General features: G+C 40.0%; 55 protein-coding genes (2 of these 55 cut by a window edge). 40 read left to right on the top strand and 15 right to left on the bottom strand.

Annotated elements, in window-relative coordinates:
- The 3 genes from AC59HZ_RS20840 to rlmH all read left to right on the top strand — a co-directional run.
- Nucleotides 1-235, top strand: partial view of a S1C family serine protease gene (locus tag AC59HZ_RS20840; RefSeq protein WP_496547696.1) — the end only. The gene continues 1,022 nt to the left of window position 1, outside the view; 235 of the gene's 1,257 nt are visible here — the last part of the coding sequence; its start codon lies off the left edge, out of view; the stop codon is at nt 233-235.
- 121 nt (nt 236-356) lie between these two features.
- Nucleotides 357-515 (top strand): CxxH/CxxC protein, encoded by a 159-nt coding sequence (locus AC59HZ_RS20835; RefSeq protein ID WP_430063987.1) that lies wholly within the window; start codon nt 357-359, stop codon nt 513-515.
- 101 nt (nt 516-616) lie between these two features.
- Nucleotides 617-1,096, top strand: coding sequence for a 23S rRNA (pseudouridine(1915)-N(3))-methyltransferase RlmH (gene rlmH, locus AC59HZ_RS20830; protein WP_496547695.1), 480 nt, complete (start codon nt 617-619; stop codon nt 1,094-1,096).
- A 104-nt stretch (nt 1,097-1,200) separates the two neighbouring features.
- Here the strand turns inward: rlmH and rluF are convergent, their stop codons facing one another.
- From rluF to AC59HZ_RS20815, 3 genes are all read right to left on the bottom strand, one after another.
- Nucleotides 1,201-1,917, bottom strand: a complete 717-nt coding sequence (gene rluF, locus AC59HZ_RS20825; protein WP_496547739.1) for a 23S rRNA pseudouridine(2604) synthase RluF — start codon at nt 1,915-1,917, stop codon at nt 1,201-1,203.
- Between the two features lie 100 nt (nt 1,918-2,017).
- Nucleotides 2,018-3,079, bottom strand: coding sequence for a sensor histidine kinase (locus tag AC59HZ_RS20820; RefSeq protein ID WP_496547694.1), 1,062 nt, complete (start codon nt 3,077-3,079; stop codon nt 2,018-2,020).
- Entirely contained in the window at nt 3,079-3,756 is a 678-nt protein-coding gene (locus AC59HZ_RS20815) for a response regulator transcription factor (RefSeq protein ID WP_496547693.1), read from the bottom strand. Before AC59HZ_RS20815 ends, AC59HZ_RS20820 begins: the two co-directional genes overlap by 1 nt.
- 165 nt (nt 3,757-3,921) lie before the next feature.
- On the opposite strand from AC59HZ_RS20815, the gene AC59HZ_RS20810 reads away from it, so the two are divergent.
- The 6 genes from AC59HZ_RS20810 to AC59HZ_RS20785 all read left to right on the top strand — a co-directional run bounded on the left by AC59HZ_RS20810 (nt 3,922) and on the right by AC59HZ_RS20785 (nt 9,641).
- The gene (locus AC59HZ_RS20810; protein ID WP_496547692.1) at nt 3,922-4,941 is read left to right on the top strand and encodes an ATP-binding cassette domain-containing protein; all 1,020 of its coding nucleotides are present in this window, start codon (nt 3,922-3,924) and stop codon (nt 4,939-4,941) included.
- Nucleotides 4,938-5,741 (top strand): ABC transporter permease, encoded by an 804-nt coding sequence (locus AC59HZ_RS20805; protein WP_496547691.1) that lies wholly within the window; start codon nt 4,938-4,940, stop codon nt 5,739-5,741. Before AC59HZ_RS20810 ends, AC59HZ_RS20805 begins: the two co-directional genes overlap by 4 nt.
- 352 nt (nt 5,742-6,093) lie before the next feature.
- Nucleotides 6,094-6,870 carry a glucose-1-phosphate cytidylyltransferase gene (gene rfbF, locus AC59HZ_RS20800; protein WP_496547690.1) on the top strand — a complete coding sequence of 259 codons (777 nt, stop codon included), beginning with the start codon at nt 6,094-6,096 and terminating at the stop codon, nt 6,868-6,870.
- A gap of 17 nt (nt 6,871-6,887) precedes the next feature.
- The gene (rfbG, locus tag AC59HZ_RS20795; RefSeq protein ID WP_496547689.1) at nt 6,888-7,967 is read left to right on the top strand and encodes a CDP-glucose 4,6-dehydratase; all 1,080 of its coding nucleotides are present in this window, start codon (nt 6,888-6,890) and stop codon (nt 7,965-7,967) included.
- A gap of 111 nt (nt 7,968-8,078) precedes the next feature.
- Nucleotides 8,079-8,639 carry a dTDP-4-dehydrorhamnose 3,5-epimerase gene (gene rfbC, locus AC59HZ_RS20790; protein ID WP_496547688.1) on the top strand — a complete coding sequence of 187 codons (561 nt, stop codon included), beginning with the start codon at nt 8,079-8,081 and terminating at the stop codon, nt 8,637-8,639.
- Between the two features lie 369 nt (nt 8,640-9,008).
- On the top strand, nt 9,009-9,641 hold the full coding sequence (locus AC59HZ_RS20785; RefSeq protein WP_496547687.1) for a glycosyltransferase family 32 protein: 633 nt from the start codon (nt 9,009-9,011) through the stop codon (nt 9,639-9,641).
- A gap of 195 nt (nt 9,642-9,836) precedes the next feature.
- Here AC59HZ_RS20785 and AC59HZ_RS20780 read toward each other — a convergent pair whose 3' ends face one another.
- From AC59HZ_RS20780 to AC59HZ_RS20770, 3 genes are all read right to left on the bottom strand, one after another.
- Nucleotides 9,837-10,763, bottom strand: a complete 927-nt coding sequence (locus tag AC59HZ_RS20780; RefSeq protein ID WP_496547686.1) for an NAD-dependent epimerase/dehydratase family protein — start codon at nt 10,761-10,763, stop codon at nt 9,837-9,839.
- A 148-nt stretch (nt 10,764-10,911) separates the two neighbouring features.
- Nucleotides 10,912-11,838: a glycosyltransferase gene (locus tag AC59HZ_RS20775; protein WP_496547685.1), complete on the bottom strand. Its 927-nt coding sequence runs from the start codon at nt 11,836-11,838 to the stop codon at nt 10,912-10,914.
- A gap of 176 nt (nt 11,839-12,014) precedes the next feature.
- The gene (locus tag AC59HZ_RS20770; protein WP_496547684.1) at nt 12,015-12,680 is read right to left on the bottom strand and encodes a galactosyltransferase-related protein; all 666 of its coding nucleotides are present in this window, start codon (nt 12,678-12,680) and stop codon (nt 12,015-12,017) included.
- A 259-nt stretch (nt 12,681-12,939) separates the two neighbouring features.
- Between AC59HZ_RS20770 and AC59HZ_RS20765 the strand changes: the two genes are divergently transcribed.
- Nucleotides 12,940-13,740 carry a UTP--glucose-1-phosphate uridylyltransferase gene (locus AC59HZ_RS20765; RefSeq protein WP_496547683.1) on the top strand — a complete coding sequence of 267 codons (801 nt, stop codon included), beginning with the start codon at nt 12,940-12,942 and terminating at the stop codon, nt 13,738-13,740.
- Between the two features lie 127 nt (nt 13,741-13,867).
- Here AC59HZ_RS20765 and AC59HZ_RS20760 read toward each other — a convergent pair whose 3' ends face one another.
- Both AC59HZ_RS20760 and AC59HZ_RS20755 read right to left on the bottom strand, forming a co-directional pair.
- Nucleotides 13,868-14,512, bottom strand: coding sequence for a glycosyltransferase (locus AC59HZ_RS20760; protein WP_496547682.1), 645 nt, complete (start codon nt 14,510-14,512; stop codon nt 13,868-13,870).
- 220 nt (nt 14,513-14,732) lie between these two features.
- The gene (locus AC59HZ_RS20755; protein WP_496547681.1) at nt 14,733-16,187 is read right to left on the bottom strand and encodes an aminotransferase-like domain-containing protein; all 1,455 of its coding nucleotides are present in this window, start codon (nt 16,185-16,187) and stop codon (nt 14,733-14,735) included.
- Nucleotides 16,188-16,389: 202 nt separating this feature from the next.
- Between AC59HZ_RS20755 and AC59HZ_RS20750 the strand changes: the two genes are divergently transcribed.
- Nucleotides 16,390-17,004 (top strand): LysE/ArgO family amino acid transporter, encoded by a 615-nt coding sequence (locus AC59HZ_RS20750; RefSeq protein WP_496547680.1) that lies wholly within the window; start codon nt 16,390-16,392, stop codon nt 17,002-17,004.
- Nucleotides 17,005-17,054: 50 nt separating this feature from the next.
- On the opposite strand, the gene AC59HZ_RS20745 is transcribed toward AC59HZ_RS20750, so the two are convergent.
- Entirely contained in the window at nt 17,055-17,993 is a 939-nt protein-coding gene (locus AC59HZ_RS20745) for a COX15/CtaA family protein (RefSeq protein ID WP_496547679.1), read from the bottom strand.
- A gap of 246 nt (nt 17,994-18,239) precedes the next feature.
- Between AC59HZ_RS20745 and AC59HZ_RS20740 the strand changes: the two genes are divergently transcribed.
- The 3 genes from AC59HZ_RS20740 to AC59HZ_RS20730 all read left to right on the top strand — a co-directional run bounded on the left by AC59HZ_RS20740 (nt 18,240) and on the right by AC59HZ_RS20730 (nt 22,771).
- On the top strand, nt 18,240-19,805 hold the full coding sequence (locus AC59HZ_RS20740; protein WP_496547678.1) for a flavin monoamine oxidase family protein: 1,566 nt from the start codon (nt 18,240-18,242) through the stop codon (nt 19,803-19,805).
- A gap of 129 nt (nt 19,806-19,934) precedes the next feature.
- On the top strand, nt 19,935-20,984 hold the full coding sequence (locus AC59HZ_RS20735; protein ID WP_496547677.1) for an LLM class flavin-dependent oxidoreductase: 1,050 nt from the start codon (nt 19,935-19,937) through the stop codon (nt 20,982-20,984).
- Between the two features lie 128 nt (nt 20,985-21,112).
- A complete protein-coding gene (locus AC59HZ_RS20730; protein WP_496547676.1) occupies nt 21,113-22,771 on the top strand; it encodes an ATP-binding protein in 1,659 nt (552 codons plus the stop codon).
- 43 nt (nt 22,772-22,814) lie between these two features.
- Here the strand turns inward: AC59HZ_RS20730 and AC59HZ_RS20725 are convergent, their stop codons facing one another.
- Nucleotides 22,815-24,134: a hypothetical protein gene (locus AC59HZ_RS20725; RefSeq protein ID WP_496547675.1), complete on the bottom strand. Its 1,320-nt coding sequence runs from the start codon at nt 24,132-24,134 to the stop codon at nt 22,815-22,817.
- A gap of 279 nt (nt 24,135-24,413) precedes the next feature.
- Here AC59HZ_RS20725 and AC59HZ_RS20720 point away from each other — a divergent pair, with 279 nt between their 5' ends.
- The 5 genes from AC59HZ_RS20720 (at nt 24,414) to AC59HZ_RS20700 (ending at nt 30,166) form a co-directional block, all read left to right on the top strand.
- The gene (locus tag AC59HZ_RS20720; protein WP_496547674.1) at nt 24,414-26,174 is read left to right on the top strand and encodes a L,D-transpeptidase family protein; all 1,761 of its coding nucleotides are present in this window, start codon (nt 24,414-24,416) and stop codon (nt 26,172-26,174) included.
- 598 nt (nt 26,175-26,772) lie between these two features.
- Nucleotides 26,773-26,913, top strand: a complete 141-nt coding sequence (locus AC59HZ_RS20715; RefSeq protein ID WP_496547673.1) for a hypothetical protein — start codon at nt 26,773-26,775, stop codon at nt 26,911-26,913.
- A 53-nt stretch (nt 26,914-26,966) separates the two neighbouring features.
- On the top strand, nt 26,967-27,167 hold the full coding sequence (locus AC59HZ_RS20710) for a hypothetical protein (protein ID WP_496547672.1): 201 nt from the start codon (nt 26,967-26,969) through the stop codon (nt 27,165-27,167).
- A gap of 1,183 nt (nt 27,168-28,350) precedes the next feature.
- A complete protein-coding gene (locus AC59HZ_RS20705) occupies nt 28,351-29,553 on the top strand; it encodes an Alp7A family actin-like protein (RefSeq protein WP_496547671.1) in 1,203 nt (400 codons plus the stop codon).
- Nucleotides 29,554-29,566: 13 nt separating this feature from the next.
- A complete protein-coding gene (locus tag AC59HZ_RS20700) occupies nt 29,567-30,166 on the top strand; it encodes a hypothetical protein (protein WP_496547670.1) in 600 nt (199 codons plus the stop codon).
- Between the two features lie 38 nt (nt 30,167-30,204).
- On the opposite strand, the gene AC59HZ_RS20695 is transcribed toward AC59HZ_RS20700, so the two are convergent.
- Nucleotides 30,205-30,330, bottom strand: a complete 126-nt coding sequence (locus tag AC59HZ_RS20695) for a DUF4023 domain-containing protein (RefSeq protein WP_496547669.1) — start codon at nt 30,328-30,330, stop codon at nt 30,205-30,207.
- A 143-nt stretch (nt 30,331-30,473) separates the two neighbouring features.
- Here AC59HZ_RS20695 and AC59HZ_RS20690 point away from each other — a divergent pair, with 143 nt between their 5' ends.
- Both AC59HZ_RS20690 and AC59HZ_RS20685 read left to right on the top strand, forming a co-directional pair.
- A complete protein-coding gene (locus AC59HZ_RS20690; RefSeq protein WP_496547668.1) occupies nt 30,474-32,051 on the top strand; it encodes a glutamate synthase-related protein in 1,578 nt (525 codons plus the stop codon).
- An 88-nt stretch (nt 32,052-32,139) separates the two neighbouring features.
- A complete protein-coding gene (locus tag AC59HZ_RS20685; RefSeq protein ID WP_496547667.1) occupies nt 32,140-33,093 on the top strand; it encodes a phosphotransferase in 954 nt (317 codons plus the stop codon).
- A 23-nt stretch (nt 33,094-33,116) separates the two neighbouring features.
- Here AC59HZ_RS20685 and pepT read toward each other — a convergent pair whose 3' ends face one another.
- Nucleotides 33,117-34,349 carry a peptidase T gene (gene pepT / locus AC59HZ_RS20680; RefSeq protein ID WP_496547666.1) on the bottom strand — a complete coding sequence of 411 codons (1,233 nt, stop codon included), beginning with the start codon at nt 34,347-34,349 and terminating at the stop codon, nt 33,117-33,119.
- A 381-nt stretch (nt 34,350-34,730) separates the two neighbouring features.
- Complete coding sequence (locus AC59HZ_RS20675) at nt 34,731-35,171, bottom strand: nuclease-related domain-containing protein (protein ID WP_496547665.1); 441 nt, start codon at nt 35,169-35,171, stop codon at nt 34,731-34,733.
- A gap of 267 nt (nt 35,172-35,438) precedes the next feature.
- Between AC59HZ_RS20675 and AC59HZ_RS20670 the strand changes: the two genes are divergently transcribed.
- From AC59HZ_RS20670 to AC59HZ_RS20655, 4 genes are read left to right on the top strand one after another with little or no spacing between them, the layout of a single operon-like run.
- Nucleotides 35,439-36,062: a TetR/AcrR family transcriptional regulator gene (locus tag AC59HZ_RS20670; protein ID WP_496547664.1), complete on the top strand. Its 624-nt coding sequence runs from the start codon at nt 35,439-35,441 to the stop codon at nt 36,060-36,062.
- 15 nt (nt 36,063-36,077) lie between these two features.
- Nucleotides 36,078-36,962 carry an ABC transporter ATP-binding protein gene (locus AC59HZ_RS20665; protein ID WP_496547663.1) on the top strand — a complete coding sequence of 295 codons (885 nt, stop codon included), beginning with the start codon at nt 36,078-36,080 and terminating at the stop codon, nt 36,960-36,962.
- A gap of 6 nt (nt 36,963-36,968) precedes the next feature.
- Nucleotides 36,969-37,766 carry an ABC transporter permease subunit gene (locus AC59HZ_RS20660; RefSeq protein WP_496547662.1) on the top strand — a complete coding sequence of 266 codons (798 nt, stop codon included), beginning with the start codon at nt 36,969-36,971 and terminating at the stop codon, nt 37,764-37,766.
- A gap of 19 nt (nt 37,767-37,785) precedes the next feature.
- The gene (locus AC59HZ_RS20655) at nt 37,786-38,583 is read left to right on the top strand and encodes an ABC transporter permease subunit (RefSeq protein ID WP_496547661.1); all 798 of its coding nucleotides are present in this window, start codon (nt 37,786-37,788) and stop codon (nt 38,581-38,583) included.
- A 22-nt stretch (nt 38,584-38,605) separates the two neighbouring features.
- Here the strand turns inward: AC59HZ_RS20655 and AC59HZ_RS20650 are convergent, their stop codons facing one another.
- Nucleotides 38,606-39,304, bottom strand: coding sequence for a hypothetical protein (locus tag AC59HZ_RS20650; protein ID WP_496547660.1), 699 nt, complete (start codon nt 39,302-39,304; stop codon nt 38,606-38,608).
- Between the two features lie 148 nt (nt 39,305-39,452).
- Here AC59HZ_RS20650 and AC59HZ_RS20645 point away from each other — a divergent pair, with 148 nt between their 5' ends.
- From AC59HZ_RS20645 to AC59HZ_RS20625, 5 genes are all read left to right on the top strand, one after another.
- Nucleotides 39,453-40,187, top strand: a complete 735-nt coding sequence (locus AC59HZ_RS20645; RefSeq protein WP_496547659.1) for a gluconate 2-dehydrogenase subunit 3 family protein — start codon at nt 39,453-39,455, stop codon at nt 40,185-40,187.
- 25 nt (nt 40,188-40,212) lie between these two features.
- Nucleotides 40,213-41,928, top strand: coding sequence for a GMC family oxidoreductase (locus tag AC59HZ_RS20640; protein WP_496547658.1), 1,716 nt, complete (start codon nt 40,213-40,215; stop codon nt 41,926-41,928).
- Between the two features lie 68 nt (nt 41,929-41,996).
- Entirely contained in the window at nt 41,997-42,344 is a 348-nt protein-coding gene (locus AC59HZ_RS20635; RefSeq protein WP_496547657.1) for an ASCH domain-containing protein, read from the top strand.
- 215 nt (nt 42,345-42,559) lie between these two features.
- Nucleotides 42,560-44,287, top strand: a complete 1,728-nt coding sequence (locus AC59HZ_RS20630) for an ABC transporter ATP-binding protein (protein WP_496547656.1) — start codon at nt 42,560-42,562, stop codon at nt 44,285-44,287.
- Nucleotide 44,288: 1 nt separating this feature from the next.
- Nucleotides 44,289-46,136, top strand: a complete 1,848-nt coding sequence (locus AC59HZ_RS20625; protein WP_496547655.1) for an ABC transporter ATP-binding protein — start codon at nt 44,289-44,291, stop codon at nt 46,134-46,136.
- Nucleotides 46,137-46,176: 40 nt separating this feature from the next.
- Here the strand turns inward: AC59HZ_RS20625 and AC59HZ_RS20620 are convergent, their stop codons facing one another.
- Nucleotides 46,177-47,928, bottom strand: coding sequence for a metallophosphoesterase (locus AC59HZ_RS20620; protein ID WP_496547654.1), 1,752 nt, complete (start codon nt 47,926-47,928; stop codon nt 46,177-46,179).
- 158 nt (nt 47,929-48,086) lie between these two features.
- On the opposite strand from AC59HZ_RS20620, the gene AC59HZ_RS20615 reads away from it, so the two are divergent.
- The 10 genes from AC59HZ_RS20615 to AC59HZ_RS20570 form a co-directional block, all read left to right on the top strand.
- Nucleotides 48,087-48,749, top strand: a complete 663-nt coding sequence (locus AC59HZ_RS20615; RefSeq protein ID WP_496547653.1) for a hypothetical protein — start codon at nt 48,087-48,089, stop codon at nt 48,747-48,749.
- A gap of 135 nt (nt 48,750-48,884) precedes the next feature.
- Entirely contained in the window at nt 48,885-49,985 is a 1,101-nt protein-coding gene (locus tag AC59HZ_RS20610) for an N-acetylmuramoyl-L-alanine amidase family protein (protein ID WP_496547652.1), read from the top strand.
- Between the two features lie 183 nt (nt 49,986-50,168).
- Nucleotides 50,169-51,371 (top strand): MFS transporter, encoded by a 1,203-nt coding sequence (locus AC59HZ_RS20605; RefSeq protein WP_496547651.1) that lies wholly within the window; start codon nt 50,169-50,171, stop codon nt 51,369-51,371.
- Nucleotides 51,372-51,690: 319 nt separating this feature from the next.
- Nucleotides 51,691-52,866 (top strand): ABC transporter substrate-binding protein, encoded by a 1,176-nt coding sequence (locus AC59HZ_RS20600; protein ID WP_496547650.1) that lies wholly within the window; start codon nt 51,691-51,693, stop codon nt 52,864-52,866.
- Between the two features lie 148 nt (nt 52,867-53,014).
- On the top strand, nt 53,015-53,893 hold the full coding sequence (locus AC59HZ_RS20595) for a branched-chain amino acid ABC transporter permease (protein WP_430063939.1): 879 nt from the start codon (nt 53,015-53,017) through the stop codon (nt 53,891-53,893).
- Between the two features lie 15 nt (nt 53,894-53,908).
- Nucleotides 53,909-54,883 (top strand): branched-chain amino acid ABC transporter permease, encoded by a 975-nt coding sequence (locus AC59HZ_RS20590; protein WP_496547649.1) that lies wholly within the window; start codon nt 53,909-53,911, stop codon nt 54,881-54,883.
- A complete protein-coding gene (locus tag AC59HZ_RS20585; RefSeq protein ID WP_496547648.1) occupies nt 54,858-55,637 on the top strand; it encodes an ABC transporter ATP-binding protein in 780 nt (259 codons plus the stop codon). Before AC59HZ_RS20590 ends, AC59HZ_RS20585 begins: the two co-directional genes overlap by 26 nt.
- A 1-nt stretch (nt 55,638) precedes the next feature.
- Nucleotides 55,639-56,346 carry an ABC transporter ATP-binding protein gene (locus AC59HZ_RS20580; RefSeq protein WP_496547647.1) on the top strand — a complete coding sequence of 236 codons (708 nt, stop codon included), beginning with the start codon at nt 55,639-55,641 and terminating at the stop codon, nt 56,344-56,346.
- A gap of 261 nt (nt 56,347-56,607) precedes the next feature.
- Nucleotides 56,608-57,084 carry a Cys-tRNA(Pro) deacylase gene (gene ybaK, locus AC59HZ_RS20575; protein ID WP_496547646.1) on the top strand — a complete coding sequence of 159 codons (477 nt, stop codon included), beginning with the start codon at nt 56,608-56,610 and terminating at the stop codon, nt 57,082-57,084.
- A 166-nt stretch (nt 57,085-57,250) separates the two neighbouring features.
- On the top strand, nt 57,251-57,671 hold the start of the coding sequence (locus AC59HZ_RS20570; RefSeq protein WP_496547645.1) for a PRK06851 family protein. The gene runs 683 nt beyond the window's last position; the window shows 421 of its 1,104 coding nt (coding positions 1-421); its start codon is at nt 57,251-57,253; its stop codon lies beyond the right edge, outside the window.

Here is a 57,671-nt window from a genome sequence, read left to right as displayed (position 1 = left end):
CAATTACGGTGTTGCCTTAAGACAGGTAGTCCCAAACTCCCCAGCTGCACAAGCAGGATTACAAGAACTGGATGTCATTGTTGAGATGGATAGTCAAAAAATAAATGATGTCATCGACCTGCGCAAGCACCTATATCAGAAAAAGAAAATCGGCGATAAATTGAAGATCAAATTTTACCGCGATGGCAAGCTTAAAGAAACAACACTGACACTGTCGGGAGAAAGATTACAATAAGAATGCGAAAAACAGGATAGCGGAAGCTGTCCTGTTTTTATTATGATATGATAGTTGTCGTATGAGCGGCATCTGGAACGTAAACACTAGGATTAAAAAGTGAGAAAGGTGAAGATGAACGATGATTTATTGCTGCGAAGAGCATGTGGATATTGCATTGGATACGGTTGTGGATGAAACGGAAACTTTTCCGGTTTTATCAAAAATGGATGTGGATAATTTATCAACAACCTGTGAATATTGTCAAAACACGGCTGTATATATTGTGGCGAACAAGTGATTCCATACTAAATGTGGATAAAGATGTGGACAATGTGGATAACTTCTGTGGATATCTTGTTTGTAACCTGTTTGTAATCTAAAAATAAAGGGCTGTGGATTGTGAATATCTCGATTGTGACGGTTGGTAAATTAAAAGAGAAATATTTGAAGCAAGGCATTGAGGAATATTTGAAGAGATTAACGTCCTATGCCAAGGTCGAAGTAATAGAAGTTGCCGATGAAAAGGCGCCGGAAGAACTAAGCGATACGGAAATGCAGCAGGTAAAGCAAAAAGAAGGCGAAAGAATTTTAGCAAAGATTAGCCAGGATACATATGTGATCGCCTTGGCGATTCAAGGGAAATTACAATCATCAGAGGAACTTGCGGATACATTAGATAAGCTTGCTACATATGGAAAAAGCAAAATTGCCTTTATTATTGGGGGATCCTTGGGCCTTAGCGATGAGGTTTTGAAGAGGTCGAATGAAAAGTTGTCCTTTTCAAAGATGACCTTCCCTCATCAGCTGATGAGGTTGATATTGGTCGAACAGATTTATCGGGCGTTTCGGATTAATCGAGGTGAACCGTATCATAAGTAAATGAGGTTTTTTGAAATCCGTAATTCCCGTAATACTAAAATCAAATTTTAATATAAAAAGAGTGTGGACCGAAATTGTTTTTCGATTCGGTCCACACTCTTTTTTTACCATTCTTTTGGCTCATAATGAAGTTCGTTAAATAATTGAGTGCGTTCTTTCTTTGATAAATCTCTCCATTGGCCAATAGGAAGGTTCCCTAAATGGATATTCATGATTCGTGTTCGTTGCAGTCGACAAACCTGATATCCCAAGGCAGAACACATACGGCGAATCTGTCGGTTTAAACCCTGTGTTAAAATGATTTGAAAAACATATTTAGAAAGCTGTTCTACTTTACAGGGCAGCGTTTTTGTATCTAGTATTTCTACGCCTCCTGCCATTCTTTTTAAAAACTCAGGAGTGATTGGCTTGTCTACTGTCACTATATATTCCTTTTCATGCTTATTTTCAGCCCGAAGAATTTCATTGACAATATCTCCATCATTGGTCAGAAGGATAAGACCCTCTGAATCTTTATCCAGTCTTCCTATATGAAATATTCTTAATGGATGGTTGACTAAATCAATAATATTTCCTTTAATATGTCTTTCTGTCGTACTCGTAATGCCAACCGGTTTATTTAGGGCAATATAAACGTAATTTTTAGCCACCTTGACCGGATTTCCACCAATACGAACATCATCCCCTGGTTCGACTTGGCTTCCTAATGTGGCAACTTTTCCGTTAATGGACACTTTTCCTTCACTAATCAATTTATCCGCACCGCGTCTAGATGTTTTTCCAGACTCGGAAATATATTTATTTAATCGCAGGTTAAACACATCCTTAAAAGGAGATTGTGATTTAAGAATACCCAACCAATCCTGTATTTTCAAGCATATAAAACGGTATCCTTATTAAGTGCAAACTTCCAGCCCGCTATTATTGACCAATCGGCAATAGCACTTTTATTTCCGTTCCTTCATTTGGCAAACTTTCTACCTGTATTTCTCCTTTGTGCATTTCAATGATTTTCTTTACAATGGATAGTCCTAATCCGCTCCCGCCATTTGTGCGGCTCCTCGAAGGGTCGGCTTTATAGAAACGTTCAAATATATGCATTTGAACCTCTTTCGTCATTCCAATTCCTGTATCTTTAATGATCACTTCAACCTTATCTGAGTCTTTCTTTATTAATTCAACCATTATTATTCCATTGTTCGGTGTAAATTTAATGCTGTTATGGATTAAATTGATCCAAACTTGATCCATCAGGTCTTCATCTGCATGGATAGTCATTTTATCTAAGGAAACATCCATTTCAAGGTTTTTATTTTGCCATTGTGGCTCATTCGAAAGGATTACTCTTCGCAATTGCTGGTCTAAACGATAGGTTCTCGTCTCAAATGGCGGATGGTCGGACTCTAAAGACGTCAGCTTTAACAAATTTTCGCTAAGCTTTGAAAGCCGCATGCTCTCCACTTCAATGATTTCGAGGTATTGTTTGCGCTCATCAGCAGATAATTGATAAGTTTTTAATGCATGGGCAAAACCTGAAATGGATGTAAGCGGAGACTGGATTTCATGAGAAACGTTGGAAATAAACTCTTGGCGCATTTGCTCCATTTCACCAAGCTGTGCTGCCATATGGGTAATACTTTCTGCTATTTCATTAAAAGGATGATTTCGATTCCCAAACTCATTTTTGTAGAAAGAAAGATCAATATTAAAATTCCCTTGAGCCATCTTTTCCATCGCTTCAATCATTGGTCGCAAAAAGAGACTTTGCTTTTCTTGAAAAAATCTAATTTTGGAAAGGCCGTACATGATTAGACCAAAGAGGAAAATGCCCAAAAAGGAATTGATGATCTGCCTCAAATAGAAACTTTTGATTGAAAGAACATGGAATAACCAGGGGGCGATGTAAAAAACGGCTGACCAGCATAAAAATAATAGAAGTAAAAAAGCAATAACTTCTCCGCTTTTTTTTAAAAACTTTATCATTATTTCACCTCTAACCGATAACCTAGCCCGCGAATCGTCGTAATTTTAAAAGGGCAGTTTTCATCTGAAAAGCGCTGCCGCAGGCGCTTAATGTGAACATCCACGGTGCGCTCATCCCCTTCGTAATCATAACCCCAAATATCCTCAATCAGCTGTTCTCTTGAAAATGTTTGTCCCGGATAGGCAGTGAACTTATACAAAAGCTCAAACTCTTTCAGCGGCATAGTGATTTCGTTACGACCATCAAAGACTTGGTGTGTAGTGCGATCCAGCGCCACATTTCCGATATTCACCTTATTTGAAAGATTAATTTGGTAACGTTTGAGTAATGCCTTGATTCTGGCAATCAATTCAGCGGGATGAAAGGGTTTGACCAAGTAGTCATCAGCTCCGAGTTCAAAGCCTTTTACTTTTTGAGCAGTTTCTCCCTTTGCCGTCAGCATTAAGATTGGGAGGGAATCAGAATAATATTCTCTAATGTGCCGGCAGAAATCCCAGCCATCCATATTTGGCATCATGATATCAAGAATGATGAGATCGGCCTTTTCGGAATCAAGCAAGGATAATGCTTCTTTTCCATCCAGCGCCTCTAGGGTCGTGAAGCCTTCCTCAGATAAGAGGACCCGAACCAATTTACGAATATGAGGGTCATCGTCAACCATTAAAATTTTTGCCATGACATTCAATCCTTTTTCATAAATTACATTCTTTAAAAATATTCAAGCTGTTCTTAGCATACTCCTTCTTTATGAACTTAATATGAACAAGAGAGGGAGGAGAAAGTTCATATTCAGTTCACAAACGTTTGTTACCATGTACCCAGTGATAAGGGAGGAATGAAAATGATACACCGAACGATACCAAACAATGGTGATTGGGCCGTTGAAGCCCGCGGCCTTATAAAGAATTTTGGTGAAAATCGTGCAGTTGACGGCGTAAATCTGAATGTGCGTGCTGGCACCATTTACGGCCTGCTTGGCCCGAATGGAGCAGGCAAGACCACCACTATCAGAATGCTGGCAACCTTACTCCGGCCGGATGCAGGGTCGGCACACATCTTTGGACATGATGTGATGAAGGAGTCCCAGATCGTGCGACAATTAATTGGGGTTACTGGTCAGTATGCCTCTGTCGACGAGTCGCTAAGCGCAACCGAGAATTTGATCATTTTCTCCCGGCTGCTTGGTCTTTCCCGGGCAGAGTCAAAACGTAAGGCAGCGGAGTTGCTCGAGGAATTTGGGTTAACGGAAGCCGCAAAGCGTCCGTTGAAAAATTTTTCCGGCGGCATGCGCCGCAGGCTAGATTTGGCGGCAAGTCTTATTTCGCAGCCGCCGCTCATTTTTTTAGACGAACCGACTACGGGGCTTGATCCTCGTACACGAAATCAAATGTGGGATACTATCCGCCGATTAGTGAGTACGGGGTCAACCGTACTGTTAACAACGCAGTATTTACAAGAAGCAGATGAACTGGCAGACAGGATTGCGGTAATCGATCGAGGCATAGTCGTTGCGGAGGGTACCGTGGATGAATTAAAGTCATCCGTTGGGCGATCTTCCTTGCATTTAAGAATCGAAAATTCTCTAGATATAGGGTCGGCTCGTCATACCGTTGAAAGGGTGCTAAACGTAAAGTCGAATGTATCGTCGGAAGGCGGGAAGATTACTGCACCGATGGCGGATGCCGACCGAGTAGCGGATCTGCTAATCGCCCTTCGTGAGGCGGGAATCCAACTAGCAGAACTAAGTGTGCAGAAACCGACCCTTGATGAGGTCTTCCTGACTATCACTGGTCATGGAGTGAACGCGGACGCATCTAGTGCGCCAAATGAATTGCCCGAAGCAGAGGAGGTAAGAGGATGAATAGTACTTCATTTAATCGCCACCTGAAAAACAATACGAGCTTTGGTCAGACGGTACGAAATTCATTCACAATGGCCTATCGAGGTTTACTGAAAATACGGCGTACACCCGAGCAACTTTTCGACGTCACGCTCCAGCCAATTATCTTTACCCTCATGTTCACCTATATCTTTGGCGGTGCCATTTCAGGCGATGTAAAGAGCTATTTGCCGGTCATAATTCCCGGCATCCTTGTGCAGACAGTTATTACGACTTCCATTGTCACGGGAGTTCAATTGCGTGAGGATATGGATAAGGGAGTATTCGACCGGTTTAAGTCCCTTCCGATTGCACGAATTGCTCCGTTAGCGGGAGCACTTTTAGCAGATACAATTCGATATACCATTGCGACTGTGCTCACTTTTACCATGGGTTATATTATGGGCTATCGACCTGATGGAGGCCTTGGTTACGTAGTTATTGCCGCAATTCTTGTCATCGTGTGCTCTTGGTCCATTAGTTGGATTTTTGCTTTCTTTGGCGTGATTGCACGAACTGCTTCTAGTGTACAGGGGATTTCGATGCTTGCGCTGTTCCCCTTAACGTTTCTTTCTAATGCTTTCGTGCCGGTCAACACCATGCCCGACTGGCTGCAGTGGTTTGTAAAGATAAACCCACTTTCACATCTGATTACTGCTGTCCGTAATCTTGTTAACAACAGTAACATTGGATCCGATTTTGTTATTTCCCTCATTGGAGCAGCTGTCATCGTGGCCATTTTTGCACCTATTACGGTCCGTGCCTATATGCGTCGTACGTAAAATTGAGAATTCCATTATTTTATTAATGCTCTTTGTTTTTTTCGACTGTCCTTCAAAGAAAAAAAGCAATAAAAATAAGAACTTCATTAAAGGCTGAAATATGCATATATAAAATGTATATAGTTCAGCCTTTTCTATTTTACATAGATAATTAATGAACCGAAAATGAATTTTCTTCTACTATTCAACTTCTTATTTCCCCTTTTAAAAATTAACCTCCTAAAAAATTCCAAACAATTACATTCAACCATCCCAAGCTCAGTTATTAATCATATTATATATCCTGAGTGGCAGCTTACAGGAGTTTACGGTATTTATCCTTTATTAAAGAATTAAGAAAAGAGGTTGTAGGATGAAAGTTGTTATTTTGGCAGGTGGGTACGGAACCCGAATTAGTGAAGAATCACATTTGAAACCTAAGCCTTTAATAGAGATAGGCGAATACCCCATTATATGGCATATTATGAAGATTTACTCTGCTCATGGTTTTAATGAGTTTATTATTTGCTTGGGGTACAAAGGCCATATGTTAAAAGACTATTTCTTGAACTATTTTCTATACAAATCTGATGTAACAGTTGACTTTAGCCAGGGGAATCAATATATCATCCATCAAAATTCAGCAGAACCATGGAAGATTACATTAGCAAATACTGGTATTGAAACTATGACGGGAGGGAGAGTAAAGAAGATACAAAAATATATCGGAAACGAACCTTTTATGCTTACTTATGGTGATGGTGTTGCGAATGTAGATCTGAAAAAACTAGTTGAGTTTCATAAGGAGCATGGAAAGTTTGCAACGCTGACAGCTGGACAGCCCTCTGGAAGATTTGGTGCTTTATCTTTGAACAAGGATCAATTGGTGGTGAGTTTTAAAGAAAAAATGAAAGGCGATGGCAACTGGATTAACGGCGGTTTTTTTGTCTTTCAACCAGAGGTGTTCAATTATATTAGTGATGAAAGTACTGTACTCGAAAAAGAACCACTTGAAAATTTAGCAAATGAGGGTCAGCTAATGGCATATAAACATGATGGTTTTTGGCACCCAATGGACACGTTACGAGATAAAAAATATTTGGAAGAGCTGTGGATGTCCGAAAGCCCTCCTTGGAAAGTTTGGAGGTAGAAAAAAGGGGTGGGACCATGATTGATAAAGAATTTTGGAAAGGAAAAAAAGTGTTTATTACTGGACATACGGGGTTCAAAGGGTCTTGGCTTTGTTTATGGCTGTATCATCTCGGTGCAGAAATTACGGGTTATTCCTTACAAGCGCCCACTAATCCGAGTTTGTTCGGATTGTGTGAAATAGACAAGATCACAAACACCATTAATGGTGATATTAGAGATCGGGAAAAGTTACGTTTATCCCTGCAACAATCAAATCCAGATATTGTTTTTCATATGGCTGCCCAGCCGCTTGTGAGGATGTCGTACGAAAATCCGATAGAAACCTATGAAACGAATGTAATGGGTACAGCAAATCTATTTGAAGCCATCAGGCTAGTAAACTTGCAAAACAAAAAAATAAAAGCGGTTGTAAATGTAACATCGGATAAATGTTACGAAAACAAGGAATGGCAATGGGGATACAGGGAATATGAACCCCTGGGTGGTTACGACCCTTATTCAAATAGTAAAGCCTGTTCGGAATTAATTACTGCTTGTTATCGAAACTCTTTTTTTAATCCGAAAACCTATGAAACTCATGGTGTTGCAATCGCATCTGGAAGAGCCGGAAATGTTATTGGAGGAGGCGATTGGGCAAAAGACCGTTTAATACCTGATGGAATTCAGTGCCTATTAAAAGGGGAAACAATAAAAATAAGGAATCCCAAATCTATCCGTCCGTGGCAGCATGTCTTGGAGCCAATAAGTGGATATTTATTATTGGCACAAAAATTGTATAAAGAAGGTGTTCAGTACTCAGAAGGCTGGAATTTTGGACCTGATGCTGAAAGTGAGAAAACAGTGGAATGGACCGTAAGCAGATTATGTAATAAGTGGGGTTCAGGGGCATCTTTTGAAATTGTGCCTAACAATGGGCCGCATGAAGCACATTATTTAAAATTAGATTGTTCAAAAGCAAAATCGGAATTAGGATGGAAGCCAAAATGGAATTTGGAATACGCATTGGATAAAGTTATCGAATGGTCGCTAGCCTATAAAACTGGGAAAGACGTTAGAGGTGTATGTCTAACACAAATTCATGAGTACGAGGGATAAAGAAGTCGTCGGGTATTGCTTACATTACAGGAGCTACAAGTTTTATACGGACAATAGGAGAGACTTTAAGATGAGTTAATATACCAATCATTTAATTGTGGAGGACAAAAAATGATTCAAAAGTTTTCATTTGAGAAATTAGACTTAGAGGGTTCATTTTTAATCAAGCCCTTTGTTGCATATGATGAGCGAGGCTATTTTATTAAAGATTATTCCAAAGAAGTATTTGAGGAGAATGGTATTTACCATGATTTAAAAGAGGTTTTTTATACAAACTCGCATAAAGGTGTTATTAGAGCCATTCATTTTCAAAGAATAAATGAGCAGCCTAAGCTTGTCCGTTGTATCTCTGGAAAGATTTATGATGTTATTGTTGACTTAAGAAAAGATTCCCCGACATTTGGTGAATGGAGAGGCTTTTATCTTTCTGAAGAAAATAAAAATCAACTTTATGTACCAATGCATTTTGGCCATGGATACCTAGTGTTGGAACCGTCTATTGTTTCCTATAAGTGTGCTGAAAAGTTTTATGGTGAGAATGATGACGGAATAATGTGGAATGATCCAGATATCGGAATAAATTGGCCCCTTAATTTAATAGATCAAGTTATCTTATCGGAGAAAGATAAGAATTTACAGAGCTTTGAGGAGTTTAAAAGTAAGTTAAAGTAGGTATAACCATAAGAATGATACAGATAATCCTGCCGATAGTAAAAATGTCCTTGATATGGCTATAGTTGTTGTATCTTATGAGGGATGTAGCGATTGGTGGGATGATTATTTTAATCTATTAAATATGTATTGGGCTGATAGACCGTTTTCTGTATGTCTCATCAATAATGAAAAGCAACCCAAATACACAGTAAAGCGTTAAGAAAATTCTTCACTTTTAAGAAATAGGTGCAGGAAAACATATTTAATTATGTCTTTAACCTATTCCTTGTATACTTTCCTTCCATATATTGATAGAGAGTGGTTGTAGCAATGATTACAATTGTTTTTAGTATAAATATTAATTCAAAAAGGGGGTGAAACAAGATTTTGATACCGAAAATTCTTCACTTTTGCTGGTTTGGTAGAGCTTCTTATCCAGATGAGGTTAAGAAATGTATGGAAAGTTGGGATCGTCTTTTACCAGATTATAAAAAGGTTTTATGGAATGAAGAAAATTTTGATATTAATTCAAATTTATATGTTAAACAAGCCTATGATGCAAAAAAATATGCTTTTGTAAGTGACTATGTTCGCCTTCATGCTCTTTACCATTATGGTGGGATATATTTGGATACTGATGTAGAAGTAATTAAGAATTTTGATCCCTTGCTAGAGCATGCGGCTTTTGCAGGGTTTGAGGATGAATGGGTATTAAGTTCAGGGACTATGGGGGCAATTCAACATCATCCATGGATATACGAATTGTTAGAATTCTATAAAGACAGAGTTTTTATATATGACGATGGTAGTTGGGTACCTATTCCTAATGTTGTTCCTATTACGGAAATAACAGAATGGAATTTCGGATTACAACGAGGAAATGATCGATATCAGGTTCTTAAAAATAATCTCCATATTTATCCAAGGGATTATTTCAGTCCTAAAAGTTTTCATAGTAGGAAAATAACTTTAACAGAAAATACGCATACCATTCATCATTTCCTTCATTCATGGGGATGAGAAATAATAACTAAAGGCAACAAACTTGTGTTGCCTTTTTTCGTTTAGCCAAATTAAATTAAGGAATCTTCGGTCATGCTCCTAAATGGGGAAAACACTCTGGCGGGTAACAGAGTGTATAGGTTTACTTATAATGAATTTAACCGACAATAACCCCTCCTAAATCTATTATATGAAAAGAAAATTTTTGAATCATTATATCTCTTCCACTCTTTTAATCCATTCCATTGTTCTTTTAACACCTTCAGAGAAAGATATAGTGCATTCAAATCCAGTATCTCTTTTTAAATCTGCAGTACTAAATTCTTCGAGGCCCATATTAATTCCCGTAAAATGAATGTCACCAAAGATTAACTTTCTTTCTGGAGCTAACGTTTGCTGCATCTCTATAATAAATTCTTTTAATGGTCTTGGATTTGAACTTCCTATTGTATAGTTACAAAAAGGTTTGCCCTGCAGACCAATTAGATAAAAAGCCTTTGCTGCATCTGTAATGTATATAAAGTCGTAATTTTGTATTGCAGATGTAAATTGTAAGGGATCATTCTTTATAATTTTTCTAATAGTAGTGTTTACAAAACGAGGTGATAACTCTCCGGGGCCGTACGCATTTGTAATGGTTCCCCATAAATGCTCAATACCTTTTTGTGCTGCTACAGACTTACTAACACAATGTGCTGTAAGCTTACCTGCTCCATATATATAAGCCAACCCTGGCTGATTCTCTTGAGTATATACTGCAGCCATAGTTTCTTTTTCCATAATACTACCCGCACCTACAAACCTCTTACAACCTATTTCTTTTGCGACTCTTACGCTATCTACTGTCCACAATGCATTTTGAGTTTGAAGTGTTTCATCTATTCGAGCATTCCCCGATGAGCCTGTCCATGCAAAATGATAAAATACATCAATATCTTTATCACTGATTTTTTGAGGTAAATTTGGAAGTTCATTTAATTCACAATATACAATTTTAAGTTTATCGTTTTTAGGTAAGGTGTCTATATTTGATTTCTCATTTCTTACTACAGCAATTACTTCTATGTCATGAGATAGTAACTCATTTACAAGATAACTTCCGATAAATCCATTGGCTCCAGTTACAATTGCTTTATTCATTTACTTCCCCTCATTTCATGATGAGTCATTAAAATATAGCCTCATTTAAACGATTAGAAGAACAAGAAATTCATTATCAAGCCTGGCATTATCATTGGCTCAAATTTAGATCCGATTTGATAATGCTAGACTTGATATTGGGCTAGATCTACTCTTCAAGTATTTTTATAATCATATCTTGAAGTTCCTTTGCCCGAATACTCGTAGTGTGTCTATTTTGTATTAATGTATAGCCATTTTGAGCGATTCTTTCCCTTTCTTTGCTATGATTTAAATAAAATTTCGCCTTTTCTACAAAATTTTCCTCATTGATCTCAACAAAATTTTCTTCTGAACGAAACCCTAAATCATAAAGTTCAGGTGAGTTTGATGCAAGTAACAATGTTTTGCATGCTAATACCTCCATATATTTTAGTATCGGATATTTAAAGGAGGAATCATCTGTAAAAAACATTTGGGCTCTGTTAATTTCTTTGGCATATTTTTCTTTAACGAAAACTTCTTCATTTTCATTAATATCTCTATAACCCGGGTGATGATGATACACAAAGTCACTGTTACTTGAAAAAGATTTGAGGATTTTATACCTAAGTGGGTATAGACCGTCGTGAACTGCACCCATCATCAGCATTTTAATATCTTTTTTTAATTGATAATCTCTAAAAATATTAATATTTACATGATGTGGCAGCCATTTCATTTTATCTGCCAGATTCGGATAGTAGTTATGAAAAGGATCACGATAACAAGCAAAGATATGTTTAATATTGTCTTTTTTAACACCCTCTTGAAGGTCGGTAATATTATGAAGGTCCTCGACATATATGCCATAAGGGACCTCTAATGTTTCCAGACCAGAAATAGTTGGAGAAAACGCGGCCGCTGACCCATAAAGATATATCAAGATAAAGTCCGGAACGAATGGTATATTCTTTAAAATATCGTGTATGTTACCGGGCTGATGCCAGACGTGGAGGTCCGTTATGGAGGATAATTCATTTGCTAGGTAGTAGGGTTCAGTATGGACCCATTTGCTAAAGTCTCTGGTAATTAGTAACAATTTAAGTTTACGCATTTAAGTAAATCCCCTTTATTGTTTATGGAGTATTAGAATGTAAATAAAAATAAGTTGTTTTTAATTTTGTCTATTCATATTATGGATTTATTTGCAGGAAGGGGATAAGGAATCTGTCCAAAATCTCGATAAATAGGTAAAAATCTGTCTAATTTTTATGATGTGAAATTTTTGTTTTATTTTTTTCTTTTTTCAATTTCATTCTTTACAGATTCGACTCCGTCATAATAGGGTTTCAAGTATTTTAAGTTTTCTCCGTAATGAGTATAGTCACCGGGTGGATGCCATAGATGATATCCTGTGTGGTTCATTCTATATAGCCAACCACACAAACCATTAACGCTGCAAGCAAAAGCATCATCCTCTCCTCCCCAGCCTAGAAATCTCTCATCGAAGCCTCCAACTGCTTCAAAATGTTTTCGAGGGATAACATTCAATAATCCATATCCGATTTGTCCTGGTATGTGTCCATTAACATTAATAGGAAGTGGCCAGCCTGGCTCTAATTTAAGAAGCTCTTCTGAACTTTGCTGCTCCATATTAAAACTTTTGTCGAACGGGAGTACCCATGTGTAAACATCAAGTAGTTTAATAGCTTCTATGAGAATCGCTGGATCATAAACTATGTCTGTATCAGCAATCGCGAAAATGTCTCTTGTTGCCTGTGAAGCCGCATGATTAATCGCCTGTGACCTTGAAAAAGGTTGATCCCTAGACGTCCCAATACATATTTCTATTCCAGGCATCATCTTTTCATAAAACCTTTTAGTCCAATTAAAATTTTGCTCTCTTGGACCGTTGTCGGTACCAAAAGGAAAAAGTACAGATACCTTATTTAACATAATTTCACCACCTCTTAATAATCCACTATTAGTAGATGGGGATAAGTCAAATTTGGTGCTTGTCCAAATGAACAAATGGGAATGTAGAATAATAAATTGAAGTATTAAATAGTTTTTGATTATAGAGTATGATACAAGCCCTTCCCCTTTCATATCCATTCACATAAGAATAAGACAACCCTATTTTTTTGAAGTTTTGTGCTGTTCAAAAAAACTTTTCCTTGATTAATTAAACAATAAGAAAGAAGGTGGAAAGGTATTGGTGAGAAAAGCAATTATCCCTGCTGGAGGGTATGGCACTAGAAGTCTTCCAATAACAAAGGCATTACCTAAAGAGATGTTTCCTTTAGGTTTAAAACCTGCAATTCATTATATAGTTGAGGAAGCAGCTCATTCAGGTATTGATCAATTACTAATTGTGATTTCAAATTTAAAACACTCAATTTTGGACTATTTTGATTATCCACTGGAGCTGGAGGCCTTTTTAAAAAGCAAAAATAAAGAATATTTGCTTGAACGTTTGGAACTTCCAAACATAGATATTTATTTCATGATACAACCATCTGCAAAAGGACTTGGAGATGCTATACGAATTGGAAAGGAATTTGTCGGAAATGAACCGTTTGGAGTACTGTTACCCGATGATTTTATTATTTCTAATGAGACTCCTGCTCTTAAACAATTAATTGATGAATACAAAAAAACAAATAGCAGTGTGATCGGATTAAAGCAAGTAAAACAAGAACAATTAAAAAACTATGGGGTTATCCGGGGATCTAATAAAACAAATCTCATTGAAATTGAAAATATCGTGGAAAAACCTAAATCAGCCCCTCCTTCAGATATGGCTGTTATTGGAAGATATATTTTTACTCCTGAGATTTTTCAATGTTTAGAGGATACAAGGGAAGGTGTCGGAGGGGAAATTCAGCTGACAGATGCCATTAAAAGTTTGTTGGAAAAACAACCAGTCTATGGGAAGATTATATCTGGTAACCGTTACGATATTGGAATATTAAAGGAATATATAGAACTAATGAAAATAATGAGTAATGAATAGTGAATCCATAGTTTCCATATAAAAAAGGAAAGAATTAATAAGAACAAAAAAGCATTGGGATTTAGAACCCAATGCTTAATTTTTTGCCCCTTGAATTAAAAGGGAGAACCGTACCATAGATTTTTAATTAGGGACGAAACCAATTCCCCACTGTTGCATTTTTGCCATGGATATGCCAGATGATGTTACTGGAATTATCTACATTATCGTCTTTAAATCCATTCTTGCTCCAAGCATCCCGCCACAGCAAATCATCAACTTGACCGTTATCTACAATGTTAGGTAAAACTTGAAATGCTTTATGACTAAATGCAAATGTTTGAGGCATCAAAAATGTATTATTTGGAAAATGACCGCCTAGGCTCCTAAAAGTACCTGTTGATACATAATAATTATTTAACTGATAACCAATTTCTGAACTTAAAATATCACATTTATGTGTCTCAAAATATTCCACTATTGTTTTGACATAATCCTTTTTGTGGATATCGTCATCATCAATTTTAATATAAAGATCATAAGGTTCTGGACATTGTGTTATTGCAGTCAAGGCATTTATATGATGGCTGGAATCTTGCTTGTATTTGATAATAAATCGATCATCAAGAATATCATCAAAAATGATTTCATAATTTGAGACTTCAGATTCTTCATCATACTTAATGCTTATTGAGTGGGTAAAATCTGTATAAGACTGGTTTTTGATATCGTGTATACATTGACGAAGCATGAATGGACGTTTATATGAGGGTGTAAATAACAGAACTTTCATTTTGTTGTTCCTCCTCCAATAGGAATGTGTGAATATAGGACAAGAATAATATTTCTATATAAATGTATGTGAAGAAATATTATATGTTCTAGGTGGATTCCTCCTTTTTTAACTTTCGCCGTTAAGACCGTTAAGGTGAACCGTACTTTTCATCATTAAAACTGCAACAAAAAGCCGCAAATATTCAAGTTTAGATGAATATTTTGCGGCTTTGTAAGGTTCAATTTTTTGAACGACTGTTTATAAGTTTTGCTAAAAAGATCAGCCCTTTTTCAAGTTGTTCTATTGAAGCATAAGAATAGGAAATACGAAGGTGCTGGTAATCAGTTTTTTCATATACGCTTCCTGGATTCAATAAAATCCCCTCTCGAAGGGCTAAATCAAATAGTTTTCGAGTGGAAACTCCTGACTGCAGCCTCAACCAAATATAAAATCCTCCTTTTGGAACGCTCCAGGCAGCAATTTCAGAAAAATGTTTCTTTAAAATCTGAAGTGTGAAAGCCCTTCTGAATTTTAATTCAACCCTTAGTTCCTTTAAAAAATCCTCATACAAGCCACTACAAAGCCATTTTTCTACAGCATATTGAGAAATAGAACTTGAGCCGTAATCTGTTTGCATTTTTATATCTGCCAAACGTTCAATGACAGGTTCAGGCCCCACAATCCATCCGATTCGTAAACCAGGGCTCAATGCTTTGGACATACTTCCGATATATAATACATTCCCTTGTGTATCCTGGGCTTTCAAAGGCTTTGGCGGCGGGCTTTCAAACCATAGATCACCGTAAACATCGTCCTCAATGATAGGAAGGGATTCTCTTTGGCAAACCTTTAGTAATTCACTTCTTCTTCTCTCAGACATTAAAGTGCCTGTTGGATTATGAAAATTGGGGATAGTATAAAGCAACGTTGCATTATGCTGCCGCTTTATTCGTCCAATTGAATCACATCTAATCCCTTCATCATCTAATGGAATCCCAAATAAGTTCATACCAGCTGATTGAAATACGTGTACGGAGTTCAAATAGGAAGGTGTTTCATGGAAGATAGTCGAACCTCTCTCTAATAGCCCCATTGATATCAATTGCAGTGCTTGAAGCCCTCCAGAAACAATTAAAATTGATTCAGGAGAGGCTTCAATTCCTTTTGATTGTAAATATTCACTTACTGTTTTTCGCAAAGATAGACTTCCTTTAGGCTCGATGTATCCAAGTGATAAAGAATGTCCACTATCTATTTGCAGTATTTTTGTCATTTTTTCGGTTGGTAACAAATCTGGTGAAAGTTCGCCCGTTCCAAGCCGAATAAAGGAAGGATCTGCTTCTGCCTTATTGATTTCTTGAATGATGGATATATTGGGTCTATGGATACCGGATTTTACGTAACTAACCCAATCTGGAGGAGGTGTTGACGAAAGCAGGCCCCAGGTATTATTGATCACCCTTGTACCGCTTCCAATCTTAGATTCAATGAGTCCATCAGCCGTTAGTTCTTCTAGTGCAATTACAATAGTACTGCGATTTACTTGAAATAGTTTTGCTAAATGCCTTTGTGGAGGTATTTTCGTCCCTATTGTCCACTCACCGTTCATTATTTTCATTTTCATATAGTTATAGATTTGCTGATGCAAAGGAATTGCTGAGTTTTTTTGTGGTTTCCATTCTATTTCAGACATAGACGATCTCCGTTTTTCTTTTTAGACTGTCTTAAACTTGGCCGCTGATTTGCGCTCCAATCAGCAGTGTTAAAAAATCAACAATAATCTTTAACAAAGCCTATGTTTATTATACCCAAATGGTTGGATTAATTCCCATCCAATTGGTTGGAGACATCCGGCCCATCCTCCGTTATTCTTAATAGGAATAGGAGGAGTCAGCGTGGAACCATTCTTTCATGGAATCATATTGGCATTTGGTTTAATTTTGCCTTTAGGTGTCCAAAATGTCTTTGTTTTTAATCAAGGAGCAACGCATAAAAAATTCACAAATGCTTTACCTGCCATTCTAACTGCAGGGGTTTGTGATACAATACTGATTTATTTGGCTGTAGCCGGGGTATCGATTATTGTATTTAGTTTTGAATGGTTAAAGATTTTACTATTTTTAATTGGCTTCTGTTTCCTAGCCTATATGGGATGGGTTATGTGGAAAAGTAAACCTGAAGTTAGCACTGACCAAGAGCAAAGCCGTTTTTCTGCACGCCGTCAGATCACCTTTGCTGCGTCCGTATCATTACTTAATCCTCACGCCATAATGGATACTATTGGAGTCATTGGAACTAGTTCATTGGCTTATTCAGGATATGAAAAATGGATATTTGCTTTAGCCTGTATATTGGTGTCTTGGCTTTGGTTCTTCTCCCTAGCAATCTTAGGTAGAAAGATGGGCCAAATTGATAGAAATGGGAAGCTCTTAAAACAGATGAATCAAGTTTCCGCCCTTATAATATGGGTTATGGCTATTTACTTGTTATTTCAATTGTTCTCCATATAACTCCGTTTTAAAAAGGGTGCCCTAAAAGCGTTAGGGCACCCTTGCTATTTTTACACTTCTGTTTTATTTGCTATTGGCTGATTCGTCGCCATGTTCGGCTTTGTTTTCAAGAAGGCTGCCGTGCCTAAATATACCCGTGCCTCCACTACGAGTGCGAACAGGAGGGTGCCTGCTGCAAGGTGAAGCATCGCCCACGAGATGTCAATAACCTTCATAATCGTCAGAACTCCTAATATAATTTGAATGAAAACCGTTATTGCCGAAAAAATTAGCCGATTCTGCAGTTTATCTCCCCATCCGTTTTTGAACGACAAATAGACAAGAAAGAAGATGTAAAACGCGGAAACGAAGGCTAATCCCCGATGGATGGTTTGAATCATTTCTGGAACTGTCAACGGTAAAAATGAATCTCTGCATGCAAATGCACCACATATCATTCCCAACGATTCGTGCTTCACATAGGCCCCTAATCCAAAAACCACTAGCAAAAAAAACAGGACAATATGGAAGTGTCGTTTCATTCCTTTTTGTTTTTCAGAATGACCCGCAGGCAAGTGGTGAATTTCGCCCTCTTCTTCTGTTCGCCGCCAAATCCAGATGAGACTGGCCAGAAAGAGTAAAGCAATGATTAAGTGACCTGCTATAACACTTGTCGGCAGATCTTTTAACACTACGATTGCACCCAGCAAGACTTGAATGATAAGCAAAACAAGCATCCAGTATCCAACAGATCGAACTGAAGGACTTACTTTCGTCCGTAGTATTTTGGCAAATAGAAGAAAAGAGACAATGCCAAGAATGGCGCCAATCACCCTGTGCGTGAATTCAATCAACGTGTCCCCATGTAAGGTTGGTACAACATCCCCATTACATAATGGCCATTCAGGTCCGCATCCCATCCCGGATTTTGAGGAAGCCACATAGCCTCCAAAAACAATTAATAAATATGTGAGCAAAATTGTTAACAAAGCTAATCGCTTTATTGTCACGCTCACCCCTCCTTAATCAGTAGCTTATTACGAAAACATCCCCATGCTTCGCATTAGCATTATTGCCTGAATTCCCTGATGTTAAGGAGGGTGTTTGTGAAAGTTTTGTGAACTTAAATATTAAAAATAAATGTGAAACCAACTTTCTGCCTAAAGCAAATAAAAGCCCCCGTGCATATTTTATGGATAGATATTTACTATCGTACGATAGTTTATCAATCGATTTTGAATAGGGAGGGTAGGTTTTTGGCACGGACACCATTAGCAAGTATCCTGCAGAAATCCTTTGCGATGGCTAGTGCTGAACTAGAAAAACAAGCAAGCACTGGACAGGCAATCCGCAAAGAGGGTATTACATCACAAAAGGCTGCTCCAGAAACGGAAAAGAAGCAGGCTATTAAATATAACAGCGATGGAAAAAATAATCCGAAAATCGTTATTGTGGGGGGTGGATTGGCGGGTCTCACGGCAGCCTATCGGCTAAAGCAGGAAGGGATTCAAGCAACTGTTTATGAAGCGACAGACAGGGTTGGGGGACGATGTTGGACGAGAAGGGGCTTCTTCAAGGATGGTCAAATTGTTGAACGGGGCGGAGAATTAATCGATACGGGGCATAATGAGATTCAAGAGCTGGCAAAGGAATTTGGCTTGGAATTAGATCATTTAATCAAGTCAGAATCAATGGGCACGAACCCCTTTTACTTCTTTGACCAATCCTCTTACTCTTTTCAAGAAGTAACAAATGACTTTATGAGCATCTTGCCCAAATTGCAAAGGGATCTAGATGAAGTAGGTGAAACGACTCTTTATAATCGTTTTTCGAAACGTGGATATGAACTGGACCATATGTCAATTGTCGAGTATATCAATGAAATCGTGCCCGGCGGAATGGAATCGAGATTTGGGAAATTACTAGAGGTTGCCTATACCCTTGAATTTGGAGCGGATGCTAATTCTCAGAGCGCATTAAATCTCCTTTATTTGCTAGGATTTACTCAAAAAGATCAATTTCAAATGTATGGCGACTCTGATGAATGCTTTCATATTAGGGGTGGTAATGATCAGCTCCCCGCAATGCTCGCAAAAAGTTTAGATGATGGTCAAATTCAATTCCATTCCCAGCTGGTAAAGATTGAACAATTTGCTGAAAATGAAATCAAGCTCGTTTTTCGAAATGGCGAAAGGGATTGGGAAGTTGTGGCGGATAAAGTGATTCTAGCTATTCCTTTTAAAATTTTAAAAACAATAGATTTTGAGAATACCAGTTTTCGAAAGTTAAAAAAACTTGCAATTGAAGAGCTTGGAATGGGAGTCAATACGAAACTCCATACGCAATTTGTCGAACGGTTCTGGAATGGTATCGGCAATAATGGTGAGACTTTTACGGATACTGGTTATCAGCAGACGTTTGAGTCAACCAGGGCTCAGCAAGGTATTTCCGGCATATTGGTTAATTTTACAGGCGGTGAAACAGCGGCCAAGCAGTTTGCTTTAACTGAAGCGGAATTAAATGAGACTACGAAGCAATTTTTGGACAAGTTAAACCTTGTTTTGCCGGGAAGTGTCAGCAGTTGGAATGGCTTAGCGACTGTTGATCACTGGCTTAGCAATCAATGGACCAAGGGCTCTTATTCGTATTGGAAGGTTGGCCAATATACGAAGTTTGCCGGGATTATCGGGGAACGGGAAGGCAATATATTCTTTGCGGGTGAGCACACATCCATTCATTATGCTGGTTATTTAAACGGAGCAGTCGAGTCGGGAGAAAGGGCAGCGCGAGAAGTCATTGATGATATCTTTAATGAGGAATAATGAAGAAAAAGAGCATCAATTGCCTTGATTGATGCCTTTTACATAGACGGAGAGGGAATACTTGAATTTAACAAGATAAAGTCTCAAAATGAAGATATTATTTTTTGATGGAAATAGGGGGAACAGTCAATGGAGATAGGAATCAGTACGTTTGTAGAAACAACGCCGGATGTTCAAACTGGCGAAGTGATTAGTCATACCCAGCGAATCCGGGAAGTTGTCGAGGAAATTGTCCTTGCTGATCAGGTAGGGTTGGATGTTTTTGGTGTTGGTGAACACCATCGCGAAGATTTTGCGGCTTCTTCCCCGGCTGTGGTGCTTGCAGGAGCGGCATCACAGACAAAAAGGATTAGGCTGACAAGTGCGGTAACGGTGCTATCTTCAGCAGACCCGGTCCGTGTATTCCAAGATTTTGCTACGCTGGATGCCATTTCAAATGGACGAGCAGAAATTATGGCGGGACGCGGTTCGTTTATCGAATCCTTTCCATTGTTTGGTTATGATTTACAAAATTACGATGAACTGTTTGAAGAGAAGCTGGAGTTATTGTTGAAAATACGTGAATCTGAAAAAGTAACCTGGAGAGGCGGACACCGTCCGGCGATTAACAATCTGGGTGTGTATCCAAGACCAGTGCAAAATCCCCTTCCTGTTTGGATCGGCAGCGGCGGTAATACCCAATCAGTCATCCGGGCAGGAATGCTTGGTTTGCCGCTTGTTTTAGCCATTATTGGAGGCAGTCCAATTCAATTTGCGCCCCTTGTTAAGCTTTATAAGCGAGCGGCAGCACAAGCTGGACACGATGTATCTAAGCTGCCGGTTGCGTCGCATTCACATGGTTTTATTGCTGAAGATACCGAGACGGCAGCGGACAAATTTTTCCCTCCTACCCAGCAAGTCATGAACGTACTTGGACGGGAGCGTGGCTGGGGTAATTACAGCCGTGCGAGCTTTGATGCAGCACGTAGCTTTGAAGGAGCGCTGTACGTTGGTGATTCAGAGACAGTGGCAGAGAAAATTATTCACCTTCGTAAGAATGTAGGAGTTACTCGCTTTATGCTTCATGTACCGGTTGGGTCCATGCCGCATGCAGATGTTATGAAGGCAATTGAGCTGCTGGGGACAGAGGTTGCGCCGCGGGTTCGGGAAGAAATCTCACGGTGGGAAGCGGAACAGTAAGCCCTAGTTCGGGCAGATCATAGTCTTTTATCAATGTTCCAACAAACAGGAGCTAATTTAACAAAAATTTTTCTAATGTCAATTGTTAACAAAAGGATTCTCCTTCAGGGCTGTCGAATTTTCACCTTATGAAGCTTCTGAAAGGACTACTATCTATGTGCAAAAAGCATGTGAATGACTTACCATTTTATAGAAAAATTCTATTACTTTCTTTTCTTATTACATTTGTGGTAGTTGTTTCGACAGCGGGGTTTACTTTCTGCTATGAATCGAAACAGCTAACGAATCAGTTAACAGATCGGGCAAGAGGTGTTGCCAGTCTTTCGGGTGTCACGATCCCAGCTGAGGAAGTGGAAAAAGCAATCAACTCCCATGATCCTAAAGCTCCTTCCTTACAAAGGTTGAATTATTTAGTCGGCTTAATTCAAACAAGAAACGCAAAATATCTAGAAGGATATATCATGGAAGCAAAGATAGAAAAAGGGAATGAATTGGAATTTTTAGCCGTTTCAAAAGCAGACCAAACCAGTGAGATTAACAGCTTTAGCACGTATAAAGCAGGCACAGAATTTCTTAAAGCCTTCAAACGTGCCATTTCCGAAAAAAAGGTAACAAGCAGCGGTCATTACTATGATCGTTATGGTGGATGGATTACAGCCTTCCAGCCTATTTTAGATAACGATGGGAAAGTGATTGCAGTATTAGCAGTAGATGTTGATGCTTCGACCATTGATCACTTTAAACGGAAAATTGGAGTGTATTTATTATCTTCATTGTTAATTATCACAATGTTGGTTTATTTTATATTGAGATGGGGGCTAAGTAAAGTTTTGAAGCCCGTACATGAAATCATTTCAGGAATCGATGCAGTGAGTTCAGGTAATTTTGATGTTAAGGTTGGGATATCAAACCAGTCTGACATGGGGAAATTAGGAAAGAAATTTAACCATATGACCGCACAGTTGACGGAACTGTTTGAACGGCTTTCAGATACGTATAGAGAATTTGGCTCAATACCGGAAAATATCGGCAATGTCCATCGTGTGGAAGAAGCCATTTGTGAAATGGAAAAAATTATTGCTAAAACAAAAATCCAAAAGGAATTGCAGCGAGCTGAAAAAATGAATGCGATTGGGCAGCTTGCGGCCTCGGTTGCTCATGAAATCCGTAATCCAATGACGGTTGTGAGAGGTTTTTTGCAAATTTTTTTATCGCATGAACAATTAAGTGAAGCGGAATTGTCTTATATTCAATTAATGCTTGATGAGATAAACCGGGCTGAGAAAATTATTAATGAATATTTGTCTCTTGCAAAGCCGGCTCTCGATCATATTGAGATGGTAAATATAACGGATGTGGTCATAAAAGTATCTGATTTAATGAACACCTTTGCCTTTATGTCGAAAAACATTTCTTTGAAAACCAATTTGGATGAAGCAGTTCTTGTAAGAGGTAATAAAAGTGAATTAAAACAAGTGGTCATTAATATTGTCAAGAATGGTATTGAAGCCATGCGATCAGGCGGTATCTTATCCATTAACGTTAAGAGTTTTAAAACCTATGGATTAATAGAAATTAAAGATACCGGTATTGGCATGTCGGCTGAGGAAATGGAACGACTAGGGACAGCTTTTTATTCATTAAAGGAAAAAGGAACGGGTATCGGGCTAATGGTTTGTTATCAAATCGTGGAAAGAATGAAAGGCAGAATTGAAGTGGAAAGTGAAAAAGGGGAAGGAACGACCTTTAGGGTATACATTCCATTATGGGTAGAAGGAAATCTATAAAGCAAAGGCTGTCAGTTTCGACAGCCTTTGTATTTTCATTTTATTATTTTCTCCAGGCACCATCCGGTCCTAGTCTGTATTTTCCAATCCATGTATTATAAGCCATTACCCCGTTTGGATAGAGGTAATACCATTTGCCGCCTGTATAGATCCAGCCCGTTTGCATTGCGCCGCTTGCCGCTAAGAAATACCAATTGCTGCCCCATTTCAGCCAGCCTGTCTGCATTGCGCCGCTTCCAGTCAGGTAATACCAGGTATCCCCTAATTTAATCCAGCCTGTTTGCATTTCTCCATTAGAATTGAAATAGTACCATGGCCCATTAATTTTACTCCATCCCAATACTTTTTCCCCGGAAGGCAGATAATAAGACCATTTCCCATCAACTAAATCCCATCCCATTTTTACATTCAGCATGATTTGATCTTTGGTTGTGGCATTTTGTGCAATGTCTTGGGCAGTTAGAGAAACGATATAATTGTCCTTTTCTAAATTCGTTAATGGTACTGAGAAACTTCCATCATCTTTTAAATTAATAGAATTAGAATCGTAGATATCTCCGCTTTTATCCTTTATGACATAAGACAATTTTAAATATTTATTTACATCATAAGGTACTCCATATTGATTAGCTAGAGTCTTGTAATCTACGAATTTATCAACAATAATACCCGTTAACTTATAGGCTGCACCTATGGCAGTATGCTGGCTCGCGATGTTAATGACAGGCTTTGTCCTTTTCACAAAAAGCGGATAGAGATTCACTCCATGGCCGGAATCATCAACTTCGTCCGGAGTATGGGATTCAATTCTAAAAGCATAAAGTCCATCAGGTAATGACCGGTAATCTAAAATTTCAGGCTGATAATCAAAATATTGTCCATCAAATATCCCTGTTTGAATTCCGACTGGATCAAGGCCGTCCTTATAATAAACATCTCCCAGCAGACCGAACTCATCAAGTCCAGAACCAGGATTGAATAAATTATAGACATAGATAGTAGTTAAACTGCGTTCTACCTTATTTTGATATGTAATAACCGCTGTGTCCCCTCTCCCATCACCATCTGGAGAAATGGCACTATTACTGACAGAGAACATCTTAAATACATCATTTTCTTGGATTGGGTCTGTTGGAACGGGAGCGATTGGCAGCGGTCCCCCAATGATAGGCGGAAGCAGGGATGTGGTCACTCTTGCTAGAGGATTTTTGGCAGATCGTTCTTTAAGGATGGAAGACAGCGAGCGGCTTTCCTTAAGCCCATCAAGTTTAGATGCTGCAGACGCATCTGGTGCAAACAGAGGAAATACTAATGTCATAGATAATAAACTACTTAAAACCAAACGGGTTTTTCTCTTTTTCAAAGGACATCCTCCTTTTGAACTAAATATATGTAACTTTATCATGGTAAAGGGTAGGTGTAAATAAATACCATTCAACATATTTTTTAACGTAAATAGACATAGTTTGAAAAGATAGATGATGACTATTTTGTTAAAACATTATAGTCGAGAGACAAAAAGACTATTATTCTAATTTGTTAGAAAAATACTAAAATATTACAAGTTTTTCACCAAATTATGACAAAAACCTCTCGTTTGACATGTTATTGTAATAATAACTACAAAATTGGGGAGAGATATATGATAAAAAAATTATCGATTGTTTTTGTGTTCCTATTAAGTATCTTGTTATTTAACGGACAAGCAGACGCAGCAAGCTCTCAGTTGATCATTATTAACAAAAAGACTAACACTCTAGCATTTTATAATGAGGGCAAGTTAGTCAAAACCTTTAGTGTTGCAACAGGGAGATCAAGGGATTTAACTCCTGAAGGTACATTTAGAATTGTGAATAAGATTAAGAATCGTCCCTACTATACAAAAAATATTCCTGGGGGCGACCCGCGCAATCCGTTAGGTGACCGTTGGATGGGTCTAGAAGCAAGGGGTACATATGGTACAACTTATGGGATTCATGGAAATGCCAATGAAAGCTCTATTGGTAAATACGTAAGCTCGGGCTGCGTGCGGATGCATAATACAGAAATCCGCTGGCTGTTTGACCAAGTCCAATTATATACTACGGTAATCATTACTTACTCTAGCAGCAGCTTCGACGCAATTGCAAAAGCAAATGGTTTTCAAGTGAATACAGATGGCTGGGTGCTATCAGGTGGTAAATGGTCCTACTATGTTAAAGGGGTTGCCCAAAAAGGCTGGCAAAACATTAACACCAAATGGTACTATTTTGATGGTTCTAGTGTAATGAAAACCGGATGGTTATCCTATAATAGCCAGTGGTACTATTTGGATAATTCCGGAGCCATGAAAACGGGCTGGGTATTTGATAAAGCGAAATGGTATTATCTAGATAAATCGGGTGTCATGCAAACGGGCTGGCTAACATACGGAGGAAAGAAGTATTATCTTGAACAATCCGGTGTGATGAAAACAGGTTGGCTAAAATCAGGAAATGATTGGTATTACTTTATGCCTGACGGCGCAATGAGAACCGGCTGGGGATTAGTTAAAGAAACTTGGTATTACTTTGAAGGCAGCGGGATCATGAAAACCGGATGGTTAGATCTTGCAGGAAAAAAATACTACCTTAACAATGATGGCGCGATGGTAAAAGGATGGAAGGAAATTGAAGGCAAGTGGTACTACTTCAACAAAGACGGCCTGATGGCGGCCAATACGGTGGTTGAGGGTTATAAACTAGGTGCAGACGGTGCCTGGATCCAAGTTGAATATGTTGCTTTAGGTGATTCCTTAGCAGCAGGTATGACTCCACAGGGAGTAGATCGACCAGTGGCAAACGGAGTAGATCCGGATTGGGGATATCCAAATTATATTGCAGATAATTTTGCAAAATCAAAAGCTTATCAATTTCTTGATTTTGTTAACTTAGGGGTTTCAGGATATACAACTGATAATGTAATCACTCAATTAAGTAATCCAGATGTTCAAAAAGAAATAAAAGTAGCTACTCACGTTACCATTGATATTGGTGCGAATGACCTGCTTGCAGAGCTTCCAGCCATTCAGGCTGATCCAACTAAAGCACCAGCGGCAATTGGGACGGTTGCTGCTAAGATAAACGCAATTCTAGGCACAATTGATCAACTAAATCCGAATGTAAAAGTTTATGTAATGGGCTACTATAACCCATTCCCGTATGAACAGGATCCAAATAAGATTTCACAATTAAATCAATTATTAACAGCGTTTAATGGCCAAATTCAAGCACAGGCTGCAGCTCATGGCGATACATTTGTCCCAACTGCACAAGTGATTAATGTAGCCAATTTTGCAGAGTACCTGACAAATCCAACGAGCATCCACCTAAGCCTTGCTGGCTATCAAGTGGTGGCTGGGGAGTTTTGGAAAGCAATAGACTAATAGAAAAATAATTATATCAATTAACTAGGCACCCTCCACAACGGGTGTCTTTATTTTGTTGTGCATGTCGATACTAACTGGCGGTATTAATGGATTATGGTGTCCACTATAAAAATACTGCAGTTTAAAGATTACGACAGGCTGTATTGACCATCAACGCCCCAGTAGACAATGAAGAAGTGATAATTTTAGAACCTGCAAAAGATAATTGGCCTATTTGTTGGGATTTTGTTCAGTTATTGGAAAGCTTTGCGGCAACGGTAAAAGGATGAGAGCAGACAGAATAACGTTCGTTGTTTTCATAATGTAGATGGTGCTTTAGGTTTATTATTTTTTACGTAGACAAACACGTGTACTTGTTTACTTTGTTGTATGCACAATGTTTACAAATAAGTAAACAAGTAAACATTTCAGTAAACAAAATTGTAAACAAGTACACAAACACGTAGACATCTAGTAATGACGCTATGTATACAGATTTGTCCTATATGTTTACGAATTTGTATACTAAATCATTACGAACGTAAAGGTATATTTTTTGGTCGATTAATTCTACAATGGATTTTTTTAAATTGGTGTAAACAATTAAGTAATCCAGATGTTCAAAAAAGAAATAAAAGAAGCTACTCACGTTACAATTGATAGGGGTGCGAATGACCTGCTTGCAGCGATTCCAGCCATTCAGGCTGACCCAACAAAAGCACCGACAGCAATTGTGGGACGGTTGCTGCAAAGATAAACGTAATTCTAGGCACAGTTGATCAGCTGAATCCAAATGTAAAGGTTTATGTAATGGGCTGCTATAACCCATTCCCATATGCCCCACAAGCACAGGCTGCAGCTCTTGGTGATACATTCGTCCCAACTGTACAAGTGATAAATGTAGCCGAATTTGCAGTCTATCTGCCAAATCCATCGAACATCCACCTAAGCCTTGCTGGCTATCATGTAGTGGCTAGGGGGGTGGAAAGCGATAGACTAATAGAAAAATAATAATATCAATTAACAAGGCACCCATCACAACAAGAGTCTTTTTTTATTGTGCATATCGATACTAACTGGAGAAATGGAGGTATTAATGGATTATGGTGTCCACTATAAAAATACTGCAGTTTAATGATTAAGACAGGCTGTATTGGCCATCAACGCACCAGTAGCCAATAAAGAAGTGATAATTTTAGAACCTGCAAAAGATAATTAGTCTAGTTGTTGGGATTTTGTTCAGTTATTGGAAGCTTTGCGGTAACGGTAAAAGGATGAGAGTAGACAGAATAACGTTCCTTGCTTTCATAATGTAGATGGTGCTTTAGGTTTTTGATTTTAACGTATACAAACACGTTTACTTGTTTACCTTGTTGTATACATGGTGTTTACATAATTGTAAACAAGCATACATTTCAGTAAACGAAATTGTAAACAAGTACACAAAACCGTAGACAACTAGTAATGACGCTATGTATACAGGTTTGTCATATGCGTTTACGGATTTATATACTAAATCATTACGAACGTAAAGGTATATTTTTTGGGTCAATTAATACTACAATGGATTTTTAATTTTGGTGCAAATACAACCTGGAGTATCCATATGCGCAGATTTTAGGAGATCCCTTTTTAACAGGGTCACTCCCAATTGAGGAGAAATGGGAAGTAATCGATGGTAATCAGAATAGCCGGTGACACAGCGATTAATATGAATCAATTTCCTAACACGTTTTTTAGAAAGAATTTATGGCCCTTGATGAGCAATCATGAAGCTACACGAAAAGTATTTCTTGGTGTAAAATTTTACCGTAGTTAAAAAAAGAGTTGAACCACTTATATCCAAAGTACTAGTAGTCTAGTTTTTTCGAGGGGATTGCTCGTGAATACAAAAACGTTTACAAGTTTACATGTTTGTTTACGAAAAATGTGTACACGTAAACAGGAATGTAAACATGTTTACGAAATTGTATGCTTCCCGTGGTTTAGCAATGTATACACTATTGTAATCAATGTTTACATAAAAGTTTACATCTCTGCGATGTTTACAGAATGTTTACTTCTTTACACTTGTATTTCGTTTCTGTTGGACTATTGAAGAATCTATTAATCTCCTATAACCTAATAGTATGTACTAGTTTTACATATCTTAATTTTGAAACTAAATCTATTAACAAAAAAGGAATGATTGTATATGACAAAGTCCAGAATTGCTGCTATTGACGTAGGTAATGACTCCATAAAAGCTATTTTCGGGGAATTAGAGTATGAATTAAATGTTCCTAATATTATCGCAAGGGATACTGAGGATCGTCCCGTAATTGGGATAGAAGAACTTGATAATAAAAATCCATTAGACGGAATCCACGTTAAAATCCACTCCCCTGCCTTGAAAGAAAATAACGTAATCTATCGTGTCGGTAATTTAGCCACTAAGAGTAATAATGCTACCGAATTAGATCCGGGCAGCAGCAAGTCAGAAGAAGACCAAACCTTAATTATGCTATTTACAACATTAGCATTAGATGCAGTAAAAGATGATGCCACTTTCCTAAAAACAAAGAATGTCATTGATGCCAATTATACATTAGGCACTGGCCTCCCCCTTCGCGAAGTAAAGGAAGGAAAAGATGCCGGATATCGTTCGAAATTAATGGGCTCTGTCCATCAAGTTGAATTTCTAGTAACTCCAAAATACCAAGGCTTAAAGGTGAACCTTAAGTTCAGTGAAGTAAAGGTCTATCCAGAAGGATTTGCAGCTTACATTAACCTTGTGATGGATAATAACTTAAAAATTATCAATAAGGACTTAATTGATAGACGCATTCTCATTCAAGATATCGGCGGATTATCAACAGATATTGCGGTCATCAAAAATCGAAATGTTGATGATGATAAAGCCCAGGGCTTTAACCTTGGTGTTTCAGAATCATTGGAAGCCATTCGTGAGGAAATCAGAACGAAGCACGGCGTTGAACTGGATAGCCGCCGTGACGTAGTCGAAATCATCACACGAAAGAATGATCGGAACCACATTATGGTAAAAGGAAGCAGAACAAGTGTCCATGATATTACTGATCGAATTCTGCTTGATCTAGCCAAAAAACAGTATCGTTTATTACGAAATGTATGGTCAAAGAACTCACAAACGGAAATCTGCTACTTTGTTGGCGGCGGGGCCCACGTATTGAAGGATTATATTAAAACATTAAATAATAATCTCGACGGATATAATCTGGAATTCTTTGAAGACGATAAAGAAAGTATTTGGATGATGGCAAATGCCTATTATAAACTCGTCATGGATTTTGCCAGAAAAACGGAGAAACAAAACCAAAACCAAAACCAAAACCAAAACCAAAACATTGTTAAACAACCACAACCTGTAAAAAGATAAATAAGGTGATGAGATGAAAAAGGCTGCGACCAATGAATTAACACGGGGCCAGGCAATATCCTTCCGGGTCCCTTCCGATACACCTGACCATATTGTCAAGCATCTTCAAAAATTGAAGGAAACCGAGCGCAGAAATTTTTCAAGTAAAATTGCGGAATTCGTCATGCAGGGAATCAGCAGTTCGGTTTCACGTGAAAAAGAAACCATTACGATTCCCCTCCCCCAGAGGCTAACGAAAGCACAGCGGGATTGGCTAAAGCATGAGCACTCAGAGGCAATGCTTGGGAGTATCCTTTTTCAACTGATCTCTGACCCAGTTCGTGCAACCTCCCTTTTGGCTTCTTTAAATAGTAAATCTTTGGATATAGATGAGGCTTTATACCTTCAGGAGAAAGTATTTCCTGAGGAACTTTCTGTTAGCTATCGAGAGGTGTCTGCCGGGATTGGGGAGGATGTCACTATTGATCTAAATGATTTGGATGACGATTTAGATGGGTTTGATTGGGATAGGGTCGAAAGAGTGCAGCCGACCACTACGGAAGTGGTTGAGGGTGAAGGAGAAGATGAAGTAGAGGACCTGCTTGGCGGGTTTTTGGCTAATATGAATAAATAAGAAAACAAGCCATGATGGAATGTCATGGCTTGTTTCAATTAATGACTATGGTTCGGTAATTTTTTTGCAGGGCGATTATCACCTTGATGTTCTTTATTTTTCTTGTCCTTTTCCTGCTTTTCACGCAAATCCTCTACAAACTCATGTGTACTTTTATTATCCATTCCGCAACCCTCCTTACGTTTAGAACAATGGTTAATGTAACCATTCTGCTATAAAAACATACAATTTCTCCCCTCCTAGGCAGATATTGGATTTAAAATTTAATCACCGTACATAAATATTAAAGAATGGAGGAGGAGTTTGAATGGTATTAACGATTCTAATCATTCTTTTGTTTGTATTTATCGGCGGTCCGCTTTGCTTTTTCCTCTGGCTGCGTAACTTGGCAAAAAAGCCGCAGCATTCCATTATCAGGTCCTATCCCTATTTTGGCTGGTTCCGTTATATTCTCGAAATGATGGGACCTAAGTTGCGGCAATATTGGTTTGACAGTGATAATGGGACGGGACCGTTTTCCCGCACCGATTATTTAGGGATTGTTTTTTCTGCTAAATATCGCAGCGATCTGTTGAGCTTTGGCTCAAAGCGGGATTTTGAGCAGCCCGGTTACTTTATCGCAAACGAGTTATTTCCGCTCTTAAATGATGAATTAAAGGTTGATAATCAGGAAAAGGTCCATGCCATGAAATATAAAATAGACCATGAGGGATTGTTTACCCGACGAGAGCACCTTGAAGAGGAAGAGGTTACTCGCTGGCTTTTTCATGACGAAGATACGATTGTCGTGGGTCCGAAGCGGAGGAAACCCTGGAGGCTTCGCGGTCCTTTTGGTGCCTCCGCAACCTCCTATGGTTCTGTAGGTGAAAATTATATTCTTTCAACGGGGCATGGCAGCAAGATGGCTGGCGGTTCATGGATCAATACCGGTGAGGGAGGTGTGGCACCAGAGCATCTTGAAAGCGGTGCCGATGTCGTTTCTCAAATTGGTCCTGGTTTATTTGGATATCGTGATGATGAGGGCGGCTTTTCACTAGAAGAATTCAAATTGAAGGCTGCAGAACCAATGATTAAAGCTTTTGAGCTTAAGTTCGGCCAAGGTGCAAAAATCCGCGGCGGCCATCTAGAGGGTGCAAAGGTCACAGCAAAGGTTGCTCGAATTAGAAAGGTCCGGGAAGGTCAAACGATCAATTCACCGAATCGCTTTTCCTTTTTGCAAAATGCAGTGGGAGCGTTACAATTTATCAAAACACTGCAAGAAGAAGGCGGAAAACCAGTTGGAATGAAAATCGTTGTTGGGCATCACTCGAAACTGGATGAATTGTTCGAAACGATGAATCGACTGCAGATTTACCCTGATTTTATTACGGTTGATGGTGGTGAAGGCGGTACGGGTGCGACCTTTAAATCGATGGCAGACTCGATGGGGCTCCCCCTTTATCCTGCTTTGATTGCAGTCGTCGATACAGCTTGTAAGTATGGGGTCCGCCATAAATTTAAGATTTTTGCGTCAGGGAAATTGATTTCGGCAGATAAAATAGCGATTGCATTGGGAATAGGTGCTGATGCGGTGAACTCAGCCCGCGGCTTTATGATTGCGAACGGCTGCATCATGGCCCTGCAGTGTCATACCGGTAAATGTCCGGCAGGCGTGACGACAACAGATCCGAAACATCAGGAAGCATTGGTGCCAGAAGAAAAGAAGTGGCGTGTGATGAACTATATTATTAATGTCCGACAAGGACTGTTTGCCTTAGCAGCCGCATGCGGCATTGATACTCCAAGGAAATTTACCCGTGACCATATTGTTTTTAAAGCTAGTGATGGTCAGGTGAAGAGGTTGTCTGAGCTTTTTCCTGTGCCTGAATCGGAAAACTTGCGATGATTTAGAGTTAGCATTATATTCATAGTGGAAACGTTTTCTATAAAAGTAAATCTATTATCCTATTAAGCTAGAATAGGTGGTGGGACCTTTGGGGCTGCCTAATAATATTGTTCTCGAAAACGGTATGTTAAATGAAAAGTTAATTATGAAAAGGGAAATTCTTTATAAGGGCATGAACGGCAGGCTTGTCGAACGATTCTATTTGTCTGGGGCAGAAAGCTATATTTTTAAGCCACTTACCAATAACGATCAATTAGGGAAGGAAGCATGGATCCATGAGCAGGTGCTCCCCCATTTCCCTGCTATTTTTCCTAGAATACTCTCTTATTCGGAAAGTGATAATCCGGAATTGAGCTGGATGATTCTAGAGGACCTCGGTCAGCTTTCGCACGATTTTAATGAGGAGACGGTCATGGGCGTGGTCAAGTGGGTGGCTTGGTGGCATTCCCTCCCAGTGAAAAAACTGGGAAATCTTCCGGTTAAAGGGTTGAAGCCGCTGATTGGTGAAATAATTGTTGATATTTGTGATAGGAAAGCTATGTTTCTTCAGTTATTGCCGGACTTGCAAATTGAAGAAAAGCTCATAGAGAAAATCTATTTGCTTTTGGAGAGTGTGGATTTTTCTATGCAGCTGGTTTTATCACATGGGGATTTACATGTCGGAAACTATGCTTTCGTGGAAAATAAAATGATGATTTTGGATTGGGAGCATACCCACCTAAATACGCCATACTGGGATTTATATCATGTTTTGGATATGTCTCATCCCCTTTTCCCAAGGTCGATTACGAGTGAATTTCGCGAAATGATTTTAAAATCGTATCTTAGCCAAGTGGAATTAGAGATTAATGACGATGATTTTATGAAGGAGTATTATTTATTCGCGGCGGCTTTTTCCATTTGGATGCTCCTGCTGATCGAAAAGGACTTACTGAATAACGGCGGCAAGTGGTCGGTTGAACAGCTGATTACGCAGCGGGAAGAGACAGCTTGCAGTCTACGGCAGTGTGCGGCTTCCTTCTTTTTAAAGGAAAAAAGCTAACCATATAGGTTAGCTTTTTTTGATTAAGCTTTTTGCTCGGTAAGTTTGATGATTTCAATTACTGTGTTGGTGGCTTTGATCATGTTATCAACGGAAATAAATTCAAATTTGCCGTGGAAGTTTTCACCGCCAGTAAAAATATTCGGCGTTGGCAGTCCCATATAAGACAACTGGGAGCCGTCGGTGCCGCCGCGGATTGGTTTCGTGATCGGTGTGATGTCCAGATTCAGCATTGCCTGGTGAGCGATGTCGACGATTTCTTTCACTGGCTCGATTTTCTCTCCCATGTTGTAATACTGGTCTTTTAAATCTAGCTGAATGGAGTCTGTGCCGTATTTTCCTTGTAGGTCAGCAACAATTTTTTCCATTGTAGCTTTTCTTTCGTTGAATTTTGCCTTGTCATGATCTCTGATAATATAGTTAAGCTTCGTTTGCTCAACTTCGCCATTAAAAGAGATTAGGTGATAGAAGCCTTCGTATCCCTCGGTATGCTCTGGGGCTTCTTGTGCTGGAAGTTTACTATGTAATTCCATGGCAATTTTCATGGAGTTGACCATTTTGTCCTTGGCTGAGCCAGGGTGAATATTCGTTCCTTTGACAGTAATTTTAGCGGCCGCAGCATTGAAGCTTTCGAACTCCAGCTCCCCTAGCGGACCGCCGTCAACAGTATAAGCGTAGCTGGCATTGAAGGCCGCAACGTCAAACTTATGAGGCCCTCTGCCAATCTCTTCATCCGGTGTGAACGCAACGCGGACCTTACCGTGCTTGATTTCCGGATGCTTAATTAAGTATGCCATTGCCGTCATAATTTCAGTGACGCCCGCTTTATTGTCCGCCCCGAGGAGAGTCGTGCCGTCGGTCGTGATTAAGGTGTGGCCCTTATAGTCTTGCAGGCTCGGGAAGTCTTTTGGTGACATGATTACTTTTAGTGCGTCGTTGAGAACGATTTCTTGTCCGTCATAGTTTTCCACGATTTGTGGGTTAACGTTTTTACCAGTAAAATCTGTTGCGGTATCGACATGGGCAAGGAAGCCGATGGTTGGTACTTGCTTTTCTGTGTTGGATGGCAGGGTCGCCATTAGGTAGCCATTCTCATCAAGTGTGATTTCTTCCATCCCAATTGCTTTTAATTCGTCCTCGAGCATGCGAAGCAGTGTCCATTGACCTTCTGTTGATGGACAAGTTTCGCTGTTTTCATCAGATTGAGTGTCAACTTTTACGTAGGAAGTAAATCTTTCAATCAATTCGTTTCTCACTATTGCTACACTCCCTTTATAGGTTTTTGTACATGAATATCATATCATTTTGTGGGAGCGGTTTCACATTTTAAGGGGAGTGTCATCGAATTATCGGATGGCGTGCCCCAATCAGCGGATAGGGCGAGTCAATTGGCGGATAGCGCCCTCCAATCATCAAAAAGCAAATTCAATTATCGGATAGCGTGCTCATTCCAAACCTACCGCATGTCACACATCTTACCCCTGGCCTGAAATCCCTAAAAGGTATCGAAAAACTCTCACTTATTGGTTTGGGAATAAATCGTTGATGACTGTTGAGAAGTTCATTAGAAAGCCAATTGGAGGTGTCTATATCTAACTGTTTGCCTTGTGGTGGGATGCTTCGAATATAGGATGGAATCAAATTGGGGAATATATCTTTGTTTTCGCAGGAGGAACTGCCACAATTTGCTTCGGATACGCCAATACAACCGCCCCATAAATGGGGAGATTGATGCCGCGGTGTCTCAGCCAGGCACCCAACAAATCTCGGTTCCGCTCTAATTGGGCTACAGGGCTTTCATAACCATCCATATGCCCATCTTCTCTGGTCCTAATCAATTGAGGAGGATTATCCTTAAACTCCAAAACGCCTGTAATATTTTTAACTTCTAAAGCCAAGCCATACCAGGGAGACATAAAATAGTTGTCCATTTGAAATTGCTCATTAGATTTGGGAGATAAATCGTGGAAAATGCGGTGATCAAATGGAAATGAATGTTTTTGGAAAATCTCAGCAACTCTTTTCCCCCCTCCAATCCCGGCCTCGACCGAAGATTGTTTGGCAGCCAAAATAGGCATACAAGGATGGCCGCTGGATAACCGATATTGCGCAGCAATTAATCCTTCTAACTTTAATGATGGACCTCTATTTTTTAGATTAATGATGATCCACCTCCTTCACCATGCATGTTAGCACATCCGGATAAGCCATATTATAAAGCGCAATAAACATTCAAATTTTTGTAAAAAATAAGGCTTGTCTCCCTATTGACCACAGGAGTCAATGGGATTATAATGATGCCATTGACCTGTGTGGTCAATGAAAACAAAAGGAGGGCTGGCACAGTGTTTTCAAAGTTTCTCAGCCTAGAAAAGGAAAAACAAGATCGAATCATCAATGCTGCCATAAAGGAATTTGCCCAGAAAGGATATGATAATGCCTCGACAAATGAAATCGTGAAAGAGGCAGGTATTTCAAAGGGGCTGTTATTTCATTATTTCGGCAATAAAAAGCAGATGTATTTCTTTTTATTTGACTATTGCACCAATCTCATAACCGACGAATATTACCAAAAAGTAAGTTTTAAAGAAACCGACTTTTTTACAAGGATCCGGCAGGCGGTTATCGTCAAAATGGAAATGCTGGGCACCCACCCGGATATATTTAAGTTTATTCAAGAGGTATTTTTGGAGGACTCTCCAGAAATAAAAGTGGAGTTTGATAAGAAAAAGCAGGAAATGACCCATATCAATATGGAGAAGTTTTATGAGGGCATTGATTATTCCAAATTTAGAGAAGATGTCGACCTCAAAAAAATCTTAAAAATCATTACTTGGACCTTTGAAAAATTGAGTGATGAAGTCCTAAATCAAGCAAAAATGTCACCTAACCATGAAATTGATTATCAAAAAATCCTGGATGAAACGGAAGAATATTTTAAAGTGTTAACCAGATGTTTTTATAAATAAAGGGGGCTACTAACGATGAATGTGATTGAAATTAATAATCTAACAAAGACCTATGGTAAAGCAAGAGGAATCACCAACATCAGCTTCAATGTCGAAGGAGGTGAAATCTTTGGATTCATCGGGCCCAATGGTGCCGGTAAGTCCACCACCATCCGAACCCTGCTGTCGCTTATCTACCCAACAAGCGGCAGCGCGAGCATTTTTGGCAAGGATTGCATCCAGTTTGCCCCGGAAATAAAAAGAGAAATTGGCTACCTGCCGTCGGAAGTTTTTTACTATGACAATATGAAAGTGAAAGATTTATTAAAATACTCAGCTAGTTTTTATAAAAAGGATTGCAGTAAGAGAATCAAAGAATTGGCGGAAATCATGGACCTCGATCTTAATAAAAAGATTGATGACCTTTCATTAGGAAACAAAAAGAAGGTCGGAATCGTGCAGGGTCTGCTTCATGAACCAAAGCTCATTATCCTGGATGAACCAACAAGCGGCCTCGACCCGCTGATGCAGCAAAAATTCTTTGAACTCCTCGAGGAAGAAAATAAAAAAGGAGCGACGATTCTCTTTTCATCGCATATCCTCAGCGAAGTTCAGCGCCTTTGCAACCGAGTGGCCATCATTAAAGAGGGCAAGATTGTTACCGTTGAAAAGATTAGTACCTTAAAAGAAAACAACTATAAAAAGTTCAAGATTGAGACCAAATCGCCAATCAACCAGAATTATTTCCAAATGAACGGCGTGAATAATTTAGCCGTTGATGGCAGGATTGCCAGCTTCCTATTCCGAGGAGATATCAATGCCATCATGAAGAAAATCGCGGAAATAGAAATTGCGAATCTATGGATTGAAGAACCAGACCTTGAGGAGATCTTTATGCACTACTATGAAAAGGAGGCCTAAGAAACTATGAATATCTTTTTACATGAGTTGAAGGCTTATCGGAAGTCGACCATTATCTGGTCGATCTCGTTAGTGTTAATTATCGCTCTGTTTATGTCGTTGTATTCTTCCATTGCCAAGGATGCAGAGGGTTTTTTAAAGATATTGGAAAATTACCCAGAGGCGATTAGAAATGCAATCGGATTTAATCAAGGAAACTTCTTTACGATATTAGGTTTCTACAGCTTTCCATTATCGTTTATCACTCTGTGCGCCGGCATCCAGGCAATGAATCTCGGCACTTCTATTGTCAGCAAGGAAGTACGTGAAAAAACAGCTGATTTTCTGTTAACAAAGCCTGTGACTCGCAGCCAAATACTCACAGCCAAGTTAATGGGGGCATTCGGGTCCCTGGTCATCACCAATATAATTTATTTTGCTGGAGCAAGTATCCTGGCCTTCCAAGTGAAAACAGCTGATTTTAGCATGAAAATTTTCTTTTTGCTTTCGCTGACGGTTTTTTTCATTCAACTGATTTTCCTCGCTTTAGGGATCATCATTTCCGTGATTGTTCCGAAAATCAAATCGGTGCTGACCGTCTCGCTTGCCACTGTATTTGCCTTCTATTTTCTGGGGATATTTAGTGACACCACCGGGGAAGAAGTAAAACGTTATATTTCGCCATTCAAATATTTTGACACTGCCTATATTATCAAACACTCAGGCTATGAAGCATCCTTTTTGATAGCCGGCGCTGTCATTGTCCTTCTAGCCATTATGGCTAGCTATGTTGTTTATTCTAAAAAGGATATTCATGCCGTTTAAAAATGGAGGTGTTTCCAAGGTGAATATATATGTAAAAGAGTTGAAGTCACACCGAAAATCAATTATCTTTTGGAGCATTGGAGTCTTCCTGATGGTGGTTTCAGGCATGACAAAATATGACGCTTATTCTTCATCAGGGCAATCGATCAATGATTTGCTTAAAGATATGCCAAAATCACTGCGGGCTGTTTTCGGCATGAGTGATTTAGATTTATCAACGGTTAGCGGTTATTATGGAATGCTGTTTATCTATTTGTTATTAATGGCAACCATTCATGCGGCGATGCTGGGGGCAACGATTATTGCCAAAGAAGAGCGAGACAAGACCTCTGAGTTTTTGTTCGTCAAACCAGTATCTAGAATTACCGTCATTACGGCAAAATTATTAGCAGCATTAACGAATATCATCATTTTCAATCTGGCAACCTGGATCTCGTCCATTGCTCTTATCGCGAAATACAATGAGGGTGAAGCGGTGAATGGGGATATCGCCCTTTTAATGGCTGGAATGTTCATTTTACAGCTGCTGTTTATGGTCATCGGCAGTACCCTCGCTGCGGTCAAAAAGAGGCCTAAGACGGCTGCATCATTAGCAACTGGCATACTTTTATTAACGTATATGTTGTCGATTTCGATCGATTTAAATGAGAATATTGAGAGTTTAAAATATTTGACTCCCTTTAAATATTTTGAAGCTAAAAATGTCATGTTTGGCGGCGGCCTCGATCCAGTCTTTATTGTGCTTTCAGTTGTATTAATCGCCGTACTCTCCATTGTTACGTATGTTTTTTATAAAAAAAGGGATTTAAATGTGTAAAAGACCGGGAGCTCTCCCGGTCTTATTTTTCGTTCGCCATTTTTACAAGGGTAATAATATCACTTGAAAGCTTGCTGTAAGACGGGGCTGGCGCTTTAATATTGGCTTTGATCCCATCGATGAGCGGCAAAGCTTTTGGATTAGTGATCGTTAGGATCTGAACTTGGCCGTTGAAGGCTTTTGTCATGATTTCCTTGGCCCGATCTAAATTGTCATCGGTATTCAGCTTTGTCTTGTCTACCCCATCTAAATTTCCTTTGCCGGAAAGGCCATTCGTATTTGTTAACACTTTTGACTGCATTTCATCATAACGGGTAGAGGTTGTTTCTTGATTAGCTCTTGCGAGGATAATGGTGTCATCAAGGACGAACACCTTAATGCCTGGAACCCCCTCCCCTGCCAGTCTTGACTCTAAGTGAGATGAAATTCCCCCGTCATGTAAACTGGAACTCCCAATTAAGCTATAGACATTGCTGCCCAGCCCGCTTGTTGCTTGAGTTGTTTTCTTCTTGGAGCGGTCCACACTCGGAATCACATTTATACTATTATGATTGCCGTGGACGACTCCATTTCCCTTGTTGTTCAGGGACTGTTGATGCAGATCATGATTGATGGCCGCATCTGCCTCATGCGCTTTTAGATCTTGTTGACCAGAACAACCGCCTAGTAGCAGAAGGGTCCCGATTAAAGGTGCACAGCAAATTTTCAAATTCTTCTTCATTACCTTCGTCGCCTCCTTATTTAAAAATAAATTTCCCTTTTCCTTTTCTGCGTATGAATGGTTTATTTTGGGAACATTATCAAACAGAAGGCAGAAAACTGCCAAAGTATACAGTTTTTTTATTCATTTTCCTCTGGAGGTGTTTGGAATGACAGAAGAAAAAAAGGAACAACCGGATTTATTATCAAGGAGAAAATTTATTCGTAATACGGGCTACACAGTTGGAGGTCTTGCCGTTGGCGGTGTTTTAGGGAGCATCCTCCCGCTCGGGACGGCAAAGAAACATAAAGAGGAAACAGCCCAGAATTTTAATCGAGCACTCATGTATTTTACCCCTGAACAATATCGGATTGTTGAAGCAGCAACTGAGCGAATTTATCCGAAGGATGATCATGGACCGGGTGCCAAAGAATTGGGGGTTGCCTTTTTTATTGATCACCAATTAGCAGGCGACTGGGGCTTTAACTCCCGGGAGTATATGCAGGCGCCCTTTTTTAAAGGGGAAAAGGTTCAAGGCTTCCAAGGCCGGTTAAAACGGAGAGATATTTTTGACATTGCCTTACGCGAACTGAATAACCATAGCCAATCTGTTTATAAGAAGGACTTTATCGATTTAAAGGGCGACGAGAAGGACGCAATTTTGAAAGACTTTGAGGAAGACAAAGTGAATATTACCACAATTTCACCGAGTGGTTTTTTCAATATGCTGAGGAGTTCAACCTTAGAAGGTGTTTATAGTGACCCGCTTTATGGCGGCAATAAAAATATGGATGGCTGGAAAATGCGCAAGTATCCAGGAAGTCAAATGGCTTATGCTTCGGTGATTGAGAAGGATTTTAAGAAAATTAAACCACAAAGTCTGCAAAACCATATGGGCAAGTAGAAATTTTTAAAAAGAAGGTGAAAACATGGCGAGAAAATTACCGAAAGTAGATGTTGTCATCGTTGGGGTTGGCTGGGCTGGAGGAATTATTGCCTCAGAACTAACGAAAAAAGGGTTAAAGGTAGTCGGCTTAGAAAGGGGAAAGGAACGGAAAACTGAAGATTATTATATGGTCCATGATGAGCTGAGATATGCATTACGCTATGACCTGATGCAAGATTTAGCGAAAGAAACGATCACTTTCCGCGGCAATGAGAAAATCCGTGCCCTGCCAATGCGACAGTACGGTTCATTTCTGTTTGGTGACGGTTTAGGCGGATCAGGTGTCCATTGGAATGGGCATACATTTAGGTTTCTTCCATATGATTTTGAAATCCACAGCAAAACGATTGAAAAGTATGGAAAAAATAAAATCCCGGCGGAAATGTCCCTTCAGGATTGGGGCATTACATATGACGAGCTTGAACCATATTTTGATCGCTTTGAAAAAACTTGCGGGATTTCCGGTGAAGAAAATCCACTTGGGGGGAAAAGGTCTGATAAATATCCTACCCCGCCAATGAAAAAATCGCCACCGATTAAAATGTTTGAAAAAGCGGCGAAAAAAATGAACCTGCATCCCTATATGCTGCCATCTGCCAATTTATCGGAGTCGTATAAAAACCCGGATGGAATCCAGCGGGCAGCCTGTCAATACTGCGGCTATTGCGAACGGTTTGGCTGTGAGTATGGGGCAAAGGCAGATCCTGTTGTAACAGTGCTTCCAGTAGCACTGAAATCAGGGGATTTTGAAATCAGAACTCATTCCAACGTAAGAAGAATATTAAAAACAGGAAACAAGGCGACGGGAGTTATGTATATAGACACGACAACCGGAGAGGAAATTGAACAGCCTGCCGATATTGTTGTGGTGACAAGCTATGTTTTCAATAACGTCCGTTTGTTATTGATGTCGGATATCGGAAGACCGTATGATCCGGCGTCCGGAAGAGGCGTCATCGGTAAAAACTATGCTTACCAAGTCATGAAAGGAAATGCCGTTGGCTTTTTTAATGATAAAGAATTTAATACGTATGCCGGGGCTGGTGCGCTTGGTATCCTGCTGGATGATTTCAATGGGGATAATTTTGATCACTCCAATCTAAAATTTATCCATGGCGGCGGGATTTCATTGACGCAAACGGGCTACAGGCCGATTCAAAACAATCCTGTTCCAAAAGGGACGCCGATGTGGGGGAAAGAATTTAAGAAGCAGTCGTTAAAATATGCAAACAGTGTATTAACCGTTGGGGCCCAAGGGTCATCCATGCCATTTAAGCACCACTTTCTTGACCTTGATCCTACCTACAAGGATGCTTTTGGCGACCCGCTAATTCGGATCACTTTTGATTTTGAAGAACAGGACCGTCAGCTCGCAGTGTATCTTGCCAGTAAATGTGCAGATATCGTAAAGGAAATGGGTGCGGACCATATCGATGCATTGAAGGAGTTAGGACCGTACGATATTAGCACCTATCAATCGACACATAATACAGGCGGGGTGATTATGGGATCAGACCCGTCAACCTCTGCGGTCAATAATTATTCGCAAATGCATGATTACGATAATTTATTCGTTGTGGGTGCATCCGCTTTTGCGCATAACTCTGGCTATAATCCGACGGGAACAGTCGGGGCCATGTCCTACCGTGCAGCCGAAGGGATCCTGAAATACCACGATAAAGGTGGAAAGTTGGGTTAGAAAGCGTTTAAAACGATACCTACCATGATAATATGGTAAAATAAACAAATTAAAGGAGGAGAAACTCTATGACTACTCAAAATGAAAACCAGGCCTTACCGCCAAAAACATGTTCTGTTGAACGACTTGTAACATTGGAAGAGGATGTGAAGAAAGTCCTATCCGGAGAAAAAACAGCCACACGCCGGAATGGCCGTTACGCTGATCCAGGCGAAATCATGACACTCGATGGCCGGAAGTTCGTTGTGGATAAGGTTTATTCACAAAGCTTAGGTGAGCTGACAGATGATGATGCCCGCCGCGAGGGCTTCCAAACAGTAGAGGAATACAAGCAATCGATTCTTTCCATTCACCCTGGCATGCCATGGCTCCCGCAAATGCGCGTCTGGGTTCATGAATTCAGTCCGGTTGAATAGTAAAGCGCAATGATAATATTCCAACACTGTTGATTGGAGCGGAAATCAACAGAAATGTCTCAGAGCTTTTTATTAAAAATGGTCCATTCGAAATGATGGGCCATTTTTTAATGGAATTTTAATCATTTCGGCAGTCGTAAAAATTTGTTTAAACCTTGAACACAAAATTATAATAGTCTTATCAAAAGATTTCCGATTAACCCGGGGTGAATAGCATGAAGTTTTTTAAAAAATACATCAACAAGTATTGGAAGTCTTTTAGCCTGGCTGTATTATTCCTCACCTTCGAGGCGATTAGTGATTTAATGCAGCCTACAATCATGGCTAAAGTCATCGATAAAGGTGTAGCGGAAAAGGACCTTCATTATGTATTAAAAATGGGGGGCGTCATGCTCCTGATTACGGCCTGTGGAGCAGTTGCGGCTTCATCAAGGAGCATCATCGCCAGTATTGTTTCGCAAAATTTTGGGACGGAACTCAGGTCCGATTTGTTTAAAAAGATCCAAACACTTTCGTTTAAACATATTGATAGGTTTGACCGCGCGTCGTTAATTACACGGCTCACCAATGATGTAACCCAGGTGCAGGTCTTCGTTAACGGCTTGATGCGGATTTTTGTTAAGGCCCCGCTGCTTGCCATTGGCGGCCTGATCATGGCGACGCGCCTTAACCTTCACCTTGCGGTCGTCCTCGCAGTCGTTGTGCCGATTGTGGCCATCCTCATTATTTTCAATATGAAAATAGGATTTCCGCTTTTCGCCAAGGTGCAAAAAGCGCTCGACAGGGTCAACGCTGTAATGCGGGAGTATTTATCGGGGGTACGTGTTGTCAAAGCTTTTAATCGCTTTGATGTGGAGATCGGAAAATTTACGAAGGCGAATGAGCATTTCCGCGATCAATCAATTACTGCTAGCCGTTTGATGGCGACCTTCAGCCCGGCGATCATGCTGACCGTGAATCTGGGGATCGTCGTCGTGCTTTGGCTCGGCGGTTTAGGGGTGAATAAAGGGAATATCGAGGTCGGCCACATTATTGCCTTTACCAACTATATGACGCAAATCTTATTTTCTTTAATGATGATCTCGATGGTTTTTAATATGTTTGTCAGAGCGAGGGCTTCTACCAGCAGAATTGGTGAGGTCTTTATGCTTGAGGATCCTTCCGTTATGGAAACAGAAGCCGCGCCAAAACAAGGAGAAAAGGGCAGCATTGAATTTGAGAATGTCTCTTTTACCTATGAGACCGCATCGGGCCAGCCCATCTTAAAAAATATAAATCTGACCATTTTACCCGGCGAAACAGTCGGTATTATCGGCTCAACTGGTTCGGGGAAAAGTACGCTCGTTGGGCTCATTCCCCGATTTTACGATGTCACAAACGGTACGATTAAAGTGGATGGAGAAGATATTAGCCAGGTAAATCCCAAAAAACTAAGGGAGAAAATTGCGATTGTCCCGCAAAAGAATATTTTGTTCACGGGAAGTATTGTGGAAAATCTTCGCTGGGGAAAAGAAGATGCTTCTAATGAGGAAATGGAGGACGCGGCAAATATCGCTGGTGCACACGACTTTATCTCAGCCTCTCCTGAAGGCTACAACACAAAAATTGGCCAGGGAGGCGTTAATTTTTCTGGCGGGCAGAAGCAGCGGATTTCAATTGCCCGGGCATTGGTGAAAAAACCGGAAATTTTAATCTTGGATGACAGTACAAGTGCAGTCGATGTGGCAACCGAGGCTAAAATTAAGGAAGGCTTGAAAAAGTATGCCAAGGGCCTTACGTGCCTCCTGATTGCCCAGCGGATCACCTCGATTATGGATGCCGATAAAATCGTTGTCCTTGACCACGGAGAAATCGTTGGGGTCGGCAATCATCATGAATTAATGAAAGATTGTAAGGTTTATCAGGAAATTTACCACTCGCAAATGGGCAAGGAGGTATCATAAAATGTCAAACCAGCAAACAAGCAGTCCACCTGCCCCTCCCCCATTACGGCCAGGTGGTGCCCAGCGATTAAGGGGCCCGGTGGTAAAGCCGAAGAACTTTAAAGGAACACTAAAACGGCTGTGGGATTACTTCGGCAAAGAACGGAAAATGCTGACCATCATCTTTATCTTTATTCTAGTCGACGCTGCCCTCATGCTGGCAGCTCCGTTCCTGATTGGGAAATCCATCGATGCTATGACTCTCAAACAGGGCAAGGTAGATTTCAATGTTCTCGAAATGATGATTATGGTTTTAATAGCTGCTTATATAGCGGATGCCTTCCTCACCTTTTTGCAGGGATGGCTGATGGCCGGCGTAGCGCAGCGAATAGTCAAAAGCTTAAGGGAGTCTATTTTTAAAAAATTGCAAAAGCTGCCCGTTTCCTTTTTTGATTCACGCACCCATGGCGAGCTGATGAGCAGGCTTTCCAACGATGTCGATAATGTCAGCAATACCATTTCCCAATCGACAACCCAATTAATGTCCGGGGTAATTGTCATTGCCGGGTCGTTAATTATGATGCTGGTGTTAAGCCCATTGTTAACATTGGCAAGCCTGATTACCGTGCCGCTTGTATTTTTGCTGACTAGGACGATTGCGAAGAGAACAAGCGTCATGTTTAAAAATCAACAAATCCAGCTGGGCCAATTAAACGGCCATATTGAGGAATCGATTTCTGGGATTGAAGTGGTTAAAGCCTTTAATCATGAGGAAAAGGTAATTGAGGAGTTTAGTACGGTCAATGAGAACTTGCGTGAGGTCGGCCTTAAGGCGCAAATTTGGTCAGGGTTCCTGATGCCGATTATGAATGTTATCAATAATCTTGGCTTTGCGGTCATCGCCGTGGTCGGCGGGATACTTGCCGTGAAAAGCCTGATTACCGTTGGGGCTATTGCCAGCTTTATCACCTATTCGCGACAATTTGTCAGGCCGCTAAATGATTTGGCTAACATTTTTAATATCCTTCAATCGGGCGTCGCCGGGGCGGAGCGGGTTTTTGAAATTATTGATGAGCAGGAAGAACCCGCTGATCCGAAAGATGCCGCTGCCTTGATAAATCCAAAAGGCCTTGTTGTGTTTGAAAATGTCAGCTTTGGTTACAGGGCGGATGTCCCGATTCTAAAGAATGTCAGCTTTGAAGCAGAGGTAGGCAGCAGTACGGCCTTGGTGGGGCCAACCGGTGCCGGAAAAACGACGATTGTGAATCTGCTGACAAGATTTTATGATGTGACGAGCGGAAGAATTCTGCTCGATGGCCGTGATATTCGAGAGTACACAAGGGACAGCCTGCGAAGCTGCTTCGGCTTTGTCTTGCAGGATACGTATTTGTTTTCCGGAACCATTAAGGAGAATATTAAGTATGGGAAGCCGGAAGCAACGGATGAAGAAGTCGAACAAGCAGCAAGGATGGCAAATGCCGATGCGTTCATTAAACGGCTGCCCCGTCAATATGACACCGTGCTTTCTGAAAATGGAGGAAACCTAAGCCAGGGTCAGCGCCAGCTGTTAGCAATCGCCAGGGTCATCTTAGCGAAACCCTCGCTGCTTATTTTAGACGAGGCCACGAGCAGCATTGATACGAGAACGGAGCTCCATATTCAAGCCGCACTGCTGACTTTGATGAAGGACCGGACCTGCTTTATCATCGCTCACCGTTTAAATACGATTCGCGATGCCGATACGATCATGGTCATTGACCAAGGGCAGATTATCGAAAAAGGAAACCATGATGCCCTAATGGAGAAACAAGGGCGATATTACCAGATGTTTTTCAATCAATTTAAAAATGTGGAAGGTGCACTGGATTAAGTGAACATGAAAAGCCCCCGCTGCAGGCAGGGGCTTTTCATTATGCTTTTAGTTGTCCATTCGATAAAAAGTAATACCATTTTCCATTGATGAATTGCCAATTGGTCACCATTACACCATCTGACTTAAGGTAATACCATTGGTTCGCCAGCGGCAGCCAGCCGGTGCGCATAACACCCTTTTCGTCCAAGTAATACCAATTTTTTTGCGTGGAAATCCAGCCTGTTTTCATGACTCCATGTGAATCGAGGTAGTACCATTTGCTGCCGGTAAACAGCCAGCCGGTGTGCATCGAACCGTTAGAATCAAGAAAATACCACGATGTCCCTTCCTTCATCCATCCTGTCATCATTTCACCTTTTTCAGTGAAGAAGTACCACTTTCCATTTATGTAATTCCAGCCTGTCTGCATCGCTCCTGAGGGATTAAAGAAGTACCATTTGCTATTTAATTGCAGCCAACCCGTTTGTTTTACCCCATCCTTATTAAAGAAATACCAATTGTTGCTGGACTGGTACCAGCCGGTGACGCTTTGGGTCGTGAAGGTGATTTTAAGTGGATTGTCGCTGACATGATCATAAGCATCTACTGCAAAAACTTCATAGGTATAGGTGGTGTTCGGGAATAAATTATTGACGGATAGGGACAGGGTTTCCTCCGGCTCCCAATAACGTGAATAAATCGTCTTTACTAACTGGCCATCTTTTTTAATGACATACCTGTCAACCACCGTATCATCATTCCCGCGGTCCCACGTAAATGCAGCATCTGTCTTGCCGATCGTGCTTATACCTGTTTTGGCCGATGCAGGAAAGTAAGGCTTCGATGCATCTTTCGTTGTTTCTTTAAAAGGGATGGGGATGGTTTCCGTTCGAATCCACGTTCCATCACTGAATTCCCGTGCCTTAAATTCAACACGGTCATCGTAAACATTAATAACGTAGCCTTGAGAGAGTGTTGGAACCGAGCCGCCATCGTACCAAGTACTTTCAATCGAACTTGTATTGACCATGGTAAACCCATCCTGGTAAATGCTTTTCGGATGATTTAATAGATAGTGAGTATGGCCTGAAATTAAGATGGCTTGCGGGTACTTTTTTAAAATAGCTAACAATCTTTGGTTATCAAATCCGGCATTCCAGCGGTCGCTTCCATAGACAGTATTGGCGATCGGCTGATGTAAGAGGATAAATATTGGTTTATTGCTGGAGGCATTGATAGGCAGTGTTTGCTCCAGCCATTGGTACTGATCCTCTGAAATATAGGCCCAATCACGAGCCCCCGGATTACTGCTTTCATAAGGGGTTAACGATTTAGGCGATAGCTCTCCTCCCAAGGATATGAAATGGTAGCCTTTGATCCATTTATCAAAATAAACCTTGGTGATTGGATCGCCATTGTATTTCATGAACCTGGCTTTTAGCTCGTCATCGGTCGCAGGAGAAGTGGGATCGACAACTGTTTCGCGATATTCATGGTTCCCAATGGATATAATCGATTCTGCCAGTGGGTTTTTATAGGTTTTGAGAATGTTTGTAAAGGTTTGATATTCCTCTTCATACCCTGAATCCGTAAAATCTCCGACAACGGCAATCGCGTCATATCTTGGGGCAATCCTATTCAGGTCATTTAAGGCACTCTCAAACTTATTACTCGGCCTGTCCTTGTTAATATGTACATCGCTCATGACTGACAATTGGAGATTGGGCTGTGAAAAAGCGGCTGCCGGCTTGGGTGTTAAAAAAAGGCCTGTGATTATGATTGTAGATAGGAAAATGGATACTTTTTTCATTAGGTGCCCTCATTTCTTACTCATTACTCTATTTCTATTAAAAACCATTTTTGTAGTAGTTTACTAGTCAATTTATCCTAATTATATAAAATATTATTGAAAAATACCAAAATATGATAATATTATAGGTAAATTTGTCGAAATAAAGGTGATCGAAAGTGAAGAAATGGACAATTTTTTTAAGCATCATCGTTGTCATATTAGCAGTGGGGGCAGGATCGCTTTATTATTACCTCAATATTAAAGAATATAAGACGGCGGATTCAAAAGTAGATAATATTGTGAAAACTGATTTTAACATCAAATTACCTGAAGTGAACGCGCCGCAGAAAGAATCTCCTGCAAATGCAAAGGGCCAGGAAATAAGTAAGTCGGTAAAAAATGTTTCGTATAGTTCAACAAACGAAACGCATGAGGCTGCTAATTCAGGTGCAGAAACGAAGACTCCTGCAGCTAATACAAAGCCGACTGCCGCTAGCATTATCGCAAAGTATCAACCAGCCTTTCAGGATCTCGAAGGACAAGCGGACAGTAAGCTTAATAACTTATTATCATATGCCATGAGTGAATATCAAGAAAAAAAGGCCAATGGTGAGGATATTTCTTATTTCTATTTTTATTCAAAATATAATGGTGCTGCCAAAAGACTAGAAGCTAGTACAGACACTTCATTTAACTATATTTATAATGCCCTAGTAAAAGAACTGGGAAATTCAGGGTACAGTGCTGATGAAGCGAAGCCGATTAAGAATCATTATGTAAGTCTGAAAAAGCAGAAGCGGTCCGCGTTAATGGATAAAGCTGTCGGCGCTTTAAAATAATGTATAGGTAAAATGTATTATTTTGTTGTAGAAAATGGTAGATTTATGTAAAATAAGACTATTGCTTCTTATAGTAAACTAGCGTTCTAGTTTATAGATTCAGAGGTTTAGTAAATAACAACTAGGAGGATTATTGTGAAAAGAATTATTGCATTATCTAGCTTTTTATTCCTTTTACTGATGACAGTGCTACCTGCTGGCGTTTCACATGCGGCAAGTAATCCAGCTGTTAAGTTAACTGGAATTACCTTCGTTTTAGCGAACGGAGAAAAAATCAATGCGGTTGGCGATAACAACAACAACTTCACGTTAAATTTAGTTGGCGGACATGATGTAGGAGACAAAATTGTAAAGGAAATTGATATCACTTCTGATACAGCAGTTACCCTTTCAACACTTCCTTCTGGTTTTGACTACAGTAAAGTTTCTCCATTAACAAAAGACGAATTTGATATTCAATTTGTTAATGGTGTGGCTGTTTTAGATCCACAGAAGGCAGCAAACTGGTCCAATAGAATTGATCAATTAATGGGCGGTACAGTAGATCCAGTTGAGGAAACTCCAGACCAATTGTTCACTGTTGATGAGTTGAAAACGGATATCTTCCCAATGCTTTCTGACCTATACGCTAATCTTTTAGGTATAAATGTTGAGTCAAAGACCCAATATCTGTTCCCAGGACATTTGACAGATAAAGATGGAAATGAATCTTCTGCTTCTTTAAAAGTTTTCACAAAAGGTTGGAAACCGGATGCTAAAGGTTGGAAAGTTTATGATGAGTTTGGCGATTATTTAACTGGCTGGTACCTTGAAAATGGAAAATGGTACTACTTAAATCCTAAGAATGTAGGTTATATGGTAACTGGCTGGTTTAAAGTGAATGGCAAGTGGTATTACTTTAATCCTGCGGGTGACATGAAAACTGGCTGGTTCAAAGATAAAGGCAAGTGGTACTACCTTGATTCTGTAAACGGCGATATGTCAATCGGATGGGATAAAATTGGCGGCAAATGGTACTATTTTGATGCTAATGGTGTAATGAAGACTGGCTGGATTCAATTATCTAAAAAGTGGTACTATTTAGATTCAGTTAATGGCGATATGGCAGTGGGCTGGAAGAAAATAAACAACAAGTGGTACTATTTTAATCCTACAACTGGCGTAATGGTAACAGGTAAAGTAAAAATCGTCAGCAAATGGTATACTTTTGCTAGCGACGGACACTGGTTATATTAATTATTAGTAAGAGAGGATGCAAGTTAGCATCCTCTCTTTTTCATGGCATTCTTGAAAAAGTAGTGACAACTGTAAAGACACTTGCTAGAATATCTATGTTTAGTAGCGTTTATTCCTTTTCTAAAATAAAGAGAAAGAATTGGGGAATAATGTTAATGAGTGCTACAGCATAGGGGGATTTTAATGGACAAAAAGGAAATATCAGGCCGTAAGTTGCTTGGCATTGCCGGGATGGGCTGGATGTTTGATGCCATGGATGTCGGAATGCTCTCCTTCATCATTGCGGCTTTAAAAGTAGAATGGAATCTAACCCCGGGGCAGATGGGCTGGATTGGCAGCATCAATTCTATTGGGATGGCTGTCGGTGCCCTCATTTTTGGCTTAATGGCTGACCGTATCGGGCGGAAAAATGTCTTTATTATTACGTTATTATTATTTTCGATTGGCAGCGGCGCCTCTGCTTTTACATCAACTTTAACTGTCTTTTTAATTTTTAGATTTTTTATTGGAATGGGCTTAGGAGGAGAGCTCCCTGTAGCTTCCACTCTCGTATCAGAAAGTGTTCCGCCGGAAAATCGCGGCCGGATTGTCGTCCTTTTAGAAAGCTTTTGGGCGGGCGGCTGGCTGATTGCAGCCTTGATTTCCTATTTTATCATTCCTAAGTTCGGCTGGCAGACGGCTTTAATCATTAGTGCCATCCCTGCCCTTTATGCCCTATACTTACGCATGGGGCTGCCGGATTCACCGCGGTTCTCAGCCATAAAGGATAAAGAGAAAATTTCTGTTTTCCAAAGTCTTGCGAAACTTTGGTCAAAAGAGCATGGACGCCAAACAGCGATGCTTTGGGTTCTGTGGTTTTGCGTCGTTTTCTCCTATTATGGGATGTTTCTCTGGCTGCCAAGCGTGATGGTAATGAAAGGCTTTAGTTTAATTAAAAGTTTTGAATATGTCCTGATCATGACGCTGGCACAATTGCCGGGTTATTTTACCGCTGCCTGGTTTATCGAAAGATTTGGCCGGAAATTTGTATTAGTTGTTTATTTAATCGGTACTGCTGCCAGCGCCTATTTCTTTGGTACGGCGGAATCAACCGCCCTTTTGATGACCGCTGGAATCCTGCTGTCCTTCTTTAATCTTGGAGCCTGGGGCGGCCTATATGCCTATACTCCTGAACAATATCCAACGATTATTCGCGGGACAGGTGCAGGTATGGCTGCTTCCTTTGGGCGGATTGGCGGAGTGCTGGGTCCATTATTAGTGGGTTATCTTGTAGCCCAAAAAATGCCGCTTCAGTCTATCTTTACGATCTTTTGTATCTCGATCATTATTGGGGCGTTAACAGTATTGATTTTTGGAAAAGAAACGAAAAACAAAGAATTGGTATAACAATTTGTTGCGAGGGATTCCCTAATTGGGGTCTCTTTTTTTTTCAATTTAAGAGGAAAGAAACATATTTAGACAAAATATTAATCTGACTATAACCCTTTTTATGGAAAAGTAAATTCTTATTCACTTTAGTTGAATAAAGCTTTAAAATGTACGAAAACCGAAGAAAATATTATTTTCAAAATTATTTTAAAATAACAGAGAAATAGACTAGACGAACTACAAAATATTAGATACAATGTTTTCAGAATATTATATGTTTTTGAAACAGTAGCACAACAAAGTTGGGAAAATTTTTAGGAAAAACAGGGGGTAAGGTATGAGAAAGAAAAAGGTAGCTGGAATTTTTATGTCGCTGATGATGGCGGCAGGCGTAATGGCAGGCTGTGGCTCTGCCAGCACGAGCGGAGATGCCGAAAAGGGAGGCACAATCAAGATCGGTGCAAACCTAGAGCTATCCGGCGGTGTAGCTTCTTATGGTCAGTCTGTTAAAGAAGGTGTTGAATTAGCATTTGAGGAAATCAACAAAAAAGGCATTGATGGCAAGAAATTGCAATTAGTGGCAGTTGATAATAAATCAGATGCTGCAGAAGCAACAAACGGTGCTATTAAGCTAGTCAGCCAAGATAAGGTATCAGCAATCATCGGTTCCGCAACAAGTACAAATACCCTAGCTCAAGTTCAAATTGCCCAAGATAACAAGGTTCCATTAATTACACCAACTGCTACTAACGCAACAATTACAAACAAAGACGGTAAGGTAAATGACTTTGTATTCCGTACTTGCTTTATCGACCCATTCCAAGGTACTGTTGCTGCAACTTTTGCACTAGACACCCTAAAGGTTAAGTCTGCAGCCGTTATTATTGACAGCTCCAGTGACTATTCAAAAGGCCTGGCTGCTTCCTTCAAAGAGAACTTTAAGAAAAATGGCGGTACTATCGTTGCAGAAGAAGCATATGTAGCGAAGGATACAGATTTTAATGCAATCCTAACAAATATTAAAGCAAAAAATCCAGAATACGTGTTCCTTCCTGGATTCTATGAAGAGGTTGGTCTGATCGTAAAACAGGCTCGTGCTCTTGGTATTAATGTTCCAATTATGGGCGGCGATGGCTGGGATTCACCTAAACTAGTAGAAATCGCTGGTGCCGATCCGCTTAAAAATACATTTATCACAAACCACTATTCTTCTGGTGATAGCGATAAGAAGGTTCAGGAATTCGTATCTGCATTTAAAGCTAAGTATGATGGTAAATCACCTGATGCCTTTGCTGCTTTAGGTTATGATACTGCTTACTTCGTTGCCGATGCCATTAAGCGTGCAGGAAGCAGCGATCCTAAGAAAGTTCAAAAAGCCCTTGAATCAACTGACGGCCTTCAACTTGTATCTGGAAACTTAAAGCTTGATAAAAACCATGATCCAATTAAAGCCGCAGTAATTCTTGAGTACGTAAACGGCCAGCAACAATTTAAGACAAAAGTAAATCCTTAAATTCTATACGGTAAAAAAAAGGAATAGGGAGTGTCAAAGCTCCCTATTCCAATTTAAAAAAAGTAAACACTTTTTTCAACGTGTTAACCATGTTAACGCCTAATTCATTAAACAAAAGTAGAAGTCCCTCCAAAGGAGTGTAGCACATATGGAAATCATACAGCAGATAGTCAACGGAGTTTCCTTAGGCAGTATTTACGCTTTAATTGCCTTAGGGTACACAATGGTATATGGTATCGTAAAATTAATTAACTTTGCCCATGGGGACGTCTTCATGGTTGGTGCATTTATCGGGTTTTATTGTATTTCTATTTTTCATTTAGGATTTTTCCCAGCATTATTGATTGCCATGGTGGCCTGTGCCATTTTCGGTGTCTTAATCGAGCGGATTGCCTATAAGCCGCTAAGAAATGCGACAAGGATTGCGGCGCTTATTACAGCGATTGGTGTATCCCTATTTATCGAATACGGAACAATCTATGCCCGTGGTGCACAGCCGGAAGCATATCCAAGCAACATCGTTCCACTAAAGAGCTTAGAGATTTTTGGTGTTAAAATCAGCGGACAATCTCTTTTAATCTTAGGTACATCTGTTTTCTTAATGATTTTACTGCAGTTTATCGTTCATAAAACCAAAATCGGAAAAGCAATGCGTGCCGTATCACACGATATGGACGCGGCAAGATTGATGGGAATCAATGTAAATAATACGATTTCTGCGACTTTTGCGATTGGTTCTGCCCTTGCTGGAGCAGCAGGCGTTATTTTCGGGATGTACTATACAAAAATCGAGCCATTAATGGGAATTATCCCAGGTCTTAAGGCTTTCGTTGCTGCTGTTTTAGGCGGAATCGGCATTATCCCTGGTGCAATGACAGGCGGTTTATTATTAGGTGTTATCGAAGCCCTAGTAAGTGCAGCCGGATATTCCTTATGGCGTGACGGAGTAGCATTTGTTGTCTTAATTCTAATTTTAATTTTCCGACCTGCAGGTTTATTTGGTAAAAATGTCAGGGAAAAAGTCTAGGGGGTGGCTTAAGCGATGAAAACATTAAAACAAACAAAGACTTTTTGGATCTGGATCGCTGCTGCCGTTGTTTTTGCAGTAGTAACACAGTTTTTAATTAACGGAGGTACATTAAACTCCTTCTATGTAAACACACTCTTCTTCATCGGTATCAATATCATTCTTGCAGCTAGTCTTCATTTAATTATCGGGATTACAGGACAGTTTTCGATTGGACATGCTGGTTTCCTTGCCGTAGGTGCCTATGCTTCGGCAATCGTCACAACTAAATTAAGTCTGCCATTCCCGGTCGCTTTAATTGCTGGCGGTATCATCGCGGCAATTGCCGGATTAGTTATCGGTATCCCTACGCTAAGATTAAGAGGGGACTATCTTGCCATTGCAACATTAGGATTTGGCGAGATTATGAGAATTGTATTTTTAAATATCGATTATGTAGGCGGAGCAAGCGGTATGACCGTTCCCCACTTAATCTCATGGCCATGGCTGTTTGCCTGCGTACTGATTACAATTGTTGTCATCGTCAACTTTACAAATTCAACACATGGACGTGCTTGTATCTCGGTCAGAGAAAATGAAATTGCTGCAGATGCAATGGGAATCAATACGACTTATTACAAGGTTATGGCCTTTGTCATCGGTGCTTTCTTTGCCGGTGTTGCAGGTGCCTTGCATGCCCATAACTTTTATATTATCCAGCCGACAAACTTTGGCTTCTTGAAATCCTTTGATATTTTAATTTTCGTAGTGCTTGGCGGTCTTGGCAGTATGTCTGGCGCCGTTATCGCAGCGATTCTATTAACGATTATTTCAACGTTCCTTGCCAATTATCCAGAGGTTCGGATGGTTGTTTACAGCCTTGTGTTAGTTGGGATGATGCTTTTCCGTCCACAAGGATTGTTAGGAACAAGAGAAATTACCTCATTCTTCAAGCTAGGAAAGTCTGCTAAGGGAGGTTCTCAAGATGTCAACAAACAAACCGTTGCTTAAAGTAGATAATGTAGGGATCCGATTTGGCGGATTAAAGGCTGTTTCAGATGTAAACGTGGAATTAAATCAGGGTGAACTTGTCGGTTTAATTGGCCCAAACGGTGCCGGCAAGACAACATTTTTCAACCTTTTAACAGGTGTCTATATCCCTACTGAGGGAAGCATTTCGCTCGACGGTGAAAAACTGAATGGACAAGCACCCTATAAAATTACGAAAAAAGGCATCAGCCGTACATTCCAAAATATCCGTTTGTTCAGTGAATTATCGGTGTTGGATAATGTTAAGGTAGCCTATCATTCTCTTGCCAAACATTCGATCTTGAGCTCAATCTTCCGCCTTCCTTCCCATTTTTCCGGGGAAAAGGAAATGGAAGAAAAAGCGATTGAATTTTTAAAAATCTTTAAACTTGATGAGGTCATGCATGAGAAGGCAAAGAACCTGCCATATGGCCAGCAGCGCCGCCTGGAGATTTCCAGGGCACTCGCAGCCAATCCAAAGCTGCTTCTGCTAGATGAACCTGCAGCAGGGATGAATCCGCAGGAAACAGAGGAACTCATGAATCTGATTGCCTTGATTCGTGAACGCTTCTCATTAACGATTCTACTGATTGAGCATGATATGCCCCTAGTCATGGGAGTGTGTGAAAGAATTTATGTACTTGACCACGGTCAATTGATTGCCAACGGTACTCCAGAGGAAATCAGAAATAATCCAAAAGTCATCGAAGCGTACTTAGGCGAGGAGGTCTCTTAAAATGCTAAAAATCAGCGATATTAATGTCTACTACGGAAATATACATGCATTGAAGGGAGTATCCCTCGATATCAATCAAGGTGAGATTGTTACACTGATTGGCGCTAACGGAGCTGGAAAAAGTACACTTTTAAAAACGATTTCCGGCTTATTGAAGCCAAAGAATGGCGAAATTGTTTTTAAAAACGAGCACATTGCCGGCAAGGTTCCGCAATTGATCGTGAAAAGAGGCCTATGTCAGGTACCAGAAGGCCGTCGTGTTTTTTCCAACATGTCGGTTGAAGAGAACCTTGAATTGGGGGCTTACTTGCGTAATGATAAAAAAGGCATTCGCGAAGACTTTGAAAAAGTCTATCAGCTTTTCCCGCGCTTGCTTGAACGCCGCAAGCAGCTATCTGGAACTTTATCCGGAGGTGAGCAGCAGATGCTTGCAATGGGCCGTGCGTTAATGGCACAGCCTCGTCTATTGCTGCTAGACGAGCCTTCGATGGGTCTTGCACCGTTATTAGTAAAACAGATTTTTAACATCATCGAAGAAATCAATAAAACAGGTACAACAATCCTGTTAGTTGAACAGAATGCCAATATGGCTTTATCAATTGCTGACCGCGCCTATGTCATTGAGACTGGAAAAATTGTTGCCTCTGGCTCGGCTGCAGAACTTAGTGCAAGTGATCAAATTAGAAATGCTTATCTTGGTGGGCATTAAAAAGGGAATCGGAGTTTTCCGATCCCTTTTCTTTTTATGTTTTTATTTTCCTTCGCACTAGTTCCAGCTTAAACCACCTCTCTTGATTTGTGAATCATTTGACATAAGTTACAAAAGGGCGACAATGCGGTTGCCGAAACACGCTCCTTTCAGGCGTGGCTGCAATAATATTTGAAAGGAGAACCTTCACAAATGAGGCTCTCCTTTTTCATGTAATTATTGCTATACTACTAGTAAATTTAACAATAAAGGGTGATCATCATGGCACAGACGAAAACAAATGCAATGCGGATATTGGATGCAAAAAAAGTCCAGTATGACATGCTTACATATGACAACAAAGATGGAAAAATTGACGGAGTTTCCGTGGCTGAAAAAATTGGAAAGGAACCAAAGGAGGTCTATAAAACGCTTGTGGCACAGGGCGCAAGCAAAAATATTTATGTTTACGTTATTCCTGTTGCGGAAGAGCTGGACTTAAAAAAAGCGGCGAAGGCAGCTGGAGAGAAAAAAGTTGAAATGATTCCGGTAAAGGATATTCAAAAATGGACGGGCTACATACGCGGCGGCTGCTCCCCCATCGGCATGAAAAAGGAATATAAGACCTTTATCGATGAAAGCTGCCGCGAAATTCAGACAATCGTCGTAAGTGCTGGAAAAATTGGCATGCAAATCGTCCTCGTGCCTTCAACTTTAAAGGAATTAACAAACGCCGACATAACCGATGTTCTTAAATAATGGCTCTTTTCGTAAACTTTGTTGATTTTGGAACTTTTTAAGGGCATTTACAAAGTTTGCGAAAATAGCCTAAATAATTTTCATAGGCATTCACCTATAAATGACAAAAGCATAAGATAGGGTGAACTAAACTTAAGCTTTCGTCATAAAAAGGGAGTGTTGAAGAGTGGCAGGTAAAATTAAGAATTATTTTGCCGGCGGTAATACAGCTAGGGGGTTCCACAATCTGTACGATTCAAATCTCCAAGGACTTGACCGGTTATTTATTTTAAAAGGCGGACCTGGAACAGGGAAATCCTCACTAATGAAAAAAATTGGCAATGAGTGGATTGAAAAAGGCTTCGATATCGAATTTCTCCATTGCTCATCAGATAATAATTCCATTGATGGTGTGATTATTCCGGCGTTGAAGGTGGGAATCGTCGATGGAACAGCACCGCACGTCATTGAACCGAAGGCACCTGGTGCAGTCGAAGAATATATAAACCTTGGCGAGGCTTGGAATGCCAAGGCGCTGGCTGCTCATAAAAGCACGATATTAAAATTAACAAAGCAAATCAATCAGTCCTTCCATAAGGCCTATGATA

It is taken from the genome of Neobacillus sp. DZ-9, assembly GCF_059587065.1.
This window is presented reverse-complemented; position numbering and strand designations above follow the sequence as displayed.

Excerpts from the sequence above, each read along its gene's own strand:
- AC59HZ_RS20835 (WP_430063987.1), top strand. The coding sequence starts at position 357 with ATGATTTATTGCTGCGAAGAGCATGTGGATATTGCATTGGATACGGTT.
- AC59HZ_RS20820 (WP_496547694.1), bottom strand. The coding sequence starts at position 3,079 with ATGATAAAGTTTTTAAAAAAAAGCGGAGAAGTTATTGCTTTTTTACTT.
- AC59HZ_RS20815 (WP_496547693.1), bottom strand. The coding sequence starts at position 3,756 with ATGGCAAAAATTTTAATGGTTGACGATGACCCTCATATTCGTAAATTG.
- AC59HZ_RS20810 (WP_496547692.1), top strand. The coding sequence starts at position 3,922 with ATGATACACCGAACGATACCAAACAATGGTGATTGGGCCGTTGAAGCC.
- AC59HZ_RS20805 (WP_496547691.1), top strand. The coding sequence starts at position 4,938 with ATGAATAGTACTTCATTTAATCGCCACCTGAAAAACAATACGAGCTTT.
- rfbF (WP_496547690.1), top strand. The coding sequence starts at position 6,094 with ATGAAAGTTGTTATTTTGGCAGGTGGGTACGGAACCCGAATTAGTGAA.
- rfbG (WP_496547689.1), top strand. The coding sequence starts at position 6,888 with ATGATTGATAAAGAATTTTGGAAAGGAAAAAAAGTGTTTATTACTGGA.
- rfbC (WP_496547688.1), top strand. The coding sequence starts at position 8,079 with ATGATTCAAAAGTTTTCATTTGAGAAATTAGACTTAGAGGGTTCATTT.
- AC59HZ_RS20780 (WP_496547686.1), bottom strand. The coding sequence starts at position 10,763 with ATGAATAAAGCAATTGTAACTGGAGCCAATGGATTTATCGGAAGTTAT.
- AC59HZ_RS20775 (WP_496547685.1), bottom strand. The coding sequence starts at position 11,838 with ATGCGTAAACTTAAATTGTTACTAATTACCAGAGACTTTAGCAAATGG.
- AC59HZ_RS20770 (WP_496547684.1), bottom strand. The coding sequence starts at position 12,680 with ATGTTAAATAAGGTATCTGTACTTTTTCCTTTTGGTACCGACAACGGT.
- AC59HZ_RS20760 (WP_496547682.1), bottom strand. The coding sequence starts at position 14,512 with ATGAAAGTTCTGTTATTTACACCCTCATATAAACGTCCATTCATGCTT.
- AC59HZ_RS20755 (WP_496547681.1), bottom strand. The coding sequence starts at position 16,187 with ATGTCTGAAATAGAATGGAAACCACAAAAAAACTCAGCAATTCCTTTG.
- AC59HZ_RS20735 (WP_496547677.1), top strand. The coding sequence starts at position 19,935 with ATGGAGATAGGAATCAGTACGTTTGTAGAAACAACGCCGGATGTTCAA.
- AC59HZ_RS20730 (WP_496547676.1), top strand. The coding sequence starts at position 21,113 with ATGAAGCTTCTGAAAGGACTACTATCTATGTGCAAAAAGCATGTGAAT.
- AC59HZ_RS20720 (WP_496547674.1), top strand. The coding sequence starts at position 24,414 with ATGATAAAAAAATTATCGATTGTTTTTGTGTTCCTATTAAGTATCTTG.
- AC59HZ_RS20715 (WP_496547673.1), top strand. The coding sequence starts at position 26,773 with ATGTTCAAAAAAGAAATAAAAGAAGCTACTCACGTTACAATTGATAGG.
- AC59HZ_RS20710 (WP_496547672.1), top strand. The coding sequence starts at position 26,967 with ATGGGCTGCTATAACCCATTCCCATATGCCCCACAAGCACAGGCTGCA.
- AC59HZ_RS20705 (WP_496547671.1), top strand. The coding sequence starts at position 28,351 with ATGACAAAGTCCAGAATTGCTGCTATTGACGTAGGTAATGACTCCATA.
- AC59HZ_RS20700 (WP_496547670.1), top strand. The coding sequence starts at position 29,567 with ATGAAAAAGGCTGCGACCAATGAATTAACACGGGGCCAGGCAATATCC.
- AC59HZ_RS20695 (WP_496547669.1), bottom strand. The coding sequence starts at position 30,330 with ATGGATAATAAAAGTACACATGAGTTTGTAGAGGATTTGCGTGAAAAG.
- AC59HZ_RS20690 (WP_496547668.1), top strand. The coding sequence starts at position 30,474 with ATGGTATTAACGATTCTAATCATTCTTTTGTTTGTATTTATCGGCGGT.
- AC59HZ_RS20675 (WP_496547665.1), bottom strand. The coding sequence starts at position 35,171 with ATGCCTATTTTGGCTGCCAAACAATCTTCGGTCGAGGCCGGGATTGGA.
- AC59HZ_RS20665 (WP_496547663.1), top strand. The coding sequence starts at position 36,078 with ATGAATGTGATTGAAATTAATAATCTAACAAAGACCTATGGTAAAGCA.
- AC59HZ_RS20660 (WP_496547662.1), top strand. The coding sequence starts at position 36,969 with ATGAATATCTTTTTACATGAGTTGAAGGCTTATCGGAAGTCGACCATT.
- AC59HZ_RS20650 (WP_496547660.1), bottom strand. The coding sequence starts at position 39,304 with ATGAAGAAGAATTTGAAAATTTGCTGTGCACCTTTAATCGGGACCCTT.
- AC59HZ_RS20645 (WP_496547659.1), top strand. The coding sequence starts at position 39,453 with ATGACAGAAGAAAAAAAGGAACAACCGGATTTATTATCAAGGAGAAAA.
- AC59HZ_RS20640 (WP_496547658.1), top strand. The coding sequence starts at position 40,213 with ATGGCGAGAAAATTACCGAAAGTAGATGTTGTCATCGTTGGGGTTGGC.
- AC59HZ_RS20635 (WP_496547657.1), top strand. The coding sequence starts at position 41,997 with ATGACTACTCAAAATGAAAACCAGGCCTTACCGCCAAAAACATGTTCT.
- AC59HZ_RS20630 (WP_496547656.1), top strand. The coding sequence starts at position 42,560 with ATGAAGTTTTTTAAAAAATACATCAACAAGTATTGGAAGTCTTTTAGC.
- AC59HZ_RS20625 (WP_496547655.1), top strand. The coding sequence starts at position 44,289 with ATGTCAAACCAGCAAACAAGCAGTCCACCTGCCCCTCCCCCATTACGG.
- AC59HZ_RS20620 (WP_496547654.1), bottom strand. The coding sequence starts at position 47,928 with ATGAAAAAAGTATCCATTTTCCTATCTACAATCATAATCACAGGCCTT.
- AC59HZ_RS20605 (WP_496547651.1), top strand. The coding sequence starts at position 50,169 with ATGGACAAAAAGGAAATATCAGGCCGTAAGTTGCTTGGCATTGCCGGG.
- AC59HZ_RS20600 (WP_496547650.1), top strand. The coding sequence starts at position 51,691 with ATGAGAAAGAAAAAGGTAGCTGGAATTTTTATGTCGCTGATGATGGCG.
- AC59HZ_RS20595 (WP_430063939.1), top strand. The coding sequence starts at position 53,015 with ATGGAAATCATACAGCAGATAGTCAACGGAGTTTCCTTAGGCAGTATT.
- AC59HZ_RS20590 (WP_496547649.1), top strand. The coding sequence starts at position 53,909 with ATGAAAACATTAAAACAAACAAAGACTTTTTGGATCTGGATCGCTGCT.
- AC59HZ_RS20585 (WP_496547648.1), top strand. The coding sequence starts at position 54,858 with ATGTCAACAAACAAACCGTTGCTTAAAGTAGATAATGTAGGGATCCGA.
- AC59HZ_RS20580 (WP_496547647.1), top strand. The coding sequence starts at position 55,639 with ATGCTAAAAATCAGCGATATTAATGTCTACTACGGAAATATACATGCA.
- ybaK (WP_496547646.1), top strand. The coding sequence starts at position 56,608 with ATGGCACAGACGAAAACAAATGCAATGCGGATATTGGATGCAAAAAAA.